Source organism: Candidatus Limnocylindrales bacterium (assembly GCA_035626395.1).
GTDB lineage: Bacteria > Desulfobacterota > Binatia > UBA1149 > CAITLU01 > DASPNH01.
This window is the reverse complement of sequence record DASPNR010000023.1, coordinates 57,672-115,342: the sequence shown is the minus strand read 5'-3', so window position 1 is coordinate 115,342 and position 57,671 is coordinate 57,672. Positions and strand designations below refer to the sequence as shown.

The 57,671-nt window shown below is 70.7% G+C and carries 37 protein-coding genes (2 of these 37 cut by a window edge); 20 read left to right on the top strand and 17 right to left on the bottom strand.

Annotated elements, in window-relative coordinates; translation table 11 throughout:
* Together VEC57_08275 and VEC57_08270 are read left to right on the top strand one after the other, a co-directional pair.
* Positions 1-177: the 3' end of an autotransporter assembly complex family protein gene (locus tag VEC57_08275; protein HYB99121.1), read on the top strand. The gene continues 1,662 nt to the left of window position 1, outside the view; the window shows 177 of its 1,839 coding nt (coding positions 1,663-1,839); its start codon lies off the left edge, out of view; its stop codon occupies positions 175-177.
* 5 nt (positions 178-182) lie between these two features.
* A complete protein-coding gene (locus VEC57_08270; protein HYB99120.1) occupies positions 183-4,577 on the top strand; it encodes a translocation/assembly module TamB domain-containing protein in 4,395 nt (1,464 codons plus the stop codon).
* A gap of 1 nt (position 4,578) precedes the next feature.
* On the opposite strand, the gene VEC57_08265 is transcribed toward VEC57_08270, so the two are convergent.
* Entirely contained in the window at positions 4,579-5,346 is a 768-nt protein-coding gene (locus VEC57_08265) for an SDR family oxidoreductase (GenBank protein ID HYB99119.1), read from the bottom strand.
* Positions 5,347-5,817: 471 nt separating this feature from the next.
* On the opposite strand from VEC57_08265, the gene rarD reads away from it, so the two are divergent.
* A complete protein-coding gene (gene rarD, locus VEC57_08260) occupies positions 5,818-6,723 on the top strand; it encodes an EamA family transporter RarD (GenBank protein HYB99118.1) in 906 nt (301 codons plus the stop codon).
* Between the two features lie 31 nt (positions 6,724-6,754).
* Here the strand turns inward: rarD and VEC57_08255 are convergent, their stop codons facing one another.
* Positions 6,755-8,221 (bottom strand): PQQ-dependent sugar dehydrogenase, encoded by a 1,467-nt coding sequence (locus VEC57_08255; protein HYB99117.1) that lies wholly within the window; start codon positions 8,219-8,221, stop codon positions 6,755-6,757.
* Between the two features lie 97 nt (positions 8,222-8,318).
* A complete protein-coding gene (locus VEC57_08250; GenBank protein HYB99116.1) occupies positions 8,319-9,446 on the bottom strand; it encodes a hypothetical protein in 1,128 nt (375 codons plus the stop codon).
* Between the two features lie 276 nt (positions 9,447-9,722).
* Between VEC57_08250 and VEC57_08245 the strand changes: the two genes are divergently transcribed.
* Positions 9,723-10,076, top strand: a complete 354-nt coding sequence (locus tag VEC57_08245; protein ID HYB99115.1) for a zf-TFIIB domain-containing protein — start codon at positions 9,723-9,725, stop codon at positions 10,074-10,076.
* A gap of 97 nt (positions 10,077-10,173) precedes the next feature.
* Here VEC57_08245 and VEC57_08240 read toward each other — a convergent pair whose 3' ends face one another.
* From VEC57_08240 to VEC57_08230, 3 genes are all read right to left on the bottom strand, one after another.
* Positions 10,174-13,272: an error-prone DNA polymerase gene (locus tag VEC57_08240; protein ID HYB99114.1), complete on the bottom strand. Its 3,099-nt coding sequence runs from the start codon at positions 13,270-13,272 to the stop codon at positions 10,174-10,176.
* A 199-nt stretch (positions 13,273-13,471) separates the two neighbouring features.
* Positions 13,472-15,028: a hypothetical protein gene (locus VEC57_08235; GenBank protein HYB99113.1), complete on the bottom strand. Its 1,557-nt coding sequence runs from the start codon at positions 15,026-15,028 to the stop codon at positions 13,472-13,474.
* Positions 15,006-15,638 (bottom strand): hypothetical protein, encoded by a 633-nt coding sequence (locus VEC57_08230; protein HYB99112.1) that lies wholly within the window; start codon positions 15,636-15,638, stop codon positions 15,006-15,008. Before VEC57_08230 ends, VEC57_08235 begins: the two co-directional genes overlap by 23 nt.
* Before the next feature lie 805 nt (positions 15,639-16,443).
* Between VEC57_08230 and VEC57_08225 the strand changes: the two genes are divergently transcribed.
* The 4 genes from VEC57_08225 to VEC57_08210 all read left to right on the top strand — a co-directional run bounded on the left by VEC57_08225 (position 16,444) and on the right by VEC57_08210 (position 25,638).
* The gene (locus VEC57_08225) at positions 16,444-21,591 is read left to right on the top strand and encodes a discoidin domain-containing protein (GenBank protein HYB99111.1); all 5,148 of its coding nucleotides are present in this window, start codon (positions 16,444-16,446) and stop codon (positions 21,589-21,591) included.
* Between the two features lie 124 nt (positions 21,592-21,715).
* Positions 21,716-23,212, top strand: coding sequence for an HTTM domain-containing protein (locus VEC57_08220; GenBank protein ID HYB99110.1), 1,497 nt, complete (start codon positions 21,716-21,718; stop codon positions 23,210-23,212).
* A complete protein-coding gene (locus VEC57_08215; GenBank protein ID HYB99109.1) occupies positions 23,209-24,756 on the top strand; it encodes an HTTM domain-containing protein in 1,548 nt (515 codons plus the stop codon). Before VEC57_08220 ends, VEC57_08215 begins: the two co-directional genes overlap by 4 nt.
* Positions 24,757-24,780: 24 nt before the next feature.
* On the top strand, positions 24,781-25,638 hold the full coding sequence (locus VEC57_08210; protein HYB99108.1) for a hypothetical protein: 858 nt from the start codon (positions 24,781-24,783) through the stop codon (positions 25,636-25,638).
* 7 nt (positions 25,639-25,645) lie between these two features.
* Here VEC57_08210 and VEC57_08205 read toward each other — a convergent pair whose 3' ends face one another.
* On the bottom strand, positions 25,646-28,036 hold the full coding sequence (locus VEC57_08205; protein HYB99107.1) for a hypothetical protein: 2,391 nt from the start codon (positions 28,034-28,036) through the stop codon (positions 25,646-25,648).
* Positions 28,037-28,213: 177 nt separating this feature from the next.
* On the opposite strand from VEC57_08205, the gene VEC57_08200 reads away from it, so the two are divergent.
* The 6 genes from VEC57_08200 (at position 28,214) to VEC57_08175 (ending at position 35,789) form a co-directional block, all read left to right on the top strand.
* Entirely contained in the window at positions 28,214-29,431 is a 1,218-nt protein-coding gene (locus VEC57_08200) for a DegT/DnrJ/EryC1/StrS aminotransferase family protein (protein ID HYB99106.1), read from the top strand.
* Positions 29,428-30,459 (top strand): hypothetical protein, encoded by a 1,032-nt coding sequence (locus VEC57_08195; protein ID HYB99105.1) that lies wholly within the window; start codon positions 29,428-29,430, stop codon positions 30,457-30,459. Before VEC57_08200 ends, VEC57_08195 begins: the two co-directional genes overlap by 4 nt.
* 12 nt (positions 30,460-30,471) lie before the next feature.
* Complete coding sequence (locus VEC57_08190; protein ID HYB99104.1) at positions 30,472-31,620, top strand: SRPBCC family protein; 1,149 nt, start codon at positions 30,472-30,474, stop codon at positions 31,618-31,620.
* On the top strand, positions 31,617-33,968 hold the full coding sequence (locus tag VEC57_08185; GenBank protein HYB99103.1) for a hypothetical protein: 2,352 nt from the start codon (positions 31,617-31,619) through the stop codon (positions 33,966-33,968). The genes VEC57_08190 and VEC57_08185 overlap by 4 nt, the downstream gene beginning before the upstream one ends.
* A 75-nt stretch (positions 33,969-34,043) precedes the next feature.
* Complete coding sequence (locus VEC57_08180; protein ID HYB99102.1) at positions 34,044-34,820, top strand: hypothetical protein; 777 nt, start codon at positions 34,044-34,046, stop codon at positions 34,818-34,820.
* Between the two features lie 33 nt (positions 34,821-34,853).
* On the top strand, positions 34,854-35,789 hold the full coding sequence (locus VEC57_08175) for a hypothetical protein (protein ID HYB99101.1): 936 nt from the start codon (positions 34,854-34,856) through the stop codon (positions 35,787-35,789).
* Positions 35,790-35,945: 156 nt separating this feature from the next.
* Here the strand turns inward: VEC57_08175 and VEC57_08170 are convergent, their stop codons facing one another.
* The gene (locus tag VEC57_08170) at positions 35,946-38,261 is read right to left on the bottom strand and encodes a hypothetical protein (protein ID HYB99100.1); all 2,316 of its coding nucleotides are present in this window, start codon (positions 38,259-38,261) and stop codon (positions 35,946-35,948) included.
* A 173-nt stretch (positions 38,262-38,434) separates the two neighbouring features.
* Between VEC57_08170 and VEC57_08165 the strand changes: the two genes are divergently transcribed.
* The 4 genes from VEC57_08165 to VEC57_08150 all read left to right on the top strand — a co-directional run bounded on the left by VEC57_08165 (position 38,435) and on the right by VEC57_08150 (position 43,992).
* Positions 38,435-39,811: an MBL fold metallo-hydrolase gene (locus VEC57_08165; protein HYB99099.1), complete on the top strand. Its 1,377-nt coding sequence runs from the start codon at positions 38,435-38,437 to the stop codon at positions 39,809-39,811.
* A gap of 108 nt (positions 39,812-39,919) precedes the next feature.
* Positions 39,920-41,953: a cobalamin-dependent protein gene (locus tag VEC57_08160; GenBank protein ID HYB99098.1), complete on the top strand. Its 2,034-nt coding sequence runs from the start codon at positions 39,920-39,922 to the stop codon at positions 41,951-41,953.
* A gap of 2 nt (positions 41,954-41,955) precedes the next feature.
* Positions 41,956-42,837: a sterol desaturase family protein gene (locus VEC57_08155; protein ID HYB99097.1), complete on the top strand. Its 882-nt coding sequence runs from the start codon at positions 41,956-41,958 to the stop codon at positions 42,835-42,837.
* 90 nt (positions 42,838-42,927) lie between these two features.
* A complete protein-coding gene (locus VEC57_08150) occupies positions 42,928-43,992 on the top strand; it encodes an alpha/beta hydrolase (protein ID HYB99096.1) in 1,065 nt (354 codons plus the stop codon).
* Between the two features lie 3 nt (positions 43,993-43,995).
* On the opposite strand, the gene VEC57_08145 is transcribed toward VEC57_08150, so the two are convergent.
* Positions 43,996-44,943, bottom strand: coding sequence for a glycosyltransferase (locus VEC57_08145; protein HYB99095.1), 948 nt, complete (start codon positions 44,941-44,943; stop codon positions 43,996-43,998).
* Between the two features lie 87 nt (positions 44,944-45,030).
* Here VEC57_08145 and VEC57_08140 point away from each other — a divergent pair, with 87 nt between their 5' ends.
* Positions 45,031-47,121, top strand: a complete 2,091-nt coding sequence (locus VEC57_08140; protein HYB99094.1) for a hypothetical protein — start codon at positions 45,031-45,033, stop codon at positions 47,119-47,121.
* On the opposite strand, the gene VEC57_08135 is transcribed toward VEC57_08140, so the two are convergent.
* Together VEC57_08135 and VEC57_08130 are read right to left on the bottom strand one after the other, a co-directional pair.
* Positions 47,115-48,194 carry an ASPIC/UnbV domain-containing protein gene (locus VEC57_08135; GenBank protein ID HYB99093.1) on the bottom strand — a complete coding sequence of 360 codons (1,080 nt, stop codon included), beginning with the start codon at positions 48,192-48,194 and terminating at the stop codon, positions 47,115-47,117. The genes VEC57_08140 and VEC57_08135 overlap by 7 nt on opposite strands.
* 39 nt (positions 48,195-48,233) lie before the next feature.
* The gene (locus tag VEC57_08130; protein HYB99092.1) at positions 48,234-50,177 is read right to left on the bottom strand and encodes a VCBS repeat-containing protein; all 1,944 of its coding nucleotides are present in this window, start codon (positions 50,175-50,177) and stop codon (positions 48,234-48,236) included.
* 163 nt (positions 50,178-50,340) lie between these two features.
* Here VEC57_08130 and VEC57_08125 point away from each other — a divergent pair, with 163 nt between their 5' ends.
* A complete protein-coding gene (locus VEC57_08125) occupies positions 50,341-51,279 on the top strand; it encodes a glycosyltransferase family 2 protein (GenBank protein HYB99091.1) in 939 nt (312 codons plus the stop codon).
* Between the two features lie 25 nt (positions 51,280-51,304).
* On the opposite strand, the gene VEC57_08120 is transcribed toward VEC57_08125, so the two are convergent.
* The 6 genes from VEC57_08120 to VEC57_08095 all read right to left on the bottom strand — a co-directional run.
* Positions 51,305-52,096 carry an SDR family NAD(P)-dependent oxidoreductase gene (locus VEC57_08120; GenBank protein ID HYB99090.1) on the bottom strand — a complete coding sequence of 264 codons (792 nt, stop codon included), beginning with the start codon at positions 52,094-52,096 and terminating at the stop codon, positions 51,305-51,307.
* Complete coding sequence (locus VEC57_08115; GenBank protein ID HYB99089.1) at positions 52,093-52,947, bottom strand: phytanoyl-CoA dioxygenase family protein; 855 nt, start codon at positions 52,945-52,947, stop codon at positions 52,093-52,095. The genes VEC57_08120 and VEC57_08115 overlap by 4 nt, the downstream gene beginning before the upstream one ends.
* The gene (locus VEC57_08110; GenBank protein ID HYB99088.1) at positions 52,944-53,990 is read right to left on the bottom strand and encodes a hypothetical protein; all 1,047 of its coding nucleotides are present in this window, start codon (positions 53,988-53,990) and stop codon (positions 52,944-52,946) included. The genes VEC57_08115 and VEC57_08110 overlap by 4 nt, the downstream gene beginning before the upstream one ends.
* Positions 53,981-55,078 carry a DegT/DnrJ/EryC1/StrS family aminotransferase gene (locus tag VEC57_08105; protein ID HYB99087.1) on the bottom strand — a complete coding sequence of 366 codons (1,098 nt, stop codon included), beginning with the start codon at positions 55,076-55,078 and terminating at the stop codon, positions 53,981-53,983. Before VEC57_08105 ends, VEC57_08110 begins: the two co-directional genes overlap by 10 nt.
* A 12-nt stretch (positions 55,079-55,090) precedes the next feature.
* On the bottom strand, positions 55,091-56,125 hold the full coding sequence (locus VEC57_08100; protein HYB99086.1) for a DCC1-like thiol-disulfide oxidoreductase family protein: 1,035 nt from the start codon (positions 56,123-56,125) through the stop codon (positions 55,091-55,093).
* 82 nt (positions 56,126-56,207) lie between these two features.
* A protein-coding gene (locus tag VEC57_08095) for a vanadium-dependent haloperoxidase (protein HYB99085.1) crosses the window boundary here: on the bottom strand, positions 56,208-57,671 show its 3' portion. The gene runs 81 nt beyond the window's last position; 1,464 of the gene's 1,545 nt are visible here — the last part of the coding sequence; its start codon lies off the right edge, out of view — the gene reads right to left on this strand; it ends in the stop codon at positions 56,208-56,210.

Sequence of the window (57,671 nt, the reverse complement as noted above, 5' to 3'; positions counted from 1 at the left end):
GGCGTCTACGAGCCGAGCTATCCCGACTTCGGCGAGGACGTGCAGTGGGGCGCGGGGCTGGGCTTCCGCTATTTCACCGTTGCCGGGCCGATCCGGCTCGACGTGGCATTCCCGATCAACCCTCGCAAGGTGGACGACATCTTCGAGATCTACATCAGCCTCGGGCAGGCTTTCTGAGGACGATGCGGCGCCGGATCGTACGCGTCACGCGCTCTGCGGTGCTGCTGGCCGTGCTGGTGGCGGTGATGGCCGGCGTGCTGGCTGCGGCTCTGGTGTTCTCGCTGCGCTACTCGTTCATCCAGCAGCACGTGGGCCATCTGGTCACGCGCTTTGCGAAGAAAGCCGGCGTCTTCTTCGTGCGCGCCGAGAACGTCACCGGCAATCTCCCCTGGCAGCTCCACGTCGACCGCGTCGAGGTCGGCGACAAGGACGACGTCTACATCACCATCGAGGACGCCGAAGTCTCCTGGCATCCCCTCGAGGTATGGCAGCCCGGCGACGACGTGCCCTATCGCATCGTCGTCGACCACGTGCGCGCCCGTCGCGTGGTGTGGACGCGGCTGCCCGAGACCATCGACGAGCCCGACGACAAGCCGTTCCGCTGGGACCGCTTCCCGCGGATTCTCGTCGAGAAGCTCGAGGTCGAGCAGTTCGAGGTGGGGCCGGACCTGCTCGGCGGCCATCGCGCCGTGATGAAGGCGCACGGCCGGGGCGTGCTGGGCGAGTGGGAGCAGGGACGGCTGGACCTGACGCTCCAGCGCATCGACGGACGTCGCGGCAGCGCGCGCATCGACCTGTTCACGTCGGGCAGCCCCATCGAGCTGCGCGGAAACGTCGTTGCCAGCGAAGAGGAGGGCGGCGCGCTCGCGCACCTTGCGCGCCTGCCGCAGGCCGGCGCCGTCGAACTCGAGGTCGAAGCGTCCGGCGCCATGCGCGACTGGCGTGCGCGCGCCGACGTCGTCGCGACGGCGATCGGAAAGCTGGGGCTGGATGCGCGCATCGCCTTCGGTCCCAGCGGTGCCTTCGACGGCGTCGCCCAGCTCGAGGCGGTCGAGGACATCCGCAGGCGTGCGCTGCTGCCGCCGGGCGGTCCGGTGTCGATTGCCGCTCGAGGCGCGTGGATTCCCGATCAGGCGCTGAGGCTGGACGATGTCGATGTGGTCGCCGACGGGCGCACGCTCGGTGCGCACGGCAAGCTCGATCTGTCCACGAACAGCTTCGTCGTGGATGCGGTGCTCGGCCATGAGGATCCGGGCGCGACCGTCGTCCTGCGCGGCATCGACGTGGCGTCGGCACGCGGCCACGCCGAGGGCCGCCTCGGCGATGCAGGCGAGCTGCGCGCCGAGCTCGACGTCTCGGGCGCGGCTTCGGGCCCTGCGGCCGCCGCGAGCCTGCGCGCAAGGCTGCTGGCGCGCGATCCGGCCGGCGAAGGCGCGGCTTCCTTCGAGCTGACGGTGGACGGCGAAGGACTGACGGTTGCCGAGCGCACGGCACCGCTGCTCGGAGCCGGCGCGCGCGCCACCGCTGCAGGCACGGTCGACCTCGACGCCGGCGCCGTCTCCGCGTCCGATTTCGTGCTGGCCGGTGAGGCGCTGCGCATCGAAGGTCCGATCGACGTCGCCGACGACTGGGGCAGCGTGCGCGGGTCGCTGGTGGCCCGCAGCGCCGATCTGTCCTCGCTCGAGCGGCTGACCGATACGCCCATGCAAGGCGCCGCCTCGCTGACCGCGAAGCTCAGCGTGCACGAGAGCGGCGCGGTGCAGGCCGACATCGCCGGCAGCGCCGAGCAGCTGCGCGTCGACGACGAAGGCTGGAATGCGCTGCTCGGCCCGCGCCTGACGCTGGAAGGACGAGCCGCCGGCAATCTGTCGGGGCCGTTGCAGGCCAGCGCCGATGTTCGCGCCGAAGGCGTCACGGCCAGCGCAACGGCGAGCATGGCCGAGCACGGCGGCGAGCTGCGTGCGGATCTGTCGGCGGTGATCGACAATCTGGCGCGCCTTTCCGATCCCAAGGTCGCCTCGGTCGCCGGGCGAGTGGTGGTGGACGCCAGAGCGAGCGGAGCGCTCGAAGACTTCACGCTCGATGCGAGCGCGCGCGGCGAACGCATTGTCTTCGAAGGCGTGCGCCTGGACGAGCTGACGGTCGATGCGCGCGGCAGCGGCCTGCCCGATCGCATCGCCGGCTCGCTCGACGTGCATGCGCGCTACGGCGAGCTGGAGACGCGCCTGCGCGGCGACGCCGCCATGCCGTCCGCCGATCGTCTGGTGCTCTCGCAGGTTTCGATGACGGGCCCCTCGACGAGCGCGAGCATCGATCTCGACATCGACCTGGCCAGGGACGTCGTCAGCGGCCGCATCGTCGGCAGCAGCGCAGAGCTCGCGCTGTGGCGTCCCTTCCTCGGGCGCGGCCTGGGCGGATCGCTGGCCGTCGATCTGACGCTGGCCGGCGCGGGGACGGGTGCGGCCGCCGCGCAGCTGGTCAGCGGGTCCGTGCACGCGCAGAACGTCGCGATCGCCATCGACGGCGAGGAGGCGCTGGCGCGAGCCATCGATCTGACGGCCGAAGGCGTCGAGATCGGCCCGGCGCCGAAGGGAAGCCTTGCCGCCACCGTGGCCGACGGCCGCTTCGGCAGCACGGTGCTCACGCAGGCATCGATCACGGCAACCGGAGACGGGCGGGCGTGGGATGTGAGCCTTGCGGCCAGGGGCAGCGCGGCGGGCGAGCTGTCCGTCGACGCCGCCGCCACCATTCGCGGCAGCGATGGCCGTTACGAGGCGCTCGTGTCGCGGCTCGACGCGCACGTTGCCGATCAGCCGCTTCAGCTGACCGCGCCGGTGGCGGTGGAGTGGAGCGCCGACACGTTGCGGCTGCCGCCGGCCGCGCTGCGGGTGGGCGAGCAGGGCCGGCTGCTGGCATCGCTGTCTCGCACGCCTGCCGACGTCACCGGCGATGCGGATCTCCACGACGTGCCCCTGGCGATCGCATCGGCGTTCGTCGACGGCCTCGATCTCGACGGCACGCTCAGCGGATCGCTCGACGTGCGCGGCAAGACGTGGGACAGCGCCCTTGCCGAGGCGCACCTCGAAGGCCGCCAGATCGGATCGGGAGCGCTGCAGACGCGCGGCGTCGCTCCGGTCAACGCACGCGTCGATGGCCGCTTCGCCGGCGGTCGTCTGACGGCGAAGGCCTCACTGATCGGGCTGAGCGACACGACGTTCGACGTGGCGCTGGATGCACCGCTGACCGAGGCCGCAGCCGCCGGCGAGGCGGTGGAGGTGGCGCTGCGCTGGCACGGCGACATCGCCGAGGCCGCTTCCCTGCTGCCGCTCGGCGAGGACGTGCTGCGCGGCCGCATCGACGCCGATCTCACCGTCGGCGGCACCACGCGTTCGCCGCAGGTGCACGGCACGGCAACGATGAGCGGCGCCAGCTACGAGAACGGCGCCAGCGGTCTGGTGCTGCGCGACATCGAAGTCAGCCTGATCGGGCAGGGGCCGAGCCTGCTGATGCCGCAGATGACGGCGAGCGACGGCGACGACGGCAGAGTCACCGCCAGCGGTCGCCTCGATTTCGGCGAGCTGCCGGCTTTCGCGCTGACGGCCGATCTCACTGCGACCGACGCGATGCTGACGCGGCTCGACCTGATCACGACCGAGGCGGACGCGACCATCGCGGTTCGCGCCAGCCGTGCCTCCGCCGATGCCGATGTCGGCGGCAGCATCAGCGGCGACGTCAAGGTGAAGGAAGCGCGCGTGCGCATTCCGAACGAGTTCGTCGAAGACGTGCCCGAGCTGGCCGTGGTCGAGATCCATGGCGCCGCCACCGGCGAGGCGGCCGAAGAAGAGCAGACCGAAGCCATCATCGATCTGGCGCTGGCCATCGACGTCGTCGCCGACAACCGCATCTTCGTCGAGGGGCGCGCGCTGGACTCGGAATGGAAGGCCGATCTGGACATCCGGGGCACAACGGGCGAGCCGATCGTCGAGGGTGTGGTCGAGTCCGTGCGCGGCCAGCTCGAGCTGCTCGGCCGACGCTTTTCCTTCCGCGAAGGCACGCTGCGCTTCGACGGCAATCCGCAGAACGTGCCGTACCTGAACATGACGGCCGAGGCCGAGGCGCATGACGTCACCGCCATCGTCGACATTCGCGGCAACGCCACCAGGCCGACCATCGAGCTGCGCTCGGAGCCGGCGTTGCCGCGCGACGAGGTCCTCTCGCGCGTGCTGTTCGGCGAGAGCGCCGGCGATCTGACGCCCATGCAGAGCGTGCAGCTGGCGCGCTCGGTCGCCGAGCTGACGGGCAGCCCGCTCGGCGGCGGCTCCGGCATTCTCGGCCGCGTCGGGCGCAGCCTCGGCCTGGACCGGCTCGGCCTGGAGACGGGCGATGCCGGCGGCGGCGCGCTCAGCGCCACCAAGTACCTGACCGACGACGTCTACCTGCGCTTCCAGCAGGGCCTGACGCCCGAGGACAGCAAGGCGGTGGTGGAGTGGGAGATCTTCAACAACGTGACGATCGAGAGCGACATCTCGCAGGATGCGGAAGGGGAGATCGGGCTGAACTGGAAGTGGGATTATTGAGTCACATCTGCGCGATCGTCATGCCGCCGTCGACCACGATGACCTGCCCGGTGATGAGGTCGGAGCCGGTGATGATTCCGACGATGGCGGCCGCGACGTCTTCGGGCTCGCACACCTTCTTCAACACCGAGCGGGCCGCGGCCAGCTGCTCGAGCGCATCGTAGGCTTCGCCATAGCCGGACTTGAGCCAGCGGCCGGTGATGAACCCGGGGGCCACCGCGTTGACGCGAACGGCCGGCCCCATCACGCGCGCCAGCGTCAGCGTCAGGTTGTTGAGCGCCGCCTTGGAAGCGCAGTAGGCGATCGAGCTTCCCACGCCGACGATGCCGGCGATGCTGGAGGTGTGGACGATCTCCCCGCCGCCGGCGCCTTCCATCGCGGCCTTGGCGGCGCGCGCGAGCTGGAACGGACCGATCAGGTTGACCGACAGGATGCGGTGCCAGACCTCCGGTGTCAGCCGTTCCAGATCGTGGTGGGGGATGAACTCGGTGGTGCCCGCGTTGCTGACCAGGATGCTGACGCTGCCGAGCTCGGCCACGGCCGTCTCGACCAGCCGCCGGCAGGCCTGGTCCTCGGCGACGTCGCCCTGCACGGCGATGGCTCGGGCGCCGAGCGCAGAGGCTTCGGCAGCCGTCTGTTCGGCCTCCTCGCGCGACTTCGAGTAGTTGACGACCACCGAGCAGCCGCGGCGCGCCAGCTCCAGAGCCGTGGCGCGGCCCACTCCGGTTCCGCCTCCCGTCACGATCGCGACCTTTCCTTGGACGTCCATTCCGGCTGCTCCTCCTCTGGCCGTGCCGGCCAGCGCGCGTTGCGACTACCAGCGCAGGCCCGGACAGGCAAAATCGCCATCTGCGCCGCCGCCGCCGCGCCAACGGTCGGAGCTGCCTGCGCACAACCTCCTCGACGCGCACGACGCGCAGAATTCGCGGTGGCAGTGAGCGTGCTCACTGTGGCCGGGGGTGCGAGCCGATAGAATGCCGACCGGAGCCGCGTGGATTCCGCAACCATCGACGCGTCTCTCTCCGGTCGCGCAGGATCAGACCTCCTCCTCCTGCGGCGTCGCGACCCCACGCGTCGCTGAAGGCTGCGCGACCACGCCGGCCGGCCTGTTCCCGCCAAACGTTCAGGCCGGCCGGCGGTCCTTTCCGGCCAAGGCGCGAACGTTTTCGACCATGCGGGGCTTCGCCGCCGCCTCCCGTTCGAGTTTCGGCTCCACGCCGGGTACGCCACGCCTTCGCTCATGGCCGACAGCAGGACCAACGCGGGATTCTGGTACGCAGCGGGCGCCTACACGTCATGGGGCCTGCTGCCGATCTACTGGAAGATGCTCGCGCACGTGCCGGCGGCGCAGGTCATCTGCCATCGCATCGTCTGGTCTTTTGCCTTGCTGGCCGCAGTGCTGGCGCTGGCCGGGCGGTGGCGGGCATTCGCGGATGCCGCGACCTCGTGGCGGTCGCTGGGCCTGTATGCAGCCGCCGCCATTCTGATCGGCATCAACTGGACCCTGTTCATCTGGGCCGTCGGCGCCGGCTTCCTGGTCGAGACCAGCCTCGGCTACTACATCAATCCGCTCATCAGCGTGCTGCTCGGCGTGGTCGTGCTGCGCGAGCGCCTGCGCCCCATGCAGTGGGTGCCGATCGCGCTTGCGGGCACCGGCGTGGCGTATCTGACGCTCATGCACGGCTCGGTGCCGTGGGTCGCGTTGCTGCTGGCCACCAGCTTTGCCCTCTATGGTTTGGTCAAGAAGACGGCGCCGCTCGCGTCGCTGGACGGCCTGACGCTGGAGACCGGGCTGCTGCTGGTCCCGGCGGTCTCGTTCCTCGTCTACTCCGAAGCGCGAGGACAGGGACCGCTGCTCGGCGGCGATGCCGTTGCCAGCGCAATGCTCGTCGGTGCCGGCGCCATCACCACCGCGCCGCTGCTCATGTTCGCATCGGCGGCCCAGCGCATACCGCTGTTCTGGGTCGGCATCCTCCAGTACATCGCGCCGACGTTGCAGCTGGCGCTGGGCACTCTCGTCTACGGCGAGCCGTTCCATCGCGAGCAGCTCATCGGCTTCACGCTGGTGTGGACCGCGCTGCTCGTCTTCATCGTCGAGGGGCTGGCGGCGCGGCGCGCGCCGGTGGTCGTTGCCGAAGCGGAGTGAAGGACGCGGCAGCCGCGGCCGTGCATCGCGCTCACGGGCAGGCGGGGCAGGTCAGCTCGACCGGGCTGCCGACGGCGGCGCGAAGCACCGCGAGCGCGTCGGTGGCGGTGACGTCGCCGCTGTCGTTGACGTCGCACACACACAGGGCGCACGACTGCGATCCGACGCTGGTGCGAAGCACGAACAACGCATCGCTGGCGCTGAGCGAGGCGGCAGAGCCGGCAGCGGCGTCCTCGACCGGATCTCCGCAAGCCGCATCCGGCGCCTCGATCACGCGGAAGAGCTGGCCGCCGAGCTCGACGATGTAGAGATTGCCCTGCGCGTCCTCGCCGAAGCTCGCGACGTCGTCGATCGAGGCCTCGCCGGCCGGATCCAGCTCGGCGGTGCGGTCCGAAAGATCGGTGTAGTTGCTGCCGTCGAACGTGGCCGGAGCCGATCCGTCATAGATCAGGGACCAGATGCGCGCGGTGGCGAAGTCCGCGAAGAAGTAATGGCCCTGGATCTCCTCGATGGGCCCTCGATAGACGTAGCCGCCGGTGACCGAGCGACCCTGGAAGGCGCCGCTGCCGCGTGTGTAGTCGTAGATCGGATCGATGGCGCCGCTGGGGCGCGCACCGCCGACGGTCGGCGTTTGGATCGTGCCCTCGCGCAGCCGCCAGCCGTAGTTCTGCCCGCCGCCGTCGCCGGCCCGCTGCACGTCGATCTCCTCGCGCGAGCTCTGCCCGACGTCGCCGATGTAGAAGTCGCCGGTGTTCCGATCGAAGCTGGCGCGCCAGGGATTGCGCAGGCCGTAGCTCCAGATCTCGTCGTCGCCGGTCACGCCCACGAACGGGTTCGAAGGCGGGATCGCGTAGTTGCGCGCGGCGTCGGCGGGAAAATCGTCGCCATCGACGTCGATGCGAAGGATCTTGCCGAGCAGGTTGTCGGTGATGTCCTGCGCATTGCCGGTGCCTGCCGTGTGTCCGGTGCCCGCATCGTTGCTGCCGCCGCCGTCTCCCGAGGCGATGTAGAGAAAGCCGTCGGGGCCGAAGCCCATCCACCCGCCGTTGTGGTTGTTCTGCGGCTGCACGTAGCTCAGCACCAGCTGTCCGCTCTTTTCGTCGGCAACATCGGGATCGCTCGAGACCTCATAGCGGCGGATCTCGGTATCGCCGTCACCGGCCCTGGTCAGGTTGACGTAGAAGTAGCCGTTCTCGGCGTACTCGGGATGGAAGGCGAGGCCGAGAAGCCCCTGCTCATCGTCGGTAGCGATGTCGTCGAGGTCGAGGAAGTCGGTTGCGAGCAGCGTGTCGTTGCCGAGGTCGAGGATGCGGATGCGGCCGCTGTGCTGCTCGACGAGGAAGAGGCGGCCGGTATCGCCGGGCGGCGCGGTGGCGAACAACGGACGTTCCAGACCGCCCGTGACCAGCTCCGTGGTGATGGCGGCGGAGGCCGCGCCGGCCGGAAGAACCAGCAATGCCGATGCAGTCAGGGCAGCCGACCAGGTCGCAAGCATCATGGGTGCATTAGAAGGCGGCTTCGATCTGCGAGCAACGCCGGTCGGCGCGCTTTCGCAGGCGAAGACTCGAAGGGGCGTGCGGCGAGCGCCGCCCGCCTCAGCGGATGTTGGTCGCGCCGGCCCAGCCGGCACCGCGCGCGTCCCCCGCTGCGGCCTCTTCCATCTCGAGAACCGTCAGATCGTCCCACGCGGGGTAGTGCAGTCGGCACCAGGTATCGAACACATCGACCCAGCCAGCGAAGCTTTCGAAGGAGCCGGTGTGGTTGTCCAGCTCGGCCATGATCTTGGTGTAGCCGGAGACGTAATGGCGGCAGCCCGAACAGTCGATGTTGGCGATGCAGCATTCGTCGTCGCTGTAGGAGAAGTCGACGTGGTGCTGGCGGTGGCGCGGCATGTTCAGGATCGGGCAGTCGGTGGCCATGCCGCTGGCCGCGTCGATGATGAAACGCGTGCCGGCGGCATTGATCCAGTCGTTGTAGTAGCGCGAGTAGATCACCGTCTGCGGCCGCAGGACGATCTGCTCCTCGATGAGATCGCGGACACGCGCCAGATCCTGCGCGCGCAGGATCAGGTTGTCCTCGCGTGTGCTCAGGCGGAACGTGTCGGTCTCCTCGCCGCCCTCGAGGACCTTGTGCTGGTACTGGCGCGAAGGGCTGTAGTGGTTGAAGGACAGACGCAGGCCGGCGTTCTCGCAGACACGCGCCACGTCGGCGATCTCGTCGACGTTGCGCCGGTTGATGGTCATCATCACCACGGCGCGCGGGTCGCCTGCGTAATTGGCCACGGCCTTGCGAAAGACGGGGGCTCCGCGAAGCACGGCATCGGTGGCCGGGTTGCCCCACAGCGAGACGTGGATCATGAACGTGATCTGCGGGTCGATCTTGATGGTGCCGTTGGTGTAGATGAGGCCGCGCTTCCAGTACCGGTTGGCGATGTGCAGCCGGTCCGGCACCAGGGCGGGCTCGGCGCCGGCGAAGTGCGGGTAGTTCACCCCCCGCGCCAGCTCGGCGCGGAAGAACTCGTCGTACTCCTGATTGGTCTTCTCTTCTTCATAACGGGTGGACAGCTCGCCCTCGAAGAAGAAGCAGCCCTCGCAGCGAAGGTTGCAGCGCTTGGTCAGGTCGTAGCCGGAGATGATGATGCCGCGAGCGTAGGTCCGGATCTTGACGTACCGGTCGGCCAGGGCCGGGTCGGCGTCGAGATACTCCTTGATCCTGCTCCGCATGGCGGTGGCTTCCTTACTCCTCCCATCGAGCCCCTGTCAAAGTGTGTTGCGCGATCGTTGTGCCGGGCGCGGTCGGCTCACACGATCCACTCGCCGGCACGCGGCCGATCCGGGCTCGGTTCGTGCGCTGCATTCGAATGAAAGGAGGGGACGGAGGGTCGATCCAGGCTGCGAGCGCCCGGTATCCGGTCGCCGTTGGCGGCCGCATTGCCGCGCGGGCATCCTGGCGCCACTGCCTGCTGCACGCGACGAAGCGATCTCGAACGGAGGAGATGGATGAACTGTCCACGCTGCAACACCGCCGTCCTGGACGAGCGCGACCGCGACGGCATCGTCGTCGATGCCTGCCCCAGCTGCCGAGGAATCTGGCTGGATCGCGGCGAGCTCGAGAAGCTGATCGCGCGCGCGACGCGCGAGCTCGACGAGCTCGAAGCGCGCCGGCCCGAGCGCGCGCCGGAGCCGCAGCGCTACGAGGATCGACCCGACAGGGGGCGTCCTTACGCGGACGCCGCCTACGGCGAGCCGCCCTATCGCGATCGTCCGTACCGCGACCACGACGACGATCATTACCGCCGCTACCCGCGGCGCAAGAAGAGCTGGGTCGAGATGCTCGGCGACGTCTTCGACTGAGGCCGCCGTCGCCGCCGGCGCCAGGCGAGGTGGCCTCGCGCATCGCTCGCGACGCGGCCGGCCGCCGGCGGCATCGTTCGCGTGCAGAAACCGAACCTCAGCGGAAGTCGCGCGCCCGCGCCTGGTGCGGCTGCATCGAGACGTGCGGCTCCCACAGCCGGTCCACCACGATGTGCACCACGCCGTCCTCGCGCTGTAGTTTGCCGCTGATGCCGAGGAAGACGGCGCTTTTGGCCAGGACCGGGAACTTCTCGACCACGCTCTGCCACAGGATCGCGTTGACGAAGCCGGTTTCGTCCTCGAGCGTCATGAAGACGACGCCGCGCGCGGTGCCGGGGCGCTGGCGGCAGATGACGATGCCGGCATAGTCGACGCGCTCACCGCTGCGCATCGTGCCGACCTGGCGCGCGGTGGGAAGGCCGCGCGCGGCCAGCTCGGCGCGCATCGGCTCCAGAGGATAGCCGCGCACACTGTGGCCGCTGGCCTGGTGGTCCCAGGCGATGGTTTCGAAGTCGCTGAGCACGTCGAAGGTGGGCACGTGCTCGGTGTCCTCCAGCGCCAGCGACGGTTGCTCGCTCGCCGCCAGCCCGACCACCTGCCATAGCGCCGCGCGACGGTCCCCCTGCAACGACGACAGCGCTCCGCACTGCGCCAGCGCCTTCAGGGCCTTCTCCGACACGCGCGCGCTGCGCACGAAATCCTCGACCGATGCGAAGCCGCCGCGTGCGATCTCGGCGCGCCGCCGCGCCGCCACGATCGCCTCGCCCTCGGTCTTGGCCAGGCCTTTGACGTAGCGCAGACCCACGCGCACGCCGAAATCCCTGGCGGTCAGCTCCATCGTGCAGTCCTGGTCGCTGCGCGTCACGTCGATCGGCAGCACCTCGACGCCGCCACGCTGTGCGTCGCCGATGATCGTCGAAGGCGAGTAGAAGCCCATCGGCTGCGCATTGAGCAGCGCGCAGGTGAACTCCACCGGATAGTGGCAGCGCAGCCACGCGGTGGCGTAGGCGATGAGCGCGAAGCTGGCGGCGTGGCTTTCGGGAAAGCCGTACTCGCCGAAGCCGCGGATCTGCTCGAAGACACGCTCGGCGAACTCGCGGCGGATGCCCTTGGCCGTCATGCGCGTGATCAGACGGTCGCGGTGCTTCTCGATGCGGCCGGTGCGCCGCCACGCGGCCATGTCGCGGCGCAGGCGGTCGGCCTCGCCCGGCGTGTAGTCGGCGGCAACGATCGCCAGCTTCATCACCTGCTCCTGGAAGAGCGGGATGCCGAGCGTCTTCTCGAGCACCGGGCGCAGGCACTCGTGCGGATAATCGATCGCCTCCTGTCCCATGCGCCGGCGCAGATATGGATGCACCATGCCGCCGGTGATGGGGCCGGGCCGCACGATGCTGACCTCCACCACCAGGTCGTAGAACGTCCTGGGCTTGAGGCGCGGCAGCATCGCCATCTGCGCGCGGCTCTCGATCTGGAAGACGCCGACCGTCTCGCTGCGGCAGATCATCTCGTAGGTGGCCGCGTCCTCGGCGGGAATCGTCGCCATCGTCAGGTGCACGCCGCGGCAGCTCTTCATCTCCTTCAGCGCCAGGTCGATCATGGTCAGCGCGCCCAGGCCGAGCAGGTCGACCTTGAACAGGCCGAGCGCCTCGATGTCGTCCTTGTCCCACTGGATGACGGTGCGCTTTTCCATCGTGGCGTTCTCGATGGGGACGATGTCGCTGACCGGCTCGTGTCCGAGCAGGAAGCCGCCGGGATGGATGGAGAGGTGGCGCGGGAAGTCGAGGATGTCGTTCGACAGCGCCAGCAGGTGTGCGCCGTCGCCTCCGGACGGATCCAGGCCCGCCTGCACCAGCGCCTCCGGGGTCACCTGCTCGTACGACAGCAGCCGCGACAGGCGGTCCAGCGAGGTCCCCGGAATGCCGAGCACCTTGCCGACGTCGCGCACGGCCGACTTCGGCCGGTAGCGGATGACGTTGGCGACCATGCCGGCATGGCTGCGGCCGTACTTCTCGTAGACGTGCTGGATCACCTCCTCGCGCCGCTCGTGCATGATGTCGAGGTCGATGTCGGGAGGCTCGGCGCGCTCGCGCGACAGGAAGCGCTCGAACAGCAGGCCCATGCGCACCGGGTCGATCGCCGTGATGCCGAGGCAGTAGCAGACGGCCGAGTTGGCCGCCGAGCCTCTGCCCTGGCACAGGATCGCGCTCTTGCGACAGAACTCGACGATCTCGTGCATGGTCAGGAAGTATCCGCCGTAGTCGAGCTCCTCGATGAGCGCCAGCTCCTTCTCGAGCTGTGCCGCCACGTCCTGCGGCACCGTGCCTCCGTAGCGCGTGCGCGCACCCTCGAAGGCGAGCTGATGCAGGTACTGCGAGGTCGTGTTGCCTTCGGGCAGGCGCTCGGCCGGATAGCGATAGCGCAGCTCGGCGAGCGAGAACGCGCAGCGCTCGGCCACCTCGCGCGTCCGCTGCAGCGCAGGCATGTCGTCACCGAACAGGCTGGCCATCGCGTACGGCGATTCGAGCGCGTGCTCGGCGTTGGCGTGGATGGCGCGGCCGGCGGTGGCCAGGGTGACGCCGCGGCGGATGCACGTCATGACATCGTGCAGCGGGCGGCGCGCGCGCGACGGGTAGAGCACTTCCTTGCATGCGACCAGCGGCAGGCCGTACCGCGCCGCGCGCTCGCGAAGGCGCGCTTCCTGATGCGGCTCGTCGGCCTGCTTGTGGCGCGCGAGCGTCGCGTAGAGGCGGTCGGCGAACGCATCGCACAGGTCGGTGGCGACCAGATGCGGGTCGAGGCGGCTGGTCATGAGGCTGCGCTCGCCGCCCCACAGTGCGACCAGGCCCGCGGCGTGCGCGCACACCTCGCGCCAGGTCACCCAGGAGTCGCCTTTCTCGCAGCGCAGGCGGCCGGCGGTGATCAGGCGGCAGAGGTTGCGGTAGCCGTCGCGATCCTGGCACAGCAGCACGATGCGGGTGCCGTCTTCGACCGTGATCTCGGAGCCGATGATCAGCCGCATGCCGAGCTCGCGCGCATGCAGATGCGCGCGGACGATGCCGTAGACGCCGTCGCGGTCGGTGATGGCGATCGAAGACAGGCCGAGCTCGACCGCCTTCTCGATCAGCTCTTCGGGATGGCCCGCGCCTTCGAGGAAGGAGTAGTTGCTCTTGCACCATAGCGCGGCGTACGGCAGCACGAGCTACGCTCCGTCACACGGGCGAAGAGGGCGCGTCCACGGGCATGTCCCCGGCGGACGCAGGGCGGAGGAACCGCAGGGTCCGCCGGAGACACGCCCGCGGACGCGCAAGAAGTGGCAGCGGCAGCTCATTCGACTCGTCCATGCAGGAACCCGAGCCGCGAGCTGGCGAGCGGCGAGCTCAGTTCGTCGCGGCAGCTCATTCGACCCTCCCATGCAGAAACCACCTCCTCCGTTTGCGGTCGTGGTAGACCCAGAGGATCGCGCCGCTGTCGGTGCGGGCGTAGTGGTACTCGCGGTGCACTTCGCGCCGCCACCAGCCGCCCGAGACGATGAAGGGACCGACCATGCTCTCGATGCGGCCGAGGCCGGCCGTCTCCGTGCTCCAGCTGTCGTCGCGGTCGCGCAGTGGGCGCGGCGGCAGCATCTGCGGCCTGCTGTGCATGCGCCGCACCAACGGCCGCACGCGCACCACGCGCGGCGCCGCGGCCTTCAGCTCGAGCGCCGGCTCCCACGTGAAGCTGCCTTCGGGAAGATGTCCCTCGCGCGGCCGCGCGTACACGACGGCATCGTCCCCGAGCTCGGCGCGAAGCCGCGCCAGCGCTCGCTGCCCCGCCTTGAGATCGCGGCGCGTGGCGCTCTGGAACATGCGGAGCTGATCGGTGGTCGCGGGCGCGGCTTCCACTGCGACCTCGATCTCCAGCACGCCCCGCTGCAGGCGTGTCTGCTCGAGACGCAGGCGAACCAGGTCGAGCAGGACGGCCTCCTCGAGCGTGGGCTCGGCGGCCTGGATGCGCACGACGCACGACGCGGCCGTGGGCGTCGGCTCGGAACGTCCCTTTTTCTCGGAGCCGGCATCGTCGGACCGCGCCTCCGCGCGCCGCAAGCTCGGATGCAGCGCCACCGACACGGCCGCGACTCCCTGTGCCTTGGTCGCCAGCCGCGCCAGCAGCGGCGCGAGCAGCTTGCGCACGAGAAACAGCAGGATGCTCGTATTGGCGACGGGCTCGTCCAGCAGCAGGCTCTGCAGCCAAGGCTCCTCTTCCGGATCGGGCTGGAGCGGGTCCCAGGCGCGGCCGCATGCGCGCTCGTGCAGCAGCCATGCCTCGGCGCCGAAACGGCGGCGGATGCCTGCGCCCGGCAGGTCGAGGAAATCACCGACGGTGCGAACGCCGAGGCGCGTCATCATGTCGCGCAGCTCGGGCGAGATGCCGAGCCTCTCCAGCGGCACGCGCGCGACCGCCGCGCGCTCCTCTTCGGGCGAGGCCAGGTCGATGGCGGAGCATGCGCTCTTGGCCAGCGCGTAGGTGCCGAAGCGGGTGAAGCCCGTGACGACGCTGCCGCGAAAGCCTTCGCCGGCAACCGCGCCAGCGACCGCACGCGACCACGCCGGCATCTCGCCGTACAGTCGCGTCATCCCCGAAGCGTCCAGCCAGAACGTGCCGGCTTCCTCCCGCGACGCCTGCACGTGCGGTGACAGCTCGCGAAGCCTCGCCAGCATGCGCTGGCGTGCGGATTCGATGGTGCCGGGAGCGACGACGCCTGCGCGCAGCGTGCGCGCCAGCGACAACGCCGCGCCGTAGCGCATGCCCGGCCGCAGCCGCATGCGCCAGGCTTTCTCGTTCAGCCACAGCAGCACGCCTTGCGGATCGTCCTTGTCGACGACGCAGGCTGGCAGGGTCTTCCACTGCGGATGCTCGGCGAGCAGGAGCTGAAGCGGCAGCGAGGGCAGGTCAACGCAGGCCAGGCGGTCCACGGAAGGTCTCCTGGTGGGCCCAGCCCGGTCCGCGACTCTTGTCCTTGACTGCCTCGATGGTGCACACGAACCGGTCCGGCGCGGAGCGCCGCCGCGACGTCGTCACGCGCAGCGACACGATGGGCGCCAGCGAAGGAGATTCGGCACCGTTCTCGAGCAGCAGGATGACGGCGGCGTCATGCTTGCGCGCCAGGGCCAGGAGCCTGGCAAGAAGAGGCGAGGGAATCGACGGACGAGAGCCGAGATCGAGAAGGACCAGGCCAAAGGCGCCCGAGCGCAGCAGCTTGTCGGCGGCGCGTGCGGCCGCAGCCGCATCGGGCGTACGGATGAAGGGAAGGGCGGCCAGGTCGATGCCGCTGGATTCGAAGTCCGGGGGAAAGAAGCTGCTGGCCTGCGCGCCGACCCAGGCACAAGGCTCGCCGCGTTGCTGCGCCTTCCAGATCAGATCGGCGCACGATGTCAGCGCCGCTCCGGCGCCGCTGGCGCATATCTGGGTCAGGCGCCCGGCCAGCTCGGGCAGGTCCCACGCGACCGCACGCTGTTCCGAAGAAGAAAAGGAAGGGACGCGGTGACCTTCGGCGATCGCGTTCTCGGGAGCCAGCACTTCCATGACGACGCGTTCGGTCTAGCAGAGCGAAATTTGGCGAACAAGAAGCGAAACGAAGTTTCGTGTTTTCTTTCCGTCCTCTCCACCCCAACGCAGTCGTCCTCCCGCCCTGGCGAGCGGGTCGGACATCAATGTTGGCCGCAGTTGCGGGAGTCATTTTTCCCGCACCTGCCCGCGCCCTTCCGTTTCTGTCACGCGCCGACGTCCGCTGTTGCGGGCCGCCAGTGTTGCGGCGACGGCGCCGGCACGTGCCGCCGCCACCGTGCAGCGGCCGCCGCCGGCGCATGGTTGGTGGCGCTGGGTTCGATGTCGTGGCGCTTCTGGCATCTCGAATCCCGTTGCCGGGCGTGCTTTGCGGTCGGCGCACGTCGTCAATGTGCCTCAGGCTGAGGCATTCCGGGCCAAAGATGACCGTGATTGCATTCCGACAGCCGTTATCGCGTCACGCGACGACCGATGCCGCGTCGTTGGAAAATCGATGCCGACGATGATGACGCGCTGCGCTGGCCGGCGATTGGAATGCGAAGACGGCGCGCCGACCCGTTCTACCCGCACACACACCTGTCGGCTTCCCTTGACGTATTCCTAAAACCTTATGTAGAACCCTGCACCCCGGAAGAATTTTCTCGTTTCCCGCGCGGGGCGGCGACGGGATCGGATACGAGAACGGGGTGATCGGGAGGGTTCCGCAACCATCGGAATGATGCGCGTGCGCTGCTTCGTGCAGTTGCGGAAATCATTTTTGTGTTTCGGCGAGGGACGAGGGGGCCATCCTCTTGAACGCATTCTCGAAGCGAGAGGCTTTAGCATGATTCGTAAGACGTGGGGGGCAGCCGCGGCTGCGCTCGTCTGTTGTAGTCTGTTCTCATCGACGGCTGCGTACGCGCTCACTGCACAGCAGGGCGCATGCATCAGCCAGGTGAATCAGCGAGCGCAAGCGGTAGCCGATCAGCTCGGACAGGGCATCGAGCGCTGCTGGGCAAAGATCGCCGACGGCACGTTGAACGATCAGACGATCGCCCAGTGTCGCTCCAACGATGACACTCGCATGAAGCTGGCGACCGACGCGACGCGCGCGGCGGAGACCGGCAACTGCACCGACCCGCTTCCCGACTTCGGCTACGTCGACGCCGATACGGCCAACGGAGCCGCGGTGGGACAGGCGTTGCAGCTGAACAGCGACATGTTCGGCCGGTCGCTCGATGACGCTCTGGTTCTCGCAGCCGACGATGCCGCCGCCGCTTCCTGCCAGCAGCGCATCGCGCGCGGATGGCGCTACCTCCTCGATCGCAAGCTCGGCGAGTTCAATCGCTGCGTCGCCACGCTCATCAAGTCCGGCGGTCCCGAAGACGAGGAAGCGATGGAGGCGTGCTGGGACGTCGTCGCGACCGACGAGCGCAAGCAGACGGCCAAGAACCTGCGCCGCATCCAGAACGACCTCTCCAAGCGCTGCGCCGGCGAGAACCTGGCGGAGCTTTTCCCCGGCGTTTGCGCTGCCGCATCCGATCTCGTCGCGTGCGTGGACGAGCGCACCTCCTGCCGCGCCTGCCTGACCATGAACGAGGCCGACGGCCTCACGCGCGACTGCGACCAGTTCGACGACGGCCGCAGCAACCGCAGCTGCCAGGGCGCCGGGACGCCCATCGGCACCACCACCACGACGACCAGCACCACCAGCACCACGCTGGCCGTGTGCGGCAACGGCATTCTCGAGGGAAATGAGGAGTGCGACGGCAGCGAGTGCTGCGCCGGCGACTGCACCTTCAGCAACCCCGGCACCAGCTGCAGCGACGACGGCAACGTCTGCACCAACAACGTCTGCGATGGCCAAGGCAGCTGCATCGCGCAGAACAACGAGGCGCCCTGCAACGACCAGCTCTTCTGCAACGGCACCGACACCTGCTCCAACGGCGCCTGCACCGTCCACACCGGCGATCCGTGCACGGGCGGCGGCGAGTGCTCGGACACGTGCAATGAGGTGACCGACACCTGCAACCTGCCCCTCGGCACGGCCTGCACCGACGACGGCAATGTCTGCACCGACGACGTCTGCGACGGCAGCGGCTCGTGCTCGCATCCCAACGCCGCCAACGGCCTGTCCTGCTCGGACGGCCAGTTCTGCAACGGCGAGGAAGTCTGCACCAACGGCACCTGCGCCAGTCCCGGCAATCCATGCGCCGGCGGCGGCGAGTGCGCCGACACCTGCAACGAGGAGCTGAACACCTGCAACGAGCCGGCCGGCACGGCATGCACCGACGACGGCAACGGCTGCACCGACAACAAGTGCGACGGCAACGGCCGGTGTGCACCCATCAACAACACCGCCACCTGCGACGACGGCCTGTTCTGTACGACCGGTGACGTGTGCTTGGCCGGCCGCTGCGTCGGCCAGACCCCCACGTGCGCGGCCAACGGCGAGTGCAACAACGTCTGCAACGAACTGGCGGACAACTGCTTCCTGCCGGCCAACCTGCCGTGCAGCGATGACGGCAACGTCTGCACCAACGACGTCTGCAATGGATCGGGGTCCTGCACGCACCCCAACAACACCGCCCCCTGCAACGACGGCCAGTACTGCAACGGCGCCGACACGTGCTCGGGCGGCAGCTGCTCCGCGCATGCCGGGAATCCCTGCGCCTCCGGCGGCGAGTGCGCCGACAGCTGCAACGAGTCGACCGACAGCTGTTTCGACGCCGCCAACACGGCCTGCAGCAGCGACGGCAACGTCTGCACCAACGACGTGTGCAACGGCTCGGGCGCCTGCGTGCACAACAACAACACGGCGTCCTGCGACGACGGCCTCTACTGCAACGGCACCGACACCTGCGGCGGCGGTACCTGCAACCACAGCGGCAACCCGTGCCCCGGCGCCGACGGGGACGGCAACTGCGCCGAGACCTGCAACGAAGGCGCCGACAGCTGCACGGCACCCGACCCGGCAGGCAGCGCGTGCGCCGACGACGGCAACGTCTGCACCGACAACGTCTGCAACGGCGCCGGATCGTGCGTGGCCAACAACAACACCCGCTCCTGCGACGACGGGCTGTACTGCACGCTGGCCAGCCGCTGCAGCAACGGCACCTGCCAGGGCATGGGCGACCCGTGCGCCGGCAACGGCGAATGCGCCGACTTCTGCGACGAAACCAATAACGTCTGCGCCGACCCCGCGGGGACCGCGTGCACCGACGACGGCAACGTCTGCACCAACGACCAGTGCAACGGCTCCGGGGTCTGCGCACACCCGAACAACACCGCGCCGTGCGACGACGGCCTGTTCTGCAACGGCGCCGACACCTGCTCGGGCGGCAGCTGCAGCGTGCACGGCACCGATCCCTGCTCCACCGGCCCAGAGTGCAACAATACGTGCAACGAGGCCGGCGACAGCTGCGTGACTCCTGCCGGCACCGCCTGCAGCAGCGACGGGAACGTCTGCACGCTCGACCAGTGCAACGGCTCGGGCACCTGCGCGCATCCGGCAGGCAACGCGGGCACCGAGTGCCGTGCGGCCAGCGGAGTCTGCGACGTCGCCGAGACCTGCACCGGCTCCAGCGCAACCTGCCCCGCCGACGGCGTGAAGAGCTCGGGCACGACCAACGTGGCCACCGGCGGCACCGCCTCGCAGTCGAGCACCGACGCCGGCGGCGTGGCCTCCCGCGCGATCGACGGCAACACCAGCGGCCAGTGGGGAGACGGCTCCACGACCCACACCGCGTCCTCCCTGCAGCCGTGGTGGCAGGTCGACCTCGGCTCCTCGCGCGGCATCGACGACGTCGTGGTGTGGAACCGCACCGACTGCTGCGGCACGCGCCTGCACGACTTCTACGTCTTCGTCAGCGACAGCGCGTTCGCCTCGAATGACGTGGCGACGACCATCGGTCAGGCCGGAGTGAGCGCGTTCTTCTTCCGAGGCACGCTCTCGGGCGCTTCGGCGACGATCCCGGTCGGCCGCAGCGGCCGCTACGTGCGCATCCAGATCAGCGGCTCGAACAGCGGCGAGGTCCTGTCGCTGGCCGAGGTGCAGATCTTCGCGGGCAACCTGTGCCGCGCCGGCGAAGGCGAGTGCGCCATCCCCGAGTTCTGCGACGGCAGCGCCAAGACCTGCCCGACCGACACGACGGTCGCCAGCGGAACCACCTGCAACAGCGACGGCAACGAGTGCACGATCGACCAGTGCAACGGCTCGGGCACGTGCAATCACAACGCCAACACCGGCGCGACCTGCACCGATGACGGCAACGGCTGCACCAACGACGTCTGCAGCAGCGGCGGCGTCTGCACGCATCCGAACAACACGGCGCCGTGCAACGACGGCCTGTTCTGCAACGGCACCGACACCTGCTCCGGCGGCGGCTGCAACGCGCACAGCGGCAACCCGTGCAACGGTGGCCAGTGCGGCGATCTCTGCCAGGAGTCCATCGACAGCTGCAACGATCCCGCCGGCACCGGCTGCGACGACGGGCTGTTCTGCAACATCAACGAGACCTGCAACGGCAGCGGGTCCTGCAGCGGCGGCAGCGCACGCAACTGCGACGACGGCAACCCGTGCACGAGCGACAGCTGCAGCGAAGCGGGCGATACCTGCGTCAATTCCGACAACGGCACCTGCAAGTACGTCACGCCGTCCGGCAGCGGCAACTGTTTGCCGGGCTCGCCGTGCTCGCTGGCTACGGCCATCGGTGCGGTACCGAGCGGCGGCAGGATCATCCTGTCGGGCGGAACCTATTCGCTCAGCGCAGCCGTGCAGTTCCCGAGCAACGTGACGGTGCTTGGCGGCCACAGCACCGGATCGACGCACTCGGCCTGGGTGCAGAACCAGGGCTGCAGCGCCACGTTGCTCAGCCGCAACACGTCATCGCCCGATTTCGGCACGGCCGGTATCAATGCGGCGTACATCGCCGTGAACATGACCAGCCGTAGCGGGTTCACGATCGACTGCATCCGGGCCGAGGTAGCCGGCTCGAGCACTTCGGGCGGCTCGACCTACGCCTTCTACGCCAACAACTCGTCGAGCTACACGGTTCGCAACTCCACGTTCGTGGCCGGCAATGCCGGCAGCGGCGCGGCGGGCAGCGGCGGTGGAACCGGCAGCGGCGGCAGCCCCGGCGGCAACGGCGGCAACGGCGCGCCGGACAATACAGGCTTGGCCAGCGGCGGCGGCGGCGGCACGGGCGCTGGCGGTGTTGCGGGCGGCGGCGGCGGCGGCTGCGGCGGCTGCGGCGGCGGCACCGGCAGCAACGCCGGCGGGCAGCAGGGTTCGGGCGGCGGCGGCGGCGGCGCCGGCGGCAGCGGCAACCAGCGCGGCGGTAACGGCGGCAACAGCGGCTTCGCCAATGGCAGCCAGAGCGGCGGCGGCGGCGGCGGCAACGGCAACGGGTGCAGCGCCGGCAGCGACGGCGGCGGCGGCACCGGCGGCGTCACCGGCAGCAACGGCGGCGGTGGCGGCGCGGGCAGCGCCGGCAGCCACTCCGGATGTCTGTGGCTGCCTGGCAGCCAGGGCGGCAGCGGCAGCGCAGCCACCGGTGGTCGCGGCGGCGGCGGCGGCGGCGGCGGCGGCGGCCAGGGCGGCTCGGTCTGCGTGGCCGGTCGCGGCAGCGGCGGCGGCGGCGGCGGCGGCGGCGGCGGCGGCGGCAACCCCGGCAGCGGCGGTCGCGGCGGCGGCTCGTCCTACGGCATGTACTTCTGCAACAACGGCGCGAACACGTTCGTGACCAACACCGGCCGCAGTGCCGGTCTGGCTGGCAACGGCGGCTCCGGCGGCGGCGGCGGCTCCGGCGGCGGCGGCGGCGGCGGCGGCAGCCGTGGCAACACCAACGACGGCTCCGGCAAGGACGTCGGCTTCGGCGGCAACGGCGGCGGTGCCGGCAGCGGCGGCACGGGCGGCGCAGGCGGCTCGGGCCAGGCGGGCCAGTCGTCCGCGGCCGTGGTGGTCAGCGGCACGAGCCCCGTGTTCAACTGATCGGAGCGAAACGCTCGTCACACCGACCCCTCCAGGCAGCCGTCTGGAGGGGTCGCGTCGTTTCGGGCCGCTGTCGAGCGGCGGTGTTTTGCACGGCCGCTACGCGTATGGCGCAATCGGCGTGTTGATCCTGGCCAGGGTCTTTTCGATCGACGCGCGCGGCCTGGCGGTCCTGCGAATGGCCGTCGCCGTCATCGGGCTGCTGGACCTGGCTCTTCGTCTTCCCGATCTCGCCGACCATTTCACCGACCGCGGCACGCTGACGCGCACCGACGCGCTGCAGTGGTTTCGCGGGTACCACGATTGGACCATTTCGCTGCATCTAATCGGCGGCTCGCTGTGGAGCCAGATCGCCCTGTTCTCGCTTCACGCGGCCGCGCTCCTGGCGCTGCTGCTCGGCTGGCGGACGCGGGCAGCCTCCGTGGTGGCCTGGCTGATGGTGCTGTCGCTGACGGTGCGCAATCCGTACCTCTCCTACGGCGGCGACATCCTTCTGCGATCGCTCCTGTTCTGGCTCATGCTCGTGCCGGCGGGCAGGGCGTGGTCGCTGGATGCCCGCGCCGGCGATGCCACGCACCGTGCCTGCTCGACCATCGCGTGCGCCGGACTGCTGCTTCAGGTCTGGCTGGTCCTGTTCATGGCCGGGCTGCCCAAGCTCGGCACCGACGTCTGGCAGCAGGGGCTGGGTCTGGCCTACGCGCTGGACCAGGAGGAGACGACGCGGCCGCTCGGCTGGATCGTGCGGGACTTTCCCGCGCTGACGCGCGCGATGTCGCATGCCACGCTCGTGGTCGAGCTCGGCGTCAGCAGCCTCCTGTGGCTGCCCGTGCCGGCGATTCGATTCGTGGCGATCGCGGTGTGGTGGGCGCTGCTGCTCGGCATCACCGCCACCATCGACGTGCATCTGCTCCCCGCGCTGACGGCCGCCGGCATGGTGGTGTTCGTGCCGCCGAGCGCTTGGGACGTCGTGGAGCGCAGGCTGCCGTCGTTCGCTGGCGGCAGCGCAACGGGCGCGCCCCAGCAGGCGAGGCCTGCGGTTGATGCTGCGCCGGCTCGCACGGCCGGCGAGTGGGCAACCCAAGCGGTAGCCGCCTTCGCCATGGTCTACCTCGTCATCTGGAACATCGGTCTGTGGCGCAGCGGCGAGGCCTACGAGCCGCCCGCCGCCGTCGCATGGTTCGGGCGCGCCGCGATGATGCGCCAGTCCTGGGGGATGTTCTCCGACTTCACGCGCACCGGATGGTTCACCGCCCCCGGCACGCTCGCCGACGGACGCAGGGTGGACCTGCTGGCGGCAGGCGGGCCCGTGCCGGCGTTGGAAGACGCGCTTGCCGCCGCGGAGACTCAGGGCCGCCCCGCCGACGTACGCAGCCGTTATCGCGACACGCACTGGCTGGCGCTGTTCAAGATCCTTCGCCAGTTCTCGCACCAGGACGGCCATTTCCTGCACTACGGCCGCTACCTGTGCCGCGAATGGAATCGCGGCCGGCCGGGACCGGAACAGCTGCTCGGATTCGAAATCGTGTTCGTGGGCCGGGACGTGGGCGCGCATCTGCAGCGGCGGCCGGTGATGGCGGACTACGAGCGTACGCTGCTGTGGACGCACGATTGCTTCCAGTGAAGGAGCTCCTCCTCAGGATGTTCGGTCTCGACCTGCGCTCGCTGGCGGCGCTGCGCATCGGTCTTGCGCTGGTGGCGCTGTGTGATCTTGTCGTGCGCGCGCGCGACCTGTCCGTGCACTACACCGACTACGGCACGCTGGCGCGGCACGACGTGCTGGCGTGGTTCGACGGCCGTCACGAGCTGGCGGTGTCGCTGCATCTGTACGGCGGCAACGCCGCGTCTCAGCTGGTCCTGTTCGCCGTTCACGCGGCGGCGCTGCTAGCGATGCTGGCCGGCTGGCACACGCGCATCGCCACCGGCGTTTGCTGGCTGCTCGCGCTGTCGCTGCACCTGCGCAATCCCTTCCTCGTCTACGGCGCCGACGTACTCATGCGCCTGCTGATGCTGTGGGGGATCCTGCTTCCGCTCGGCGCGCGCTGGTCGCTGGATGCGGCGGCTGCGGCCCAGCCGAGGGAAGAGAAGCGCTGCATGAGCATCGCCGCCATCGGGCTGCAGCTGCAGGTCGCGCTCGTGCTCTTCATTGCAGGAGCCGCCAAGCTGGCCACGCCGTTCTGGCTGCGCGGCGAGGGCCTGGCCACCGCGCTCGACCACGAGTTCCACACGCGTCCGCTCGGGCACTGGCTGCAGCGCCAGCCGTCCCTTGTCCGTCTGCTCAGCCACGGCGTGCTGGCGCTGGAGGCGGGCGGCGCCTTGGCGATGTTCGCTCCGTGGTGGCGGATCCGTGTGGCCGTCCTCGTCGCATTGTGGGCGATGCTGGCCGGCATCTTCGTGACCATGCGCGTGGGCTTCTTTCCAGCGGCCACGGCGGTGGCGCTGCTGCCGCTGGTGCCCGGGGCGTTCTGGGACCGCCTCGAGCAGCGGCTGCGGGGCTCGACGCGGCTGTCGATGCTGCGCGAGCGCTGGCAGGCGGCAGTGGTGCCGCGGCTGCGACGGACGCAGGCGCGCGGCGTCGATGGCGCCGGCGGCGCGCGCAGCATCGCAGGGGGCGCCGCGCGGGTTGCCGGCGAGATCTTCGCTGCATGGCTGATCGTGTACACCGCCGCGTGGAACATCGGCTTCTGGTACGACCGCGACTACGAGCCTCCACGTGGTCTGGCCGAGCTCGGGTCGGTGCTGTTCCTGTGGCAGCAGTGGGGAATGTTCACGGACATCGCCGCCACCGGCTGGTTCGTCATCCCCGGGGACCTGGCCGACGGCACCACCATCGACCTGCTCGCCAACGGCGGGAGGCTTCCCTCGCTCGAACAGGCGCGGGCGCGGCCGCTCACGTACGAGAAGCCGCAGCGCATCGCCGATCGCCTTCCCAACATCCACTGGCAGGCCATGTTCGCCACGATGATGCTGGTGCCCGATGAGGCAGGGCCGTTCCAGTACTACGCGCGCTACCTGTGCCGCGAGTGGAATCGCACGCACTCCGGCGGGCAGTCGCTGCGCTCGCTGCGCATCCTGCACATGACGCGGCCGACGCAGGCGCAGCCGGCCGATCATCCAGCCAGCGAGTACGAGCGGCGCGTATTGTGGACGCACGACTGTTTTGGCTAAGAGTCTTCGAGGAGGACCACGAACATGACGACCGAGGAGCGCCTTTCGAGGCTCGAGCACGACTGCCGCAGGCTGCGGCGCAAGGTGACCGCGATGCAGAGCGCGCTCGGCGCCGTCGGCATCGTCGCGCTTTCGGCGCTGCTGCTGGGCGAAGCGGTGGGCCAGCCGCAGGCGCCGCCGGTGGACTGGGATGCTGCCGGAACCGAGTCCGTGCTTCCGCCGGTGGCCGAGGTGATACGCGCGCATCGCTTCGAAGTCGTCGGCAAGGACGAGCGCAAATACATCGCCGCGATGGGGACGACGCCCGAGGGCCACGGCTTCGTCGAAACGTGGACGGGCTCGGACAAGCGCACGGTGCGCCTCGGAGGCAGCGCCGATGGCGCGGCGCAGCTGACGTTGAGCGATGCGACCGGACAGCAGTTCCTGCACCTCGGCCGCAGCCAGCACGGCGGCGGCGAGCTGACGATCTTCGGCAAGACTCAGCACAGGATCGCCCATCTGGTATCGGATGAGCGCGGCGATCTTTCGCTGCGCCTGGGCAACCACGCAGGCTACGACTTCCTCGCGATCGACACGGATGCGGCATCGTCGCCGCAGGTTTCCGTCTACGACGGCGGCGGCCACCGCATGCTGGCGCTGAGCAAGAGCGACCGCTCGGCCGCGCAGCTCGAGCTGTTCAACGAGATCGGTGCCCGCACGCTCAACGCGGCCGTCGACGAACGGCGGGCGATGCAGCTGCAGGCCGGTGATGCCGAAGGCCTCGTCATCGCCACCTGGCCGCCGGTCCCGCCGGTCGAGGATCGCGGCGACCTTCCTCCGGTGCCGCCGCACCTCCAGCAGAAGGAGCCGGCTGCGGCTCCCGCCACACCGCCGGCGCCCTGAGCCCGCGCTACTGCTCGTCGTTCGCCTGGCCCCGCGACGGAGCCGGAGCGTGAAACGACGGGTCGTTGCGGCCGAGCCTGCGGCTGAGATCGGTGGCGAGCGCGCACGCATCGAAGTAGCTGCCGCCGGTCAGACGGCACGCCAGCACCGCCCAGGCGAACGCCTCGCGCTGCTCGGCCTGGTCGCCGTCGGCGAGCAGGTGCGCCAGCGGCACGTACAGGCGCGGCTGCGCAACCGTGGCCTGCGTCGTTTCGCGCAGCATCGCCAGCGCCTGCTCCCTCTGCCCGCTCTCGATCATCTGCCGCGCGCGCAGGACGTCGTTCCTGGCCTTGACGGCATCGGTGGGCAGCGGCTCGCTGCAGTCGCGTCGCGTCCACACCACGTCCCGGCTCACGGGCGGCGGCTCGGCGTCGGTGCGCACCGCGGCGAACATGCGCACGCGGCCGCTGGCATCGGCGACCTCGTAGAGCGAGCGGCCGCTGGGCTTCTGGCACAGCACGGTCGCCACGCGCGATTCCATCTCGTCGCCGAGGCTCCAGAACGCGGCCGCCTGCTCCGGCTCGGGCAGCGTGCGGTGGATCTTGGCAGGGTTCCACCCGACCACGCGCCGGCCGCTGACGAAGTGCGCGAGGATCCGCATCGGCGGCAGCGCGTCGGCCGTCATGCCTGGCGACCATGCGACCTCATGGCCGTAGACGTGCCCGGCGCGCAGCGCCAGGCCCGGCACCGTCATCGGCAGGATGCGTGGGCCGATGCGGTCGAAGAGCGTCGTGCCGCTCAGCATCATCCCGAAACCGAGAGCGATCGCGGCCGCGAGAGCGGTGCGCCGCGGAAGAGCGGCGGAGAAGTGCCGCCAGCCGATCGCCGCCAGCAGAGTTGCGGGAAGCGCCAGCTCCATGCGCGCCCCGTGCACGCGGTCGTAGCCGCCTGGCAGCACAGCCAGCAGGCACGCCAGCGTCAGCGCCAGAAGCCACCGCGAACTGCGCGATCGACGCCACGCGGCTGCACAGACCAGCGCTCCGATGAGGACGAGGACGGTGCCGACGGGCTCGAGGAAGACATCGCCCCACAAGCCGACCGATGCGCGCGGCGCGGCCAGCGGTGACAGCAGCGCGCCGAGCAGCAGCGCCGTGCGATCCTGCAGCACCAGATCCCTGGCACCCGGCATCAGGAAGGGCGCCACGCGGCCCGACCATATCGCTTCCATCGTCGTCATCGACAGCGTGTGATCGCCGAGCCGCTGCCACCACGTCGCATGCTCGGGCAGCGCCGGAAGCGACGCGGCCAGGAAGAAGCATGCGGCGACGATGGCGACGCTGCGACGTGCGAGCAGCGGCCGCAGCGAGAGCGCGCCCACAACGAGCATCGGCGGCAGCGCCGGCCACAGGTTGATGCCGAGGCCGATGGCGGTGGCCAGCGATGCCGCGGCGGCCGCGCGCGGCCTGCGGCCGAGACGGTCGAAGAAGAACAGCGCCAGCGCGATCGGTGCGGCGGCCAGGAAGTTGCCGGGCGCCAGCGGCCGCACCAGGACGATCGGCGACCACAGGAAGAAAGCCGCGCCGACCAGCGCGGCACCCTGCCCGTGGCGGCGCGCGATGACGCTGCACACGAGCAGGCACGCAGCGACGGTCCAGACGGCGGCGATCGTCTGCGCGGTGGAAAGGTCGAGCGTGTCCCACCCGAGCAGACCCTGTCCGTACGGGAACCCGGCCATGTAGCTCTGGCCGGGCCGGCAGCCCGACGTCAGCAGGTTGATGACGGGCTCGGCCAGATCTTCGTAGCAGAAGTAGCCGCTCAGGTAGTCGACGGCATCGCCCATGCGATAGGAGCCGATCGACGCCGGCAGTCGAAGAGCCAGCCACGCCATCGCCACGGCCACCGCGCCGACAGGAACGCTGGCCCATCGCGCGCGCCGCCAGCGGCCGAGCGCGAAGTCGGCGGCGACGGCAAGCGCGGGCACGCCTATCAGCGCCGACGCGAACAGCACCTGGTAGGGACGCGCGAGCCACGGCGCGGCGGCGGCTGCAGCCAGCAACGCAACGCCCGCGACCAGCAGCGGACCGAGCAGAGGGTCGCGAGTCGCATGCGCCTCGCGCTGTGCATCGCCCGCGGCGGCCTGCTCGGTGCCATGGTCGATTTGCCGTGCCTCGCGCAGCCGATCGCGCGAGGCCCACCAGATCAGCGCTGCGCCGCCTGCCATGGCCAGCACACGACGGGCAACCCACCACAGCGGCACTCCGGGAAAGAGCCGTTCGTGCAGCGTCGGCACCGCCACGAGCACGGGCAGGGGCTCCGACAGCGGCGGGTCGAAGAGCGGATACAGCGAGACGCCGACCAGGGCCGCGCCCGCAAGAAGCGCGAGCGCTCGTAGAAGCTGCTGCGAGTGCGCGTCGGCCATCGGCTCGTGCTCGAAGCTCGTCGGCTATCACGGGAGCGCGCGGGGAGGTAGCCGCCGGCTTCCGCGACGCCCGTGACGAAGCCGCTCTCCCGCATTGTTGCAGGCAGGGCCATTTGGTATCACGACGGCCGGTCGTCACGCTCGGCGTGCGCGCGAGGGCCGGCGGTCGAGCGGATCATGAAACCTCCCAGCGTTCGTCATCAGGTGGTCGACGTACCGGCCATCGCCGGCGGGCGGCCGGTTCGCGAGTCGATGCTGCCGTTCGTCCGCGTGATCGTCGACGCGCAGGCCGAAGCCGCCGTGACCGCGGTGCTGCGATCGGGCTGGATCTCCCAAGGCCCCGTCACCGAACGTTTCGAGGCGGCCATGGCCGCCTACATCGGCGCGCCGCACGCCGTTGCCGTCTCCTCGTGCACGGCCGCCCTTCACCTGCTGCTGCGCGCGGCCGGCGTCGGCCCCGGCGACGACGTCATCGTGCCGGCCATGACGTTCCCTGCAACCGCCAATGCCGTTCTGCACGCCGGCGCGCGCCCCGTTCTCGCCGACGTCGATCGCTGCACGCTGGCGCTGACGCCGCAGACGGTCGCAGCCGCGATGACCGAGCACACACGCGCCGTTATCGCAGTGCACTTTGCCGGCGAGCCTTGTGATGTCGGCTCGCTGGCGCAGGCGGCCGGCAGCAGGCCGCTGACGATGCTCGAGGACGCCGCGCATGCCATCGGCGCCAGCCTCGACGGCGCAGCGGCCGGCTGTCTCGGCGACGGCGCCGCATTCAGTTTCTACGCCACCAAGAACCTGACCACGGGCGATGGCGGCATGGCAGCGACGCGCCACGAGGACTGGGCCGCGCGCATGCGCGTGGAGCGCCTGCACGGTATCGACGTCGACGCGAGCCGACGCGCAGGCGCGAGTTATACGCACTGGGAAGCGATCACCCTCGGCTTCAAATACAACATGACCGACATCGAAGCGGCACTCGGGCTGGCGCAGGTCGCGCACATCGACGCCGCCATCGAGCGGCGCCGCGTTCTGGAGCGGCGCTACCGCGATGCGCTCGCCGGTTGCGATGCCGTCGAGCTGCTGGCCGGGCGCGAGGGCGCGCGCGGATCGGCGCACCTGTTCGTCATCCGCATCGTGCCGCGGGCGCTGCGCATCGACCGCGACGGCGTGCTCAAGGCCATGCTCGCCGAGAACATCGGCGTGGGTGTGCACTTCCGGGCACTGCCCGCGCACCGCTTCTTCCGCGCGCAGGGACTCCTTGCCGAGCAGGCGCCCGTGGCGATGGAGTCGTCCGAGCGCGTGCTGTCGCTGCCGCTGGATGCGGCGCTCACCGAGCAGGAGCAGGACGACGTGATCGCCGCCCTGCTGCGCATTCTCGGATACTACCGCGCGTGATGGAGCTGTCCGCGCAGTGGGAGGACGGCGCTGCCCGCGAGCAGGCGCTGTCGGAGCTGCTGGCGGCGGAGCCGCACCTCGCCTATCGCAACTTCGGCCCGATCGAAGGCCGTGGAGGTGGAGCGCTTGCGCTGCAGCGACGTCGATGGTCGGCGCCGGAGGCGCAGGTGCTGGTGGTTCGCGACCGCAGCGGACGCCCGCTTGCCGCGTTGCGCGTGCAGCACAGGACGTTCGAATCGGCGCACTTTGCCAGGGCCGTGGCCGGCGTCGATGCGCCGGCGGCCGTTGCCGGGGAGGCCGAGCGGCTGTCCGCGCTGCGCGCGGCCTACGCCGAGCTCGTCGCAGCGCTGCGAGTGCGCGGCTATGCGCATCTGATGGCGAGCGTCTCCACGCAGGACCGCGCCGCCTACCGCGCGGTGCAGGAGGCCGGCTGCTTCCACGTCGGCACGCGCATCTCCTGGATGCAGTCGCTGACCGGCGCGGCCGCGGAGAGCGAGCTCGCCGCGCCGCTTCGCATCGAGCTGCACGAGCGCGAGCAGATTCCACGCCTGCCGCGCGCCTCCTGGCGCAGGCTTCACGAGTACTGCCGGCATGCCTTCGATCGCGGCCCGTTCGTGTTCGACGCCGACGTGCCGCTCGAGCGCGCGACCGAGCTGTACCAGGTCTGGACGGAGAAGGCGCTGACGGGCGAGTGGTGCGACGCGCTGCTGGTCGTGCGCGACGGCGAGGAGATCATCGCATTCAACGCGATGCTGCTGCTCGAAGATTTGAGCGAGGCGGCCGGGGCCGGCATCCTGGGCCGCGGCATCGGGGCGTCGCTGCCCGGCTATCGCGGCCTGTTCACGGCGCTTCAGAAGGAATGCTCGGCGCGGCGGCCGCTCGGCGCCTCCTATCTCGAGAACGAGGCGCAGGCGTCCACGATCGGAAGCATCAACGTGTTCGGGCGCCTCGGGCATCACTGCTTCCGCTCGACGGCATCCTTCCATCGAGCGCTCCAGGGCGTTGACCCGACCGGAAGGGCAGGCTAGCGCCTGACGGCGATGGACACCGCCACGCAGCGACAGCTTCTGCAGCGTGCGTTCCGTCTGCTCGACGCCGACGCGACCGACATGGCCGAGGCTCCCTACGTCAACGCCGTCGCCACCTACGTCGATGCCGAGGCTGCGCGGCGCGAGCGCGAGAGCCTCTTCGCGCGCGAACCGCTGCTGGTGGCATTCAGCTCGGAGCTGGCCGCTCCGGGCAGCTATCTGGAGCGCAGCGAGGGGCCGGTGCCGATCCTGCTGACGCGCTCGCAGGCGGGAGCGGTGAGTGCGTTCGTCAACGTGTGCCGCCACCGCGGCGCACGCGTCGTCGAAGGAGCCGGCGCAGCCTCGCGCTTCACGTGCCCCTATCACGGCTGGACCTACGACGGCGGCGGACGGCTCTGCGCGATGCCGTACGGCGAGGGCTTTCGCGGCATCGATCGCGCCACGCTGTCGCTGCGCGCGCTGCCGGTGCAGGAACGCTACGGCATGATCTTCGTGCGAAGCGGCGGCGACGAGCGCTTCGACCTCGACGCGCAGCTCGGCGGCGCGCAGAGGGAGCTGGCCGCGTTCGATCTTGCGGCGCACGTGCCGTTCGCACGCTCGAGCGTGCCGGTGGCGATGAACTGGAAGCTTGCCGTCGACACGTTCCTGGAGGCGTACCATCTGCCGGCGCTGCACCGGCAGTCGCTCAGCCCGATGATCCTGTCGGTGCCCTCGCTGTGGGACGCATTCGGTCGCGGCGGCAGGATGGTGGCGCTGCGACGCTCGTTCCTCGAGCTGCGCGGCCTGCCCGAGGAGCAGTGGCGGCTGATCCCGCACGCCACGATCCTGTACCAGCTCTTCCCCAACACGGTGCTGATCTATCAGGGCGACCACGCCGAGCTGGTCCAGGCATGGCCGGGCGCGACGCCGGACACCTGCACGGTGACGTTCGCGCTGCTCACGCCCGGGCCGGCAGGGGATGAGAAGACGCGCCGCTACTTCCAGTCCAACTTCGACCTGCTGGTGCGCACCGTCTGCGACGAGGACTTCGCCACCGGCGAGAAGGCGCAGCGGGCGTTCTGCGCCGGCGCGCTCGAAAGCGTCATCTACGGGCGCAACGAGCCAGCACTGGCTCACTTCCATCGTATGGTGCACTCGGTCCTGCGCGACCACGCCGCATGAGGCTCCCCGCACCTTCGCGCACGAGCCTGACGGCCGGCGTGCTGTTGCTGCTCGCCTATGCGCTGCCTCTGTACGTCGCGCCCGATCCGCAGCCGACGCGCCTGATCACTCCGCTGACGCCGATGATCGAGCGCCTGTTTCCGGGCGTGCCGCCGATGTGGATCGTGGCGCGGCTGCTGTGCGTGCTGGCGGGCGCGGCGGCGCTGGTGCTCGCGACGCGGCCGCGCGGCGTAGCGTCCTTCCGCCACGCCGGATCGTTCCTCGGCCGCGATGCCGGCGGCGCTGAGGCGGCCGACTCCGATCATGCTGGTGTCAATCCGACGGATGCCGATCGCCCGGAGGCACCTCGTCTCCAGCGCGATCACACGTTGCGGCCCGCGCATCCGCTGGTGGTGCTCGCCGCACTGCTGCTTTGCGCGGCGCCGCTGGCCGGCGCGGCGACGCGCGGCGTGCAGCTCGCCTACATCGCTGCGCTGCTGGTTCCGGCGGCGGTGGCGGTGGTACGGGTGCACGTACGAATGCCGTGGCGCACGCAGGCGCTGCCGTGGGCGATCGCGCTGGCGTGGGTCGCGCAGCGGCTGCCCGATGCATTCGGCTCGGTGCGGGTGGCCGACGCCGTCGATTACCTCCCGGTCTACCGCTGCTTCGAGATCGCCGCCGCGGCCGACACCTCGCTGCTGACGCAAGGGTGCTGGACCGGCTACACGCTGGCGCCGCTGATCTTCCAGGGCAACGGCGTGCTCGGCTGGAGCGGCATTCCGCTGTCGATGCCGATCATCCAGTCCGTGTCGGCGTTCTGGACGGCCGTCGTGGCCGCGATGCTCGGCACGATGGCCGGGAGGACATGGGGCGTTGCGTGCGGAGCACTGGCCGCCGCCGTCTTCCTGTGGTCGCCGCTGGTTCTGCTGCGTCTGCTCGTTCCCGGTGCGCCCAGTCACACCGTCGTCGTTGCCGGGCTTCTGGTGCTGGCGCTCGCGCTGGCGCGCCGGCCCGAGCCGTGGGCAGCCGCGGGCTTCGGCGCGCTGACGGGAATGGCGGTCCTGCTGCCCAACTCGGTCGTCGTGGCCGCACTGCTGGCCGTCGCGATGATGGCGGTGCTGCGCAAGCGGTGGCCGCTGCTCGCGCTGGCGGCCGCGTTCGCGCTGGCCGCGTTGCTTCCGGGGTCGGCGACCATTCCCGACATGATCGAGACCGCGCGCTCGCAGGCGAGTGCCTCGGTGGCATGGGCGCCGCTGGACGGCTACTTCACGGGCCGCACGGCGCCCTCGCTCGCCGAGACCACCAACCTGGCCGCGCGCGATGCCACGGTCGACGTCGTCGCCGGCCTGCTGCTTTCACCGCTGGCGGTTGCGCGCGCATCCACGCGCCTGTGGGGCGACGTCGTTATCGAGCCCCTCGGTGCGGCGCTGTTCGTCGTCGGCGTCCTCGCTGCGTTCGCCGGCCTCCGGCGCTGGATACCGCGCCTTCTGCTTTTGCTGCTCATCGCGGCCGCGGCGCCGGCGGCGGTCTCGTCCTACGATCGCGTGGTGCCGCTGCGCATCGAGCTGGCGTTGCCGGTCGCGCTGGTGGCCGCGTTCGGGCTGCATCGCCTGCTACGCGCGTGGCCGGCGGCAGCGGCGTCGATGCGTGCGGGTTCGGCGATCGCGCTGCTCGTGGCGGTCAGCGGAACGTTCCTCTTCGACCACGTCAACGCGCGCATCCTGGCTCCATCGGCGGCCGGCCTGGCGATGCGCGCGATGGCGGACGTCGAGGATGCGCCCGCATGGTCGATGCATCTGGCCGGCGGCTCCTCCGATGTGGCGCGGATCCTGAGCGAGCAGGTGATCGGCCGCAGCGTGCAGTGGTGGGATCCGCTCGACGCCGATCGTTCCGCCCTGGAGAACGCGGCGGGCCTGCTGTGGACGCCGGGCGAGCAGATGGAGCGGCAGGTGGGCCACGACGTGTGCCGCCTGCGCACGGAGCTGTCGCTTCAGGAAGCCGCCGACGCCAGCGGACGCACGCGCTTGTTCGCTGCGCTGCAACGACCTCCCTCCGCCGGCGGCTCGGTGCAATGGCGCGCCCGCTCGTGCACCGAGACGCTTCCCACCGACGCCACCATCGCCGGCCACGCGCTGCAGCGGGCCGCCGAGCTGGCGCGCAGCGGACGGCGCGACGAAGCCGTCTCGGTCCTGCACGAAGCGGCGACCAGCACTCTGGTGCAGCCGCGCCTGTATCGGCCGCTGGCCACGCTGCTGGCCGAACGTGACAGCTCCGGCGATCGCACGAACGCGAAGTTCTGGGCCACGCTCGCGTGCGCTGCAGGCGAAGGCGCCGATGCGCAGGCATGCGCGCTGGCGGCGTCGCTCTGACTCCCAACGCCGCGCGCCCTGTGGTAACGCCGAAGCGACCGATCCATGGGCCGTCACGGCCGGGAGGAGCTCAGCGTGGAGATGGCAGAGCGAGTCGAGAAGCTGGAAGCGCAGTGCCGCGAGCTGCGCCGGCAGGTGCGGCGTTCGCGAACGACGGCGCTGGCGGCGGCCGTCGCCGTGGCCGTGCTGACGTCGGCGGCCGACCTGGTGGCGCAGCAATCGGATATCGCGGCCGTGGTGCGCGCGCGCCGATTCGAGGTCGTCGGAGGCCCCGACGATCGCATGGCGGTCGCCTACATGACCGCGACGCCCGAGGGGCACGGCATGCTCGAGCTGGTCACCGCCGAGGGCAATCCCACCGTCTCGCTGCGCACGAATGCGGCCGGCTCCGGAGCGATTCGCACGATGAACCGTGCCGGCTACCCGCTCTTCATCGCCGAACCGACCGCGGCGGGCACCGGCTTCACCTCCGTATACGACGGCAACGGCGGCCAGCTCGCGATGATGTACGGGAGCACCGCGGGCGGCTCGATCTCGATCTACGGCAAGGGCGGCTATCCGCTGGTCACCGTCGATCCCGCCAAACAGGGAGGGCGGTTGAAAGTGTTCGCGGAGAACGGTCGTCCGGTGGTGGTCGCGGCTGCCGCCGCCGACCGCTCGGGCGAGCTCCGCATGATGAACGGCCACGGCCTGCTCGCCTCCGAGCTGGTGTCGGTCGAAGGCGGCGCCGGCCGCCTGAGCGTCTTCTCCGGCGATGCGGGCACCTACAGCGTTCCGGAGTGGCTGTCGCAGGCGTCGCCGCCGCCTGGGTCGTGCCCGTTGCCGTCACCCGAGACGTCGCCGGCCCGTTGAGGTCGACTGCCGTCGAAGCAGGAGGTTCGTATCGTGAGGGAGAGCGTCCAAACGCGTCTGCAGGAGCTGGAAGCATCCAACCGTGCGCTTCGGCGCCGCATGCGTGTGCTCGAAGGATGCGTGGTCGGCCTGCTCGTGGTTGCCGTGGCCGCGCCGATGCTCGGCACCGCGCTCGGCGAGGACGCGGCGCAGCCGCCACCGGTCAATTGGGAAGCGGTTCCCACGGGCGAGCCGCCGATCCTCGACGTCCTGCGCGCACGCCGCGTCGAGGTCGTCGTCGGAACCGAATCGAAAGTCGCGCTGACGCTGGGCGCGACCGAATCGGGCAACGGTTACATGGACGCGCTGGCCGCCGACGGTCGAAGCCTCGTGCGCGTCGGCTCCGAGCCCGAGGAGACGATCGGCGCGGTGTCGATCGTCGGCGAAGGCGGCTTCCAGGTGTTTCGCGCCGCTCAGACCGGCGACGGCGCCGAGGTGACGCTGGCGGCGCGTGGAGGTCAGAGGCTGGTGCGGCTCGGCGCCAACGACGCGGGCACCGGTGAGCTGGCGCTCGGCAACCGCCAGGGCTTCAACGTGGTGACGCTCGGCAGCAACGAAGCCGGCGAAGGCTCGTTCAGGCTTTCGGACGAATCGGGCCATGTGCTGGCCTCGCTCGGCACCGGCGCCACCGGACAGGCGCGCTTCGAGCTACGCAACGAGCACGGCGCCCGCTTCTTCGACTTCACCGTCGACGAGAGCCGCGCCGGACGCATGACGATCGGAGACATGCAGGGCGCCATCGTCATGACGTTCCCGCCGCCTGCCGCTCCGGTCGAGCCGCACGAGGCGCCGGCGCCGCTGCCCGAAGGAGCCCCGGGCGCCGTTGGCGCGCCCGCCGCGACGTCTGCGCCGCATGGCAGTCCCGGTCCGGCCGCGGCCCAGCCGGCCGTCGGCGGCGGCAGCGGTCAGCCGGCGCCGGCCGCGCCGTAAGGATGGCCGCGGTGGCGAAAACCTCGCCGACCGCGCCGTGAGGATGGCCGCGGTGGCGGAAACCTGACCGCCCGCCCGTGAGGATGGTCACGGTGGTGGGAACCTCACCGCCCGCGCCGTGAACCGACGCGCGGGAACGGCCGCCCGCGCCCTGGCTCAACGCGTTCTTGCTGCTGCCAGCGAGGCTGCCAGCGCACAGATTTCCGGATCCGAGCGGCCGCCGACCGTGCAGGCGCGGTCGGCCCAGTAGCGGGCATGAGGCAGGCGCGCGGATTTGCCGCTGCGAGCCAGCTCGCGTGCCAGCGTCGCGTACAGCGCCGGCTGCGCGAACGTGCGTCGCGCCGTGTCCTCGACCAGCTCGAACGACTGCTCGCGCCGGCCCTGTGCGGCCAGCTCGGCCGCGGCCGCAAGCGCCTGGCGCGCACGCGCGTTCTCGGTGGGAAGGATCGTGCCGCAGCTGCCTCGCTCCACGCGCTGCGGCTCCAGGCGCGGCTGCCACGCCGAAGGCGCTGCGGCGGCGAAGGCCGAGGAGAGGCGCGCGGGATCGTGAAGAACGAAGATCTCGAGGTCCGGTCGCCTGCCGCACAGGAGCGCGGACACGCCGTGATCGTCCTCGTCGGCCGGGCTCCAGACCGCCAGCGCGCGCGCGTCGGCCGCCAGGCGCTCGGCGACCTGGGAGGCCGCGGCCGTGTGCAGCGGCGATGGCGAGAGCTGGTGGCTGAACACCGTCGGCTCCATCGTCGTCCACACCGGCCGGTCCGATTTGCCGAGCGCCTCGAGCGCGATCTGCGATGCCGTGCGAGCCAGGATCGTCGGGTTGACGATGTAGAAGAGCGTGCCGCCGCTCGCGGCCACCACTCCCGTTGCGATCGCGGCCGCCGCGGCGCGCCGGCGCGGTGCCAGGGACTGCTCGATGCGTTGCCATCCCAGCGCCGACAGCAGCGCCAGCGGCTGAAGCAGCGTCCAGATCCTCATCAGGTGCGGCCGGTCGTAGTTGGACAGGATGCCCGGCAGCATGATGGCCGCGAGCACGAGCGTCATCGACCGTGCGGCGGCGCCGGCGCGTGTGGCGGCACACGCGAGCGCGGTCAGCGCCAGCGCGGCGGCCACGGGCTCAGTGGCAACGTCGCCTTGATGACGGATTGCGGCGCGCGGCGTGGCCACCACGGCCAATGCGGTGCCGATGACGAGATCGGAGCGGGGCGCGTCGTGCGACTGGAACGACGCGCGTCCGCGGCCGGGAATCTGCTCCTGCAGCAGCGCTTCGAGCCCCGCCCAGGAGACGGCCCCGCTCGAATACGTGCGCGCGATCTGCGGCATCTCCCGGATCGCTCCGATCCCGGGCGCAGCTGCCGCGACGAGAAACAGCGCGGCCGCCGCGGCCATCCGCCGCATCGCGCCCGGCTGCGGCGGCGCGTCGCGCACCATCGTCTCTCGCGCGACCATGGCCAGCACGAGCACGGCGAGCACGATCATGTTGGGAATCGCGAGCATCGCGCCGGCCAGCACCACCGCGACCATCGCGGCGGCGGCGCTCCCCGACCGCTGCAGCGACACCACGGCGGCCAGCGCTGCGGCCACGATGACGGCGTTGCCGAGCGTCGGCATCTGCACCACCGAAAGCAGCATCGGCGACCACAGGAACGCGGCCGCCGCGATGCACGCAGCGCCGGCGCCGGAGAGCCGAAACGCACAGAACGCGAGCAGCGCGGCCGTGACTGCGTACGAGACGAGCGCGGTGCGGCGAATGATGGCCAGAGTGGCGGGAACGGCGTCGGTGCCGACGATTCCGTATCCGAGCAGCGTTCCGGCCATCGTCGTCGTACCGGCCCAGCAGCCGTCGGTGAGAAGGTTGAAGCGCGGCTGCGCGGCCTGCTGAATGCAGCGATACGACTCGTCGCCGTCGGGCGCCTGCATCGCCATCAGCGATCGGCTCGCCAGCATCTCGTGCGCTGCGCACGACAGCACGATGATGCAGCCGGCCGCCGCGGCGGCGCTTCGGTGCCGCGCCAGCGCCTGCCAGGCGCGCGTCTGGATCGCAGCCAGCGTTGCCGGAACCGCAACCATCATCGGAAGCAGCGCGAGCTGCAGCGCGCGAGGCAGCCACGGAGCGAGCAGCGCCAGCGCGGCGCACGTGGCGGCGAACGCGACGAGCCAGGACGGCAGCGATGACAGTGGAGCCGGCGGCCGTGGCCGCGGCGCCTGCTGCGTTGGCGCCGTTGCCCACGCCACCGCCAGCGCGCCAGCCGCCAGCGCGATCAGACGCAGCACGAGCCATGTCGCGGGGACGCCGGGGAACAGGCGCGCGAGCAGTCCATCATCGGGAGTGGGAATGAGCGGCCTTGCCGGCGCGGGTGCAAGCAGCAGCGGCACGACGCCGGCAGCCAGGAGCAGGATGCCGGCAAGCAGAGCGGCTCGTCGGCGGGTGGTTTGTCCGCTTGCCGTCATCGTCAACGCAGGCGCGGCGAACATCTCGCGAGCGCGGTCGGTTTGCCAGCCGTTCGTGCGCGTTGACCCGGCAGCGGCCTCGCTGTAGCGCCGCGGCGCGTGAGATGCCCGAGCCGACACGAGGGCCGAGGAAGCGCTCGAAGGCCAGGCCCGGCCGCAGCGACGCTGCGCCCGCCGCCGCCGCAGGGCGCTCGTCGATGAGCGGTCGCGGCGAGCTGGCGGTCGAGGTGATCGCGCATGCATGCCTGCGGGTGCGCAGCGGCGGGCGCACGATGCTGACCGATCCGTGGCTGTTCGGCGGCATCGCGTGCGACAGCGGATTCCTGTTCCCGCCGCCGGTGGCCTCGGTGGCGTCGCTGGCCGCCGAGACCGATGCGATCTACGTCTCGCACCTGCATCCGGACCATTTCCATCCGCCGACGCTGGCGCACTTCCCCCGAACGATTCCCGTCTACGTCGCCGCGCAGCGCGACCGCCGGCTGCACGACCGGCTGCGCGCGCTCGGTTTCACGGTCGTCGAAGTGGCGCCGGAGCAGGTGATCGAGGTCGCGGGCACACCCTTTCGAATCGCGATGCTGGCACAGGAGGACACCGACGCGGGCACCGGCGACTCGGCCATCGTCATCGCCGCCGAAGGGTTTGCGCTGCTCGACACCAACGACTGTCCTCTTTCGCCTGCGCAGCACGAATGGATTCGCGACCGGTTCCGCATCGACTACGCGTTCGTCGGCTACTCGCCGGCATCGCACTTCCCCGCCTCCTTCGAGATGGATGCGGCCGAGAAGCAACGCCTCATGCGCGAGAGCGGCGAGCGCCACTACCGCGAGCTCGTCGCGGCAGCCTTGCGCCTGCGCCCGCGCCTGACGATTCCGTTCGCCAACAGCATCCGCTTCCTGGCGCCGCGCGAGCAGTGGCGCAACGCCAGCTTCAACAATGCGGCCGAGGCGGTGCGGCGTCTGCGGCAGGCGGGCCTCGCCGGTGCCGTGCTCGGGCCCGGCGACGGCGTCGGCATCGACGGCACGCTGCGCCAGCTCGCGCCGATCCATGACAAGGACGAGGAGGCGGCCGCGATCGCGCGCTACGCCGCGGCGCTCGACATCGTCGATTCCGGCGCGAGCGACAGTGCGGGTGCCGGCGACGTTGCCGGCCAGGCTGCGGGCGGACGCGCAGACGATGCGGCATCCCGACGTGCGGGCGACGTCGTTGGCGCGGCTGCCGGCGCGCCGGCGGCCGACGACCTGCCGCTGCGCCTGCGCGATCACGTGCTGGCGCGCTGGCAGCGCCTGCGCGCGCGCTTTCCAGGCGTGAGCGGCACCGTCATCGCCTACGTCATTCCGGGCCTGCCGCGGCCCCGCTTCCATCTCGACTTCTCCCGCACCGCCGGCGACGTGTTCGGCTGGGGCGAGCCGGCCTCCTACGACATGCGCTTCACGTACCCCGCCAGCGCGCTGGCGCGGCTGCTCGACGGCAGCATCGACTGGGACGAGCTGCACTTCGCGACCGGCGTGTGGGTGCATCAGAAGCGCTACGCGCGCGACTTCCTGCGCATGCTGCACGCCGCGATCGACGACTGAGGCGCGGTCGCGGCGCCCGTCGCGGAGCCGCTCACCCTCCGCCGCCGGCGCCCAAGCGCTCCCACAGGGGATTGGACGCGGGTGCGGCGCCGGTGTAGCGGGAAACGCGTGCGTCCTCTTCGCATCTATCTCGCCGACCTGCTGCATCCGGCCAACGTCATGAAGACGTTCCCGTACGCGGCCGGCTGCGTCGGGGCCCATGCGCTGCAGGAGCACGGCGATCGCGTGTCGGTGGAGGTCTTCCGCTCCCCCGAGGATCTCGGCCGCGCGTTCCTTCGCCAAGTGCCCGACGTCCTCGGCCTGACCAACTACGTCTGGAACCTCGATCTCGCCCGCCAGGTCGCCAGCCGCGCGCGACAGATGGCACCGGCAATGACGGTGGTCATGGGCGGCCCCAACTATCCGGGCACGCCTGGCGAACAGCAGGCTTTCTTCGCGGCGCATCCGCACGTCGACTTCTACGTCGCCAAGGAAGGCGAGGAGCCGTTCGCCGCGCTGCTCGGCGCGCTGCTCGAGCACGACGGCGATGCGTGCGCCGTGCGCGCATCGGGCACGACGATCGCGGGCGTGCACTACATGCGGGAGGGACGGCTGGTGGCGCCGCCGCCGGCGCCGCGCCGCCACGATCTCGATCACTTTCCCTCGCCGTACCTGACCGGCCTGCTCGATTCGTTCTTCGCACGGCCCGATCTGTCGCCGCTCCTGCAGACGCAGCGCGGATGCCCGTTCCAGTGCACGTTCTGCGTCGAGGGCGAGGACTACTACACGCGCATCGCCACCGTCTCGCCGCAGCGGGTGCGCGCCGAGCTCGAGTACATCGCCTCGCGCATGCAGCCCGGCGCCTCGCCGATGCTGTACATCGCCGACTCCAACTTCGGGATGTACGAGCACGATCTGGTCGTGTGCGACCATCTCGCGGCGGTGCGCGAGCGCTACGGGTGGCCGCAGACCATCGAGGTGTCGACCGGCAAGAACCGCAAGGAGCGCGTGCTCGAGGCGGTGCGCCGCACCGGCGGCGCGATGCGCTTCGGGCCGGCGCTGCAGTCGACGGACCCGCAGACGCTGCGCAACGTGCGCCGCTCCAACATCTCGGACTCGGTTCTGCTGGAGATGGCGGCCGCCGCCGGAGAGACGGGCCAGCGCTCGTTCACCGAGCTGATTCTGGGCCTGCCCGGCGAGAGCGCCGCGGCGCACCGCGCCTCGATCCGCACGGCGATGGAAGCGAGCGTGCAGCGCATCAAGATGTACGCGCTGGTGCTGCTGCCCGGCACCGAGATGGCGCAGGCGGACTCGCGCCGCCGCTTCGGGCTGCGCACCGGTTTTCGCGTGCAGCCGTACTGCCACGGGCGCTACGAGTTCGCGGGCCAGCGCTTCTTCAGCGCCGAGGAGTGCGAGTTGGTCTTCGGGACCGACGCGATGAGCCCGCACGAGTACCTGGACTGCAAGCGCTTCGAGCTGTCGGTCGAGATCTTCTACAACGACGGCTACTTCGAGGAGCTGCACGGCCTGGCGCGGGCGCTGGGGATCTCGTTGTTCGACGTCGTGCAGCGCTGTCACGAGCGTGCGGTGGCACGGCCCGAGCTGCGCGCGTGGTACGACGTGCTCGAGCAGGGCGTGCGCGAAGGCCTGTTCGCCACCGCCGCCGAGCTGCGCGCGCACCTGGCCGACGATGCGCGCGCCGACCGGTACGCGGCCGGCGAATACCGGAACAGCCTCGGGACCGTCAAGGCGATGGCGCTGCTGGAATGCGTCGAGCCGCTGCTGGAAGTCGCCGGCGCCGCCCTGCGCGAATGCGTCGAGGCGGCAGGCAAGGGCGGCGACGCGGTGGACGAGTACATCGAAGAGATGCTGCGCTACAGCCTGCTGCGGCGGCAGCGCGTGCTGGAGACCGAGCTCGCGCCGGAAGCCGACTTCCGCTTCGCGTTCGACCACATCCGCAGCCGGCAGTTCCGCGTCGATCCGGCCGCGTTTCGCCTGCCGCGCCCTCGCCGCATGCGCTTCTGGCACGACCGCCAGCAGGCCGAGGACATCCGCAGCCTGTGCAGCCGCGAGCGCGATCCGGCGGCGCGGGCACGATCGTTCCTGTATCCGGCCAGCGACCCGGGGACCAATCCGTACCTGCGGCGCAGCGAGTTCTGCTGAGCATGGCGATCGAGACGATGACCGCTGCGCTGGTCGCGTGGCTGGCCTACTGCGCCGGCTACTGCGTGCGGTATTTCGGCGTCGCCGGAGCGCTGACCTGGCTGCTGCACGGGCCGCTGCGCGCGCGGCTGCTGCGCTTCCGCATCCAGCGCGAGTTCCCGTCGCGACGCTCGACGAATGGCGAGATCCTCTGGTCGATCTCCAACGCCGCATGCACCGGCATCGTGGCCACGCTCTCGCTCGGCGCCGTGCAGGGCGGGTACACGAGGATGTACTTCGACGTTTCCGATCATGGCATCGCCTACGCGGCGCTGTCGGCGCTGGTGGTCGTGCTCGGATACGACACGTGGTTCTACTGGCAGCATCGCCTGCTGCATACGCGTTGGATGTTCGAGCGCGTCCACGCCGTTCACCACCGCAGCACCAACCCCACGCCGCTGGCGACGTTCGCCCATCATCCGGTCGAGACGCTGCTCGGCAACGCCTACTTCGTCCTGGTGCTGCTGGCGCTGCCGATGCATCCGCTTTCGCTCGCGGCTGCCGGCGGCGCGATCTGGGCCATCGGGCTGGTCGCGCATCTCGGATACGAGCTGTACCCGCGCGGATTCGTGCGCCATCCTCTGCTCGGCTGGTTCAACACCGCCACGCACCACAACCTCCACCACACCGAGATCGGCTGCGATTACGGAATGTGGCTGAACTGCTGGGACCGCTGGATGGGAACCAACCATCCCGCCTACGCCGCCGTCTTCGAGGCGGCCACGCAGCGGCGTCCTGAGGTCGGTCGAATCGATCTTTCGGTGGCCGGCGCGGAAGCGCGGAGCGCGAGCGGCGTCGGGCAGGCAGCGGCCGCGTCGGCGCCGGCGACTGCCGCCGGTGCGTGAGAGCGGACGGCGGCGGCCGTTTTTTCTCCTGTCCGCGCCCGTGCTACCGGCGAGGCAGGCCCTGCGGCCGGCGAGGATGACTTCACCGACATGATGCGGACCGTTCTTCGATTCCTCTGGCGCTCCTTCCTCGTGCTGCTCGCGATCGTGCTCGTGGCGGTGGTGATCCTGGCGCTGATTCCGGCGCGGACGCCGTCGCTGGAGGGCGAGCGCGCCATCGCCAGCATCGAGAAGTGGGACGTGGGAGGGCTCGAGCAGGCGGTGCTCGTGCGCACGGCGGACCGGGAGCTGCCGGCCCTGCTCTATGTCGCCTCGGGGCCGCACATGTCTTCGATCCCGTTTTCGGAACGCTTCCGCGGCGAGCTCGAGAAGCACTTCCTGCTCGTGCAGTGGGACCCGCGCGGCACCGGCAGGTCGTGCACCGGCGATGCGAACGCCGCTCCGACGATGCAGGCGCTGGTCTCCGACACGGTCGCCATCGCCGAGGCGATCCGTTCACGCTTCGCCAAGGACCGCGTGTTCCTGGTCGGGCACTCCATCGGCGCCAGCGTCGCGCTGCAGGCGGCGGCCAGCCGCCCCGAGCTGTTCGCCGCGGTCGTGGCCGTCTCGCCGGTGGTGCACGCGGCGCGCAACGAAAAGACCGCGGTCGATCTGCTGCGCGAGGAGGCGGGCAAGCGCGGCGACGGCGACATCCAGGCCGAGCTCGACCGGTTGCGGCTGCCGTATCCGGACATCGAGACACTGGTCGCCCAGCGCCAGATCGTGGCGCGCTACGGCGGCGAGTTCGCCAAGGGCGACGGCACCGAGGCGCTGCTGCACGCGCTGCGGGCGCCCGAGTACACCGCCTACGACAAGGCGCGCTACATCTCGTGCGCGCAGAACGCGACCCGCCACTTCTTTTCCGGCTACATGAGCACGGACCTGTTCGCGGCAGCGCCGTCCTTCCGCGTACCCGTGCACTTCTTCCTCGGCCGTGCCGACCTGATCGCGGTGCCGGCGCTCGTGCAGGAATATGCCGAGCACGTCGACGCGCCGGCCGTCACGACGACGCGGTTCGAGCAGTCGGCGCACTATCCGCAGCTCGAGGAGCCGCAGCGCTTCCAGCAGGAGCTGATCCGCGCGCTGCGCGAGCCCGCGCCGGCGCCGGCGCAGTAACCGCTACATCGGCGTCTCTTGCTCGCCGTCCTCGCGCGGACGGCGCAGCTGGTAGAACGGGAGGCCCTGGCTGAGCGCGTACAGGCGCTGGCAGTACTCGCCGACGAGCGCGATCAGCCCGCCGAGCAGCGCGCCCACCAGCACGATCAGGCCGCTCGTCCATGCACCGGCCGCCATGGCCGCAGCGCCGAGCACCAACGCGGCCGCGCACAGCAGTCCCGCGATCAGGAAGGGCCTGCGTGCGGTCAGCATGAAGTAGTCGGCCGCCAGGCCGAGCAGGGTAGGAAAGGAGTGACTGCTGCCGGGCTGGGGCGCGCCCGGTGTCAGCCGCACCTCGGCGACGGTACGCGCGCGGCGCAGGAACAGCGGAGTGAGCAGGCGCCGATGCTCGGCCTCCGAGGCGAGGTCCCGCACCATCCACGCCTGGAAGCCGCGCATTCCGCAGCCGATGTCGCGGATGGTCGTCCCGGTCTGGCGCCGCACGTACGCGTTGAGCAGGGCCGAGGGCAGCCGCCGCGACCACAACGGCGCGCGCCGGCCCTCGCGATAGCCGCACACCAGATCGTAGCCCTCGTCGAGCCGCGCCAGGATCGGCGGAATGTCCTCCGGCCTGTTCTCCAGATCGGCGTCCAGCGCCACCACCTGCCGTCCCCGCACCATGTCGAAGGCGGCGCAGACGGCCGCCTGGCTGCCGAAGTTGCGCACCATCGCGTAGGCACGAATGCGGCGGTCGGCGCGCGCGCGCCGCTCGAGCAGCTCGAAGCTGGCGTCGCGCGAGCCGTCGTCGACGAAGATCATCTCGAAGCTTCGGCCCAGAGGCTCGACGGCGGCGACGATGCGGTCGATCAGCTCGTCGAGCGTGGCGGCGTTGTTGAATACGGGCACGATGATCGACAGGTCGACCGCCTCCTGCCGCACGCTTTCTGGCTGTGCCCGGCTCGCCGTTGCCACGCCGCGAGCATCTTCCGATCCTGCGGTTCATGCCAGCGCCACGCGGCTGTGCTTGAGAACGCGCTCGCATCGGGGTGATCTCCGGCCATGGCTCCCGGTCCAGACCAGCCGTTGCGGCGCTCGCCGCTTTCTCGAGCCTGGGTCGGCGCCTGCCTGCTCGCGCTGTATGCGCTGACGCTTTTCGCTCCGCCGCCGGCTCAGCCGCAGCTGCCGCTTCCTGCCGATGCGGCGCTGCTGGAGCGCCTGTTTCCCGGCGTGCCGTGGTGGTGGGTCCTCGGCAGGGTTGCGTGCCTGCTGGCCGGCGCAGCGCTGGTGGCCACGGCCGCGCGCGTACCGGCGCCGGTGCGACTGGTGCGCAGGCCGACACCGCCGTCGCCGCGGCCGCTGCTCGCGTGGCTGGCGGCGGCCCTGGCGCTTGCGCACGCGGTGCTGAGCCTGTTCGTCTCCTTCCTGACCTGGAGGCCGGCGCAGATCGCCTACCTGCTGGCGCTGCCGCTTCCGGCGCTGCTGCTGTGGATGGCAACGCCTCGGGCTGCGACGACGCGCGCGCGCGCGGCGATGCGGCGCGCGCTGCCGGCAACCGCGCTGGTGCTGGCGGCGTGGTGCCTCTGGCGCACGCTCGCGCATCTGCATTCACCCCGTGCCGCCACTCCCATCGATCTGTGGCTGAACTTCCAGTGGCTGCTGGCCGCTCTCGGCGACGGCCGCAACCTCCTCGTCAGCACCTCGCAGGCTGGCGTGCCCGACACGTACATGGTTTTTGCCGGCGGTCCGCTGATGGAGCAGGTCGGGCTGCCGCCGAGCCTGACGCTGATCCAGGCCGTGCACGCCCTCTGGATTCTCGCTTCCGCCGCGCTGGTGGCGTCGCTCGGCGCCGCATCCTCGGGCGCCGCCGCCGCGCCGGTGGCCGCAGCCGTGTTCCTGTTCTCGCCGCTCATGCTGCTGAGCCATCTGGCGCCGGCGCCGTTCGGCATGCTCACGTTCCTCTCGGCCGCGCTGCTGGTGCTGCTGCGGCGCATCCTGGCATACGGCTCGCCGGCGGCGGTGGCCGGTTTCGGAATGGTCGCGGGGGTGGCGGTGATCTATCCGCACCTGACGCACCTTGCTGCCGCAACGAGCCTCGTAGGAATGGTGTCGGTGCTGCGGCGCCGTCCTCTGCCGATGGCTGCGATCGTGACCGGCACCGCATCGTTTTTCGCAGCGGTGATTCCGGCGCTGCCGAGCCTGGAGACGCTGCAGGCGATGAACGCCGAGTATCTGGTGCGCAACTGGCAGTGGGCCGGCGCCGAGGCCGTGCTTCTGGGCCAGCGCTCCGCGCATCGAGTGCCGGACATCGCGGCGCTGATCGCCGGCGGCCGTGCCGGTCCCTTCGACATCGCCATCGGCGGCCTGCTCATGCCCTTTGCCGTGCCGCGCACGGCGATGCGGCTGTGCGGCGATGCGCTGTTCGACCCGCTGGGCACCACGCTGGCGGCGGTGGGCCTGGCGGCATGCGCGCTGCGATGGCGGCGGCGCGGCCCCATGCTGGCGCTGCTGGCGTTCGCGCTGGCATTCCTGCCGGCGGCAGCCTCGTCGTCGACCGATCGCATCTCGCTGACGCGCGCGATCGCTACGCCCGTGATGCTCGCGGTGCTGGCAGGCGCGGGCTTCCAGGTGCTGCGCACGGCGCTGGCCGCGCCGCGGGCGCTGGCGGCCGCGGTCGTCGTGCTCGTGGCCGGCGGCGGCGCGCTGCTCTTCGACGAGGTCACGCCGCGGCTGGTGGCCGCCTCCGCCATCGAGTTGCACGTCGAGTCGCTGCAGGAGAACGCGGACGCATCGCGCGCTCTCCTCCTGGCGCAGGAGGCGGACTGGTATCACGAGGTGGAGATCGCCGCCTACCTGCCGGCGAAGCCGCTGCGCGTGCTCGTCTACGATCCCGAGACGCTGGCGCGCGAGCAGATCGGCTCGCGCGGCGAGTTGCTGATGTGGAGCCCGGCGCTCGAGGAGGAAGTGCGCATCGGCCGCAACCTGTGTCCGAGCTTCCCGCAGGCCGCGCTCTACGTGCTCGAGGACCGTGCCGGCCTCGGCCGCGCGTTCGCGGCCGACCTTTCCGGTCCTGCCTGGACGCCCTCGCTGCCGCCGTCGCGATGGAAGCGGCTGACGTGCGCGCAGGCGCACGAGCTGCACTCGCGCTACTGAGCGGCGTCGAGCAGCGGCCGCAGATCGGAGACCGTCGGTACCCCGAAGCCGCTCCACACGACGTTGCCTGCGCCCGCCGTCACCAGCGTGTAGGGCAGCGCCTCTCGCCGCAGCGTGCGCAGCGCATGGTCGCGAACCGTGGTGCGCTCCTGCTCGCTCATGTCGAGCACGGGAGCGTAGACCGCGCCCGTCTCGCGCAGCCAGCCCTCGATTCGCGCGGAGTCTTCGGCGGCGTCCATCGGAAGGCCGACGAGCTCGACGCTGTCGCCGAGCGTTTCGCGCAGCACGGCAAAGGAAGGCGCATGCTTCGCGCACGCCTTGCACCAGGTGGCGAACGCCGCGAGCACGCGCAGGCGTGCGGCGCCCTGCGGGCGCGCGATGCGCGGCGGCAGCGGCTGCTGCGCATCGCGGCGCGCGCCGACAACGGGCGCGCCTGCCGGCGAGGGTGCATACGGAGCCGTGGCCAGCGCGGTACCCTGCGGCGACATCGACGCGTCCTCGAACGCCGTCAGCAGCGTGCCGGCCGCGACGTTCTCGAAAGACTGCTCCTGGCCGGACGGCCAGCGCAGCGACAGGCGCGCGACCTTCGCTCGCGCGCCGATGCCGATCAGCATCGTGGGGCTGTTCTGCGCGGCAAAGCCTTCACCGGCGCGATGCTCGCGCACGAGCTTGTTGCCGTCGCCGACGTCGACCTCGACGAGCACGCCATATCCGTCGCGATTGCTCTTGCGTGCCTGCGGGCGTGCCTGCGTGCTGGCGCCGACGAAGCGAAGCGCGAGGAAGCCGCGGCCGGCCGTGTCGATCTGGTTGCGGAACAGCTGCACCCACGGCGCGTTGGCGCTGACGGTGACGGCGTCGATCCGACCGTCGCGCTCGATGTCGAGCAGCGCCATCGAGCGGCCGTCGCCGGGATGGTCGAGGCCGGAGACGCCCGAGACGTCGTCGAACGTCCCGGCGCCCACGTTCAGGAACAGCCGGTCGCGCTCGTTGCCGCTGAAGGAGCTGCCGTCCTGCGGCCGCCGTCCCACGCGCTCGCCCAGCCCGGGGAACTGGAAGTCGTCGCTCGTTTTCAACTCTGGATCGGACCACGCGACCGCGCGCCACCAGTCCGTTCAAATGTCCACCGGCAGCTGGTGCTCCTTCGGCGCCGTGTAGTTGCCGCTGAGCGCGTAGATGTCCGGCCTCGTGTCGTTGTCGAAGTCGGCGAACTGCGCTCCCCAGCTCCAGCCCGCCACTTCGACGGGAACCTCGCCGGGGCCTTCGCCCGAGACCTTGCGGAAGATGGCGCCTTCGTTGCGGAACAGGCTGTTGCCGCGCGCCATCTTGCGCAGCTCCGGATTGACCGGCAGCTGCGAGGTGATGCGGCTGCCGGCCTTGCTGTACATGTTGGTGACGTACAGGTCCTGGCGCCCGTCCAGATCGTAGTCCGACCAGCTCACGCCCATCCCGAACCCGATGTCGGAGGTGCCGGTCTGCGCGCTGACGTCGGTGAAGCGGCCACCGCCGTCGTTGCGCATGAGATGATGGATCGCGAAATCGTTGGCGACGTAGACGTCGGCGTCGCCGTCGCGATCGTAGTCGGCCCACGTGGCCTGGTAGGTGTTGTAGAACAGCCGAAGCGGCGTCTCGGCGACCGTGCTCATGCGCAGATCGCCGTCGTTGTGCAGCAGCACGTTGGGCGGGCCGGGCAGGTTCCGGAACTCGTTGGCTTCGGGCGAGGCCGCCAGATCGCGCAGGCGCACGGCGTCGCGCGGCGGCAGGAATGCGGCCAGCAGCGCATCGGGCATGGGCGCCCCCGTGCCCGCCCTGCTGCGCGCCGCCTCGACCTCGCGCATCAGCGCCTCGGCGGCATAGGTCGCAGCGTAGATGTCGAGCAGGCCGTCGTTGTCGTAGTCGACGGCGGTGGCCGAGGTCACCAGCGGCGGCAGCCCCTGCGGCGCAGCCTGCGCGCTGATGTCGGTGAAGCGGCCGTCGTCGTTGCGCAGCAGCATGCTCGGAAGGATGTGGCGTCCGGCGAAGAGGTCGGGATCGCCGTCGTTGTCGAAGTCGGCGAAGATCGCCACGGTCGTGTTGCCGGCAAGATCGAGGCCGAACGCCGCCGCCTTCTCCTCGAAGGTTCCGTCGCCGCGATTGACGAACAGGAGGTTGGTCCCCTCGCGCTCGGTCGCGTAGAAATCGTCGTCGCCGTCCATGTCGATGTCGACCACCGAGACGGCCGGATGACGGTCCCACGAGCGCATCGCGAACAGCGGGTGCGGAGGCACGAAGCCCTTGGGATCGGCGAGGAAGCGCGACACCAGCTCCTCGTGCACCGAGCGGCGCGCGCGCGCGGCGGCGTCGGCATCGGTGACCGAGTCGAGCACTTCGCGAAAGAGCGTGCGCTCGGCCAGATGCGCCTCCAGGTGCAACGTCTCCCAGCGCCGGATGCGCCACGATTCGGCGGCCAGTCCCACGTCCTGCGGCGAGCGTTCCCAGTGCGCCCGCACGGTGCCGTGCACCCACACCACCACGCCGCTGCGCAGGCGGCTGCGCGCCTCCAGCTTCAGGACGGTCTCGAAGCCGAGCCGCTGCGAATCCAGGAAGCGCCCCGAGAGCACGCCGAAGCCGGCGCTGTCGACGGTGACGGCATCCTGGAGCCACGGCTTCCACAGATCCAGGCTCTCCCGCGAATGCGAAGACTGCGCCGCCAGCGGCAGCGACAGGCGCCGGACGCCGGCGCCGACCGCCGTGCCCGCCGCCGACAGGGCCCCTTCGGCGATGTCGACGACCTCGACCTGCGGCGAGAACCAGCGGCGAGCGGCGGCGTCGGGCAGCCGCAGGTTGCGCATCGAGTGGACGAGATCGGATTTCTGCAGCCCGAGCAGGTCGATCAGATCCTCGGACGCGATCATCTGCCGCCATGCGGCCTCGGCCTGCTTCCACTCTTCGGGGCTGCCGCCGCCGAAGGCGCTGCCCTCGATGCCGGCGCCGCGTTGCGCGAAGAGGTTGGCGCGCGCCAGCGGCGGCGGCACGGCGGCGGAGGCGACGGCGATCGAAAGCGCGATCACTGGTGCCACGCGGCCCCGGCGCCCTCGTCCTCGCGTGAACATGCGAGCGACTATAGAGCGTCCGGCCGTTCACGCGAGCGTTGTGGGCACCGATGTCGTCACGAGCCGCGGCGCCGGAGATGCCTGTGCGCTCTGCTTCCGTGGCGGCCGCGCTACTGCGATAGTCGGCGCCATGGCGGTTGCGGCGCCCGAGATCAGCGTAGTGCTGTCGTGCTTCTTCGAGGAGGCGACGGTGCTGGAGTTCCACGCGCGGCTGTCGCGCACGCTCGCCGCCACCGGCCGCTCGCACGAGATCATCTACGTCAACGATGGCAGCACGGACGGAACCTGGGACCGGCTGCGGCGGATCTTCGAGGAAGACGCGTCGGTGACGGCGGTGGTCGATCTGTTCCGCAACTCCGGCCAGGCCGCGGCGCTGACCGCCGGCGCGCTGCTGGCGCGGGGGAAGGCGGTGGTCTTCCTCGACAGCGATCTTCAGCTGTCGCCCGAGGACCTTCCGCTGCTGCTCGAGCGCTTCGATCGCGGCTACGACATCGTCAGCGGATGCCGGCCGCAGCGGCGCGACGACTGGATGCGGCGCACGGCGTCGCGCGTGGCCAACGTGACGATGCGGGCGCTTTCGGGAGCCGACCTCACCGACTTCGGCTGCACCTTCAAGGTGGTCGATGCTCGCCTGCTGGCGGGATTCGAGCACGGCCCGCTGCGGCCGATCCGTCTGCCGTACCTGGTGGCGGCCGCGGGCCGCTGCGCCGAGGTGCCGGTCTCGCATGCCGCGCGCCCCCACGGCCGCTCCGGCTGGACCTATCCCAAGCTGCTTCGCTACTGGCTCGAGAGCGCGGTGGGAATGTCGGAGCGCCCTTTCCAGTACGTCGGTTTCGCCCTGCTGCTGCTGGCGCTGATCGGCACGCTGCGCCTCGCCGTCAACCTGGTCTGGCCGTTCTCGCTGCTGGAGACGGTCACGCCCGGCTTCCTGCTCAACGTCGTGGTGCTGGGCGCGCTGGCAAGCGTGGGGATGATCGCGCTGGTGGGCGAGTACGCGCTGCGAAGCTACAACCTGCTGCTGCGCCAGCCGGCGTACATCGTGCGCGAAGTGCTGCGTCGTCCGGAGTGAAGCTCCCAGCCTGATGCTGCGAACGTCACTCCGGCCACTCGCGCAGCGAGAGCTGGCCGCCGTCGACCGGCAGGCAGGCGCCGGTGATCCAGCGCGACTCCTCGCTTGCGAGGAAGACCGCGGCCCACGCCGCGTCCCATGCCGTGCCTTCGCGCTGCAGCGGAACGGCCATCGTGCGCGTCCGGCGATGCTCCTGCCCGAACTTCTCCATGCGCGGCGTGTGCGCCATGCCCACGATCAGGCAGTTGGAACGCACGTTCTCGCGCGCGTGATCGGCGGCAACCGCGCGCGTCAGGCCGATCACACCGGCCTTGGCGGCCGAGTACGGAGCGAAGCCGCTGCCGCCGCGACGAAACCCCTGCAGCGCCGCGACCGAGGAGACGTTGACGATCGAGCCGCCGCCCGCCTCGATCATGTGCGGCACCGCGTGCTTGCAGCACAGGAACACGCTGCGCAGGTTGGTGGCCATCGTCTGCTCCCAGAGCTGCTCGGTGGCGTCGACGACGGTGCCGGGGCCGCCCGAGCCGACGTTGTTGACGAGCACGTGCAGAGCTCCGTAGCGGCTGCCGGCGGCATCGATGGCGGCGGCTGCACCTTCGGAGGTGGTGACGTCGGCGGCCACGGCGCTGCAGTGTCCGCCTTCGCCGGTGATTTCCTCGGCCAGCGAGGCGGCGTGCGCGAGCGAGCGATTGACGACGATCACACGCGCGCCTTCGCGCGCCAGCAGGATCGAGATGGCGGCGCCGATGCCGACGCCCGGCGCGCTCGACGCCGCGCCGGTGACGACGGCGACCTTTCCGTGCAGCCGCCCGCTCATGGCAGCGCCTTGGGCTTGCCGGCGCGCCCGGCCGCCAGGACTTCGTAGCCGTGCTGCGTGCGGATGCCTTCGCTTTCGTCGCGCCACGGGCGCGAGCAGAAGCCGAGCACGGCGCGCTGCGAGTCGGTCAGATGCTCGTAGATCTCGTCGGGCAGCGCTTCGGTGACGTCGAAGGCCTGCTTGATCCACCACCGCGTGAACGTGGCGATCAGCAGCCAGCGGGTGGAACCTTCGGGATTGTCTTCGGCAGCGTGCCAGAGCCGGCTGTCCCACAGCAGCAGATCGCCGGCGTCGGCCTCGATCGCGACCGCCTGCTCGCGCGGCACCTGCTCGGCCCAGCGCGCGCTCCGGTGCGATCCGGGCACCACCAGCGTGGCGCCGGCGCCGGCGCGCATCGGCTCGAGCACGAACACGCTCTGCACCGACAGCACGTGCTCGCCCTCGTACGGAATGAACGAGTCGATGTGGAAGGGCAGCGCCGCCAGGCCGGCGCGCGCGATGAAGGCACGCAGGATGTAGTTGGGACGGTTCTCGGGGATGGAGCGGTACCACGGATCGTTGAGCACGTGCACGAGCAGCCGCTCGAGCTCGGGACGCGTGAACAGAATGTCGAGGAAGAGACGGTCCTTGTTCTGCAGGTTCCACACCACCGGGCCGCCGCCCATGTTCGGCATGTCGCGCGTGGTCCGATCGCGCGTTCGCTCGTGCCATGCCTCGACGCTCCGGCGCGCGGACGCGACGACGGCCGGCGCAATCACGCTCTTGACCGCGGCGTAGCCGTGCTCGCGCAGGTCGCGTTCGGCGGCGAGCCAGCCGGTCTCGTCGCAGCTTCGGAAGGGCAGGGGCGTCATGGTGCAGGCGGCGCCAACTCGCCGCGCCGGTAGGCGGGAAAGTAGCCGCCCGCCGCGCCGGCCGCCAGCCGCGCGTACGCTGCCGGGTTGCTGATGCGCCCGCACAGATACGCGGTGCGTCGCGCATTGGACCAGCCGGCCTTGAACGCAGCCAGTCCGGCGGCCGCGGCGTCGTCGCAGCCGGGCACCGCGCCGAGATCGCAGAAGTCGACGCGGGCGGCGAGCTGCTCGAGCGCGAACCGGTAGAGCGCGTAGCCGGCGCCGAGGCGATACCCTTCGTCGCTCAGCGCCAGGGCGTGCCCATAGGCGACGCGCCCGTGCAGCATCCAGATCTGCATGCCGACGGTGCACGAGCCGCGCACGGCGCGCACCGCGAACACGCCCGGCACGGCCAGCTGCCGCTCGAACGCCGCGCTCGAGAATGCGCGAATGCCGCCGACGCCGCGCGCGCGTGCAAACGGCTCGAAGAGCTCCAGCCATTCGGCGAGGTGGTCCAGGGGCCGGCCCAGCACTTCACCGTCGACCTTGCGGGCGGCCTTGCGCGCGCAGCGGCGATGGTGCGGCGAGATCATCGCATCGAGGTCGCCGCCGAGCTCGCACACGAAATGCCGCTTGAACGGCCGCACCAGATCCGGAAACGCCGCCTGCACGGTCGCGGCGTCGCAGTCGGCGAACGGGTCGCTGACGGCGGTGACGCTGACCAGGCGCGTGCCGAGAGCCGACAGGTCCTCGGCGAGCGCCTCCCATCGCTCGCAGGCAAGGAGCGGATAGCACCCCATGGCATCGCGCAGATCGCAGGCATCGCGGACGCCCCCGGCGTCATGTGCATCACCGGCAGCGCCGTGGCCGCGCGCATCACCGTCGTCGCGAGGATTGCCGGCCGGCGCGATGCCGCGCACGAGAAGCCAGGCCCCCGCTCGCGGCAGATGCAGCGGCTGGCCGAACTCGGACAGCGAGCCCGCGTAATCCTGCGAAAGGTATCCGGTCCGTTGCCCTGCCGCCGCCGCGAGCCCGGGCGCTGCCCCCGGCGCGTTCACAGGCACCGCGCCAGCGCGTCGCAGATCCGATCGATCTCCTCGTCGGTGCGGCGCGTGCTCATGGGAAGAGCGAGAATGTCCGCTGCGACGGCGGTGGTCCCTTCCAGCGCACCGAGCGCGCGGCAGCTCGCGAAGAGGGGCTGGCGGTGCAGCGGCGGCGAGAAGTAGTGACGCGTCTCCACGCCCTCGCGCAGCAGCCGCTCGCGCACCAGGCCGCGATCGGCGCCGCGCAGGCGTATCGATGCGGCCTGGCATGGCGACAGCTCGGCTCCATCCTGGAGCTGCACGGCAAGCGGGGCCAGGCGCCGGCGGTAGCGTTCGGCAATGGCCGCGCGCCGCTGCAGCGCCGCATCGAAGCCGTCGAGCACGCGGCACGCCACCGCCGCGTGGAGCTCCGAAAGCTTGCCGTTCAGCCCCGGCTCCACGCACACGCCGTCCTCGCCGAGGCCGAAGTTGCGCATCGTGCGCAGGCGCGCCGCCAGCGCGGCATCGGCGGTGACGACGAGGCCGCCTTCGCCGACGCCGAAGCTCTTGGTGGCGTGCATCGAGAACACTTCGGTCGCGCCGGCGCCGCCGATGGCGCGGCCGTCGCGGTAGCGCCCGCCCAGGCCGGCCGCCGAATCGACCAGCAGCGGCACGCCAAGGTCCTCGGCAATTTCGATCCATTGCTCGATGTCGCACGGCGCGCCGAACGTGTTGCACGGGACGAGCAGCGCGATCGAATCGGCAAAGGGGCGCAGGCTCTCGATCGGCACGCGCGGCTGCCAGGTGCGTTCGTCGATGTCGCAAAAGAGCGGCTCCAGGCCCGCCCAGCGCGCGGCCAGCGCGGTTGCCGGAAACGTGAACGAAGGCATCACGGCCAGCGTCGCGCCCGGCCGCGCCGTCGCGCGCATGGCCAGCATCAGGCCGATGGTCGCGTTGGCGACGGCGATGCAGTGCGCGGCGCCGACCCGCGCCGCAATGCGATCGCAAAGGCTCTCTTCGAAAGGCCCGCCGTTGCTGAGGCGCGCCGACGCGACGATGCGCTGCATGTCCTCGGCCAGCGGCGCGGCGTCGGGCAAGTCGGGCTCGAGGAAAGGGATGCGTGCGCGCATCTCCAGCGCCGCTCAGCTGTCGAAGCGGGCGCGCAGCGGGCCGGCAAGGATCGGGCACGCCTGGCTCTTGCGGCCGAACCAGCGATAGCGGTTGCGCGCGACGATCTCGTAGGCGGAGTCCGTCAGGGAGTCCGGCAGCAGCTCGAGCACGTAGGCGAGGATGCGCCACAGCCCGCCGATGCGGTCGAGGATGTAGGCCGTTGCTCGCGACTGCGTCAGCACGTGCCCGGCGGCGGTGCCGACCACGACGCTGTCGGGCAGCTCTTCGCGCTGCTCCCGGCGCAGCCGCTGCTGGAACGCTTCGCTGCCGAGCGGCGCCAGTCGGAAGCGCGCCGGCTCGCGGTCCTCGCTCAGCAGGAAGCGCGTGGCGCCGTGGCACAGCGCACAGGTGCCGTCATAGAAGACCGTCTCGGTGCCGGCGTTCTCGCGCGGCGGAAACCACGCCGGCTGCAGCGCCAGCAGATGCAGCAGCCACACGCCTGCATCGGCGTGTCCCGCGACGAACCACGCGCCGAGCTCCACGCCGAGCGAGACTGCCAGCGCTGCCGGCATCGTCGACGGCGCCAGCGCCGCCAGCGCCAGCGGCAGCCGCACCAGCGCGATCGGCCATTCGCCGGCCGACAGGGCGGCGATGGATCCGAAGACGTGATGACCGACGAAAAGGGCCCACGCCGCCGCGGGAAAGTAGGAGGGCATGCGCCATTCGCCGCCGGGATCGGTGCGCGCGCGCGCATCCAGGCTGAGGAAGGGAGCCGGTGGCAGCGTGGCGTGTCCGAGCAGCCAGAAGGTCGCGTACCAGATGCCGGTGCGGCCGAGCAGCCCGTGGTCGCTCATCGCCAGCGCCGCCGCCAGCACCAGCGCCAGCACGCGATCGGCGCGACCGGCTGCGAAAAGGCCGGCCGCGGCCACCGCAAGCGCGGCCAGCACCGCGCCGGCAAACGAGGCCGCGTCGGTCATGCGGCCGGCAAAGTGCAGCATCAGCACGAGCGCGCCGCCGGCGCGCACGACACTGTACTGGCCGCCGGTCCATGCCTCATGCCAGCTCATGCGCCGATGTTACGAGAGGCGGCCAGGTGCAGCCAACGGCGGCGGCGCCGGGCAGATGCCGGCAAGACGGCGCATCGCGACCCTAACGGGCCGCCACCATCGGATGGACGCCGTCGAAGTAGGCGCGAATGCGCGGCCAGGTGAAGTCGGCGACCTTGCGGCCGAGGTCGAGGCCGGCCGTGTTGTCGCTCTGAATGTGGTAGCCGCCCATCACCCGCGAGATGCCGGCCATCTGCGCGGTGGCCTCGAAGGTCGGAAGCTCCAGCGTGATGTCGCAGCTGGTATCGGAATCGGGGCGCTGGCCGGTGCCGCCGCTGATGGCGACGCAGTCGGCGTGGGCCTCGGTCAGCGAACCGGCCTTGCGGGTTTCGATGACGCCGAAGTGCGGGCTGCCCGTGTAGAGCTCGAGCACGCGCGCGCACGCGGCGCTGACGGTGCTGTGTCCGGAGGTGAAGCCGGGAAAGGGCGGGGTGACGAACGTGTCGGGCGAATACGGATGCCACTGCTCGGCCGGCTGCGTCACCACGCCCTTGCCGGGACCTGCCCAGCCCAGGATGTTCTTGCCCGCGTAGTAGTGGCGCACCAGCGTCCACGGCCGCGACGTGTCGTAGTAGCGCTTGGATTCCCAGGAGGCGATGAACGCGTCCATCGCGACGTTGGCCACGGCGAAGAACAGCTTGACGTCGCGCGCGAGGTCGTAGCGGTCGCGCCGCGAGACGTCCTGCGCGAAGCGCAGCCAGTGTCCGGTCTGTCCCGTGGAGCGCGGACCGTCGCGCATGAACTCGACGATCGCCTTCTGCTGCGGCGTCAGCGACGCGTTGAATCGCATCACCTCTTCGACTTCCCTGGCCATCTCGGGCGAGCCGACCTTGGGAGGCGGGCCGGGCCGGAACTGATCGGCGCGGTCCAGAGCGAAAGGACGCACGCGATACCAGTGCGGCGTCAGGAAGCCGGGATAGAAGCGTCCGCCGCGGCCGTCGGCGAACGGAAGCGGCTGCCAGCGGTCCGGATCCACGACGCGATCATTCGAGTTGATCGGCCAGTAATAGGTCCAGTCCGAATACGGCGTGCCGTCGGAGCCGACCTCGTCGCCGAGCTGATTGGCGCCGTCGTGGTGGCGGTAGGAGATCACCGCCTGCGCGGCGACGTTGCCCACGCCGGCAGGCGTGCGCGTATCGGTCGTGTCTTCGTCGGGATCGAGGCCGGCGCGCACCATCTGCTCGCGGATCCACTGGCTGTCCTCAGGGTAGACGTCGAGCAATCCGCGATAGGTGGCGTAGGCGATGGCGACTTCACGGTTGGCGTCGGTGCGCTCCTCGGCAGGCCGCCGCAGCGTTGCCCCCAGGCGCGTTCCGATGGCCTTGTCGTCGTAGGCCGCCCACGCGTCATACATGGCGGTCAGTGCCACGGCCACGGTGCGCGAGATGATGGTCGGCCGCGCGCCGATGCGGTCGACCTGGCGCGCGGTCGCTTCGAGCGAGATCTCGAGCCACCGGTAGGCCGCCGTCGGCACGAAGTCGGCGGCGGGTCGCGCGTGCGGAATGAA

Coding starts and splice junctions, on each gene's coding strand:
- VEC57_08270 (HYB99120.1), top strand. CDS start 183: ATGCGGCGCCGGATCGTACGCGTCACGCGCTCTGCGGTGCTGCTGGCC.
- VEC57_08265 (HYB99119.1), bottom strand. CDS start 5,346: ATGGACGTCCAAGGAAAGGTCGCGATCGTGACGGGAGGCGGAACCGGA.
- rarD (HYB99118.1), top strand. CDS start 5,818: ATGGCCGACAGCAGGACCAACGCGGGATTCTGGTACGCAGCGGGCGCC.
- VEC57_08255 (HYB99117.1), bottom strand. CDS start 8,221: ATGATGCTTGCGACCTGGTCGGCTGCCCTGACTGCATCGGCATTGCTG.
- VEC57_08250 (HYB99116.1), bottom strand. CDS start 9,446: ATGCGGAGCAGGATCAAGGAGTATCTCGACGCCGACCCGGCCCTGGCC.
- VEC57_08245 (HYB99115.1), top strand. CDS start 9,723: ATGAACTGTCCACGCTGCAACACCGCCGTCCTGGACGAGCGCGACCGC.
- VEC57_08230 (HYB99112.1), bottom strand. CDS start 15,638: ATGGAAGTGCTGGCTCCCGAGAACGCGATCGCCGAAGGTCACCGCGTC.
- VEC57_08225 (HYB99111.1), top strand. CDS start 16,444: ATGATTCGTAAGACGTGGGGGGCAGCCGCGGCTGCGCTCGTCTGTTGT.
- VEC57_08210 (HYB99108.1), top strand. CDS start 24,781: ATGACGACCGAGGAGCGCCTTTCGAGGCTCGAGCACGACTGCCGCAGG.
- VEC57_08205 (HYB99107.1), bottom strand. CDS start 28,036: ATGGCCGACGCGCACTCGCAGCAGCTTCTACGAGCGCTCGCGCTTCTT.
- VEC57_08200 (HYB99106.1), top strand. CDS start 28,214: ATGAAACCTCCCAGCGTTCGTCATCAGGTGGTCGACGTACCGGCCATC.
- VEC57_08190 (HYB99104.1), top strand. CDS start 30,472: ATGGACACCGCCACGCAGCGACAGCTTCTGCAGCGTGCGTTCCGTCTG.
- VEC57_08185 (HYB99103.1), top strand. CDS start 31,617: ATGAGGCTCCCCGCACCTTCGCGCACGAGCCTGACGGCCGGCGTGCTG.
- VEC57_08170 (HYB99100.1), bottom strand. CDS start 38,261: ATGTTCGCCGCGCCTGCGTTGACGATGACGGCAAGCGGACAAACCACC.
- VEC57_08165 (HYB99099.1), top strand. CDS start 38,435: ATGAGCGGTCGCGGCGAGCTGGCGGTCGAGGTGATCGCGCATGCATGC.
- VEC57_08155 (HYB99097.1), top strand. CDS start 41,956: ATGGCGATCGAGACGATGACCGCTGCGCTGGTCGCGTGGCTGGCCTAC.
- VEC57_08150 (HYB99096.1), top strand. CDS start 42,928: ATGATGCGGACCGTTCTTCGATTCCTCTGGCGCTCCTTCCTCGTGCTG.
- VEC57_08140 (HYB99094.1), top strand. CDS start 45,031: ATGGCTCCCGGTCCAGACCAGCCGTTGCGGCGCTCGCCGCTTTCTCGA.
- VEC57_08125 (HYB99091.1), top strand. CDS start 50,341: ATGGCGGTTGCGGCGCCCGAGATCAGCGTAGTGCTGTCGTGCTTCTTC.
- VEC57_08120 (HYB99090.1), bottom strand. CDS start 52,096: ATGAGCGGGCGGCTGCACGGAAAGGTCGCCGTCGTCACCGGCGCGGCG.
- VEC57_08115 (HYB99089.1), bottom strand. CDS start 52,947: ATGACGCCCCTGCCCTTCCGAAGCTGCGACGAGACCGGCTGGCTCGCC.
- VEC57_08105 (HYB99087.1), bottom strand. CDS start 55,078: ATGCGCGCACGCATCCCTTTCCTCGAGCCCGACTTGCCCGACGCCGCG.
- VEC57_08100 (HYB99086.1), bottom strand. CDS start 56,125: ATGAGCTGGCATGAGGCATGGACCGGCGGCCAGTACAGTGTCGTGCGC.